General features: G+C 41.7%; 45 protein-coding genes and 1 riboswitch (1 of these 46 only partly in view). Of the genes, 1 reads left to right on the top strand and 44 read right to left on the bottom strand.

The window, feature by feature from the left end; all coding sequences use genetic code 11:
* The 26 genes from ACOV1Q_RS05400 to ACOV1Q_RS05275 form a co-directional block, all read right to left on the bottom strand.
* Positions 1-239, bottom strand: partial view of a glycoside hydrolase family 172 protein gene (locus tag ACOV1Q_RS05400; RefSeq protein ID WP_424493340.1) — the start only. It extends 967 nt beyond the left edge of the window; only the first 239 of its 1206 coding nucleotides appear in the window; the start codon lies at positions 237-239; its stop codon lies off the left edge, out of view.
* 266 nt (positions 240-505) lie between these two features.
* The gene (locus ACOV1Q_RS05395; RefSeq protein WP_424493339.1) at positions 506-2506 is read right to left on the bottom strand and encodes a DUF4886 domain-containing protein; all 2001 of its coding nucleotides are present in this window, start codon (positions 2504-2506) and stop codon (positions 506-508) included.
* A 73-nt stretch (positions 2507-2579) separates the two neighbouring features.
* Positions 2580-4847, bottom strand: coding sequence for a beta-glucosidase BglX (gene bglX, locus ACOV1Q_RS05390; protein WP_424493338.1), 2268 nt, complete (start codon positions 4845-4847; stop codon positions 2580-2582).
* Between the two features lie 33 nt (positions 4848-4880).
* Positions 4881-6686, bottom strand: a complete 1806-nt coding sequence (locus ACOV1Q_RS05385) for a family 43 glycosylhydrolase (protein ID WP_424493337.1) — start codon at positions 6684-6686, stop codon at positions 4881-4883.
* 5 nt (positions 6687-6691) lie between these two features.
* Complete coding sequence (locus ACOV1Q_RS05380) at positions 6692-7498, bottom strand: carboxylesterase family protein (protein ID WP_424493336.1); 807 nt, start codon at positions 7496-7498, stop codon at positions 6692-6694.
* Between the two features lie 51 nt (positions 7499-7549).
* Positions 7550-8941, bottom strand: coding sequence for a glucoamylase family protein (locus ACOV1Q_RS05375; protein ID WP_424493335.1), 1392 nt, complete (start codon positions 8939-8941; stop codon positions 7550-7552).
* An 18-nt stretch (positions 8942-8959) separates the two neighbouring features.
* Entirely contained in the window at positions 8960-11134 is a 2175-nt protein-coding gene (locus ACOV1Q_RS05370) for a glucoamylase family protein (protein WP_424493334.1), read from the bottom strand.
* A gap of 2 nt (positions 11135-11136) precedes the next feature.
* Positions 11137-12468, bottom strand: a complete 1332-nt coding sequence (locus tag ACOV1Q_RS05365; RefSeq protein WP_424493333.1) for a glucoamylase family protein — start codon at positions 12466-12468, stop codon at positions 11137-11139.
* Positions 12469-12749: 281 nt separating this feature from the next.
* Complete coding sequence (locus tag ACOV1Q_RS05360) at positions 12750-14459, bottom strand: LamG-like jellyroll fold domain-containing protein (RefSeq protein ID WP_424493332.1); 1710 nt, start codon at positions 14457-14459, stop codon at positions 12750-12752.
* Between the two features lie 6 nt (positions 14460-14465).
* Positions 14466-16043 (bottom strand): RagB/SusD family nutrient uptake outer membrane protein, encoded by a 1578-nt coding sequence (locus ACOV1Q_RS05355; RefSeq protein ID WP_424493331.1) that lies wholly within the window; start codon positions 16041-16043, stop codon positions 14466-14468.
* A gap of 9 nt (positions 16044-16052) precedes the next feature.
* Complete coding sequence (locus tag ACOV1Q_RS05350; RefSeq protein ID WP_424493330.1) at positions 16053-19055, bottom strand: SusC/RagA family TonB-linked outer membrane protein; 3003 nt, start codon at positions 19053-19055, stop codon at positions 16053-16055.
* Positions 19056-19281: 226 nt separating this feature from the next.
* Positions 19282-22026, bottom strand: coding sequence for a helix-turn-helix and ligand-binding sensor domain-containing protein (locus tag ACOV1Q_RS05345; RefSeq protein WP_424493329.1), 2745 nt, complete (start codon positions 22024-22026; stop codon positions 19282-19284).
* 200 nt (positions 22027-22226) lie between these two features.
* Complete coding sequence (locus ACOV1Q_RS05340; protein ID WP_424493328.1) at positions 22227-23204, bottom strand: polyprenyl synthetase family protein; 978 nt, start codon at positions 23202-23204, stop codon at positions 22227-22229.
* A 58-nt stretch (positions 23205-23262) separates the two neighbouring features.
* A complete protein-coding gene (rlmN, locus tag ACOV1Q_RS05335; RefSeq protein WP_424493327.1) occupies positions 23263-24303 on the bottom strand; it encodes a dual-specificity RNA methyltransferase RlmN in 1041 nt (346 codons plus the stop codon).
* Between the two features lie 240 nt (positions 24304-24543).
* Complete coding sequence (gene queA / locus ACOV1Q_RS05330) at positions 24544-25593, bottom strand: tRNA preQ1(34) S-adenosylmethionine ribosyltransferase-isomerase QueA (RefSeq protein WP_424493400.1); 1050 nt, start codon at positions 25591-25593, stop codon at positions 24544-24546.
* An 89-nt stretch (positions 25594-25682) separates the two neighbouring features.
* Positions 25683-26906, bottom strand: a complete 1224-nt coding sequence (locus ACOV1Q_RS05325) for a 3-phosphoshikimate 1-carboxyvinyltransferase (RefSeq protein WP_424493326.1) — start codon at positions 26904-26906, stop codon at positions 25683-25685.
* Positions 26907-26918: 12 nt separating this feature from the next.
* Positions 26919-27191, bottom strand: coding sequence for a hypothetical protein (locus ACOV1Q_RS05320; protein WP_424493325.1), 273 nt, complete (start codon positions 27189-27191; stop codon positions 26919-26921).
* The gene (locus ACOV1Q_RS05315; protein ID WP_424493324.1) at positions 27192-27518 is read right to left on the bottom strand and encodes a nucleotide pyrophosphohydrolase; all 327 of its coding nucleotides are present in this window, start codon (positions 27516-27518) and stop codon (positions 27192-27194) included. It abuts the gene before it with no gap.
* Positions 27519-27521: 3 nt separating this feature from the next.
* Entirely contained in the window at positions 27522-29489 is a 1968-nt protein-coding gene (locus ACOV1Q_RS05310) for a DUF3858 domain-containing protein (protein WP_424493323.1), read from the bottom strand.
* Between the two features lie 9 nt (positions 29490-29498).
* Positions 29499-31412, bottom strand: coding sequence for a DUF3858 domain-containing protein (locus ACOV1Q_RS05305; protein WP_424493322.1), 1914 nt, complete (start codon positions 31410-31412; stop codon positions 29499-29501).
* Positions 31413-31467: 55 nt separating this feature from the next.
* Positions 31468-31920, bottom strand: coding sequence for a D-aminoacyl-tRNA deacylase (gene dtd, locus ACOV1Q_RS05300; protein ID WP_424493321.1), 453 nt, complete (start codon positions 31918-31920; stop codon positions 31468-31470).
* Entirely contained in the window at positions 31917-32870 is a 954-nt protein-coding gene (gene rsgA, locus ACOV1Q_RS05295; protein WP_424493320.1) for a ribosome small subunit-dependent GTPase A, read from the bottom strand. The genes dtd and rsgA overlap by 4 nt, the downstream gene beginning before the upstream one ends.
* A 160-nt stretch (positions 32871-33030) precedes the next feature.
* Positions 33031-34113 (bottom strand): chorismate mutase, encoded by a 1083-nt coding sequence (locus ACOV1Q_RS05290; protein WP_424493319.1) that lies wholly within the window; start codon positions 34111-34113, stop codon positions 33031-33033.
* 23 nt (positions 34114-34136) lie between these two features.
* Positions 34137-34985, bottom strand: coding sequence for a prephenate dehydrogenase (locus ACOV1Q_RS05285; RefSeq protein ID WP_424493318.1), 849 nt, complete (start codon positions 34983-34985; stop codon positions 34137-34139).
* The gene (locus ACOV1Q_RS05280) at positions 34982-36130 is read right to left on the bottom strand and encodes a pyridoxal phosphate-dependent aminotransferase (protein WP_424493317.1); all 1149 of its coding nucleotides are present in this window, start codon (positions 36128-36130) and stop codon (positions 34982-34984) included. Before ACOV1Q_RS05280 ends, ACOV1Q_RS05285 begins: the two co-directional genes overlap by 4 nt.
* Complete coding sequence (locus ACOV1Q_RS05275) at positions 36127-36954, bottom strand: prephenate dehydratase (RefSeq protein ID WP_424493316.1); 828 nt, start codon at positions 36952-36954, stop codon at positions 36127-36129. Before ACOV1Q_RS05275 ends, ACOV1Q_RS05280 begins: the two co-directional genes overlap by 4 nt.
* A 333-nt stretch (positions 36955-37287) precedes the next feature.
* On the opposite strand from ACOV1Q_RS05275, the gene gldA reads away from it, so the two are divergent.
* A complete protein-coding gene (gene gldA / locus ACOV1Q_RS05270) occupies positions 37288-38196 on the top strand; it encodes a gliding motility-associated ABC transporter ATP-binding subunit GldA (protein ID WP_424493315.1) in 909 nt (302 codons plus the stop codon).
* A gap of 42 nt (positions 38197-38238) precedes the next feature.
* Here the strand turns inward: gldA and ACOV1Q_RS05265 are convergent, their stop codons facing one another.
* From ACOV1Q_RS05265 to ACOV1Q_RS05180, 18 genes are all read right to left on the bottom strand, one after another.
* Positions 38239-38991, bottom strand: a complete 753-nt coding sequence (locus ACOV1Q_RS05265; RefSeq protein ID WP_424493314.1) for a head GIN domain-containing protein — start codon at positions 38989-38991, stop codon at positions 38239-38241.
* Positions 38988-40088 carry an acyloxyacyl hydrolase gene (locus ACOV1Q_RS05260; protein WP_424493313.1) on the bottom strand — a complete coding sequence of 367 codons (1101 nt, stop codon included), beginning with the start codon at positions 40086-40088 and terminating at the stop codon, positions 38988-38990. The genes ACOV1Q_RS05265 and ACOV1Q_RS05260 overlap by 4 nt, the downstream gene beginning before the upstream one ends.
* A gap of 23 nt (positions 40089-40111) precedes the next feature.
* Complete coding sequence (gene metF / locus ACOV1Q_RS05255) at positions 40112-41068, bottom strand: methylenetetrahydrofolate reductase [NAD(P)H] (RefSeq protein WP_424493312.1); 957 nt, start codon at positions 41066-41068, stop codon at positions 40112-40114.
* A 222-nt stretch (positions 41069-41290) separates the two neighbouring features.
* Positions 41291-44443 carry a vitamin B12 dependent-methionine synthase activation domain-containing protein gene (locus ACOV1Q_RS05250; RefSeq protein WP_424493311.1) on the bottom strand — a complete coding sequence of 1051 codons (3153 nt, stop codon included), beginning with the start codon at positions 44441-44443 and terminating at the stop codon, positions 41291-41293.
* A gap of 5 nt (positions 44444-44448) precedes the next feature.
* A complete protein-coding gene (locus tag ACOV1Q_RS05245; RefSeq protein ID WP_424493310.1) occupies positions 44449-45465 on the bottom strand; it encodes a homocysteine S-methyltransferase family protein in 1017 nt (338 codons plus the stop codon).
* 49 nt (positions 45466-45514) lie between these two features.
* Positions 45515-45622, bottom strand: a riboswitch (SAM riboswitch).
* 93 nt (positions 45623-45715) lie between these two features.
* Positions 45716-46213 (bottom strand): hypothetical protein, encoded by a 498-nt coding sequence (locus ACOV1Q_RS05240; protein WP_424493309.1) that lies wholly within the window; start codon positions 46211-46213, stop codon positions 45716-45718.
* Positions 46213-46635: an OsmC family protein gene (locus ACOV1Q_RS05235; RefSeq protein WP_424493308.1), complete on the bottom strand. Its 423-nt coding sequence runs from the start codon at positions 46633-46635 to the stop codon at positions 46213-46215. Before ACOV1Q_RS05235 ends, ACOV1Q_RS05240 begins: the two co-directional genes overlap by 1 nt.
* A 127-nt stretch (positions 46636-46762) precedes the next feature.
* A complete protein-coding gene (locus tag ACOV1Q_RS05230) occupies positions 46763-47827 on the bottom strand; it encodes an NAD(P)/FAD-dependent oxidoreductase (protein ID WP_424493307.1) in 1065 nt (354 codons plus the stop codon).
* Positions 47820-48413 carry a precorrin-2 dehydrogenase/sirohydrochlorin ferrochelatase family protein gene (locus ACOV1Q_RS05225; protein WP_424493306.1) on the bottom strand — a complete coding sequence of 198 codons (594 nt, stop codon included), beginning with the start codon at positions 48411-48413 and terminating at the stop codon, positions 47820-47822. The genes ACOV1Q_RS05230 and ACOV1Q_RS05225 overlap by 8 nt, the downstream gene beginning before the upstream one ends.
* Positions 48414-48419: 6 nt before the next feature.
* A complete protein-coding gene (gene cobA, locus ACOV1Q_RS05220; protein WP_424493305.1) occupies positions 48420-49205 on the bottom strand; it encodes a uroporphyrinogen-III C-methyltransferase in 786 nt (261 codons plus the stop codon).
* On the bottom strand, positions 49198-51291 hold the full coding sequence (locus ACOV1Q_RS05215; RefSeq protein ID WP_424493304.1) for a HEPN domain-containing protein: 2094 nt from the start codon (positions 51289-51291) through the stop codon (positions 49198-49200). Before ACOV1Q_RS05215 ends, cobA begins: the two co-directional genes overlap by 8 nt.
* An 85-nt stretch (positions 51292-51376) precedes the next feature.
* Entirely contained in the window at positions 51377-52006 is a 630-nt protein-coding gene (locus tag ACOV1Q_RS05210; protein ID WP_424493303.1) for a phosphoadenosine phosphosulfate reductase domain-containing protein, read from the bottom strand.
* Position 52007: 1 nt separating this feature from the next.
* Entirely contained in the window at positions 52008-52259 is a 252-nt protein-coding gene (locus tag ACOV1Q_RS05205) for a DUF2061 domain-containing protein (RefSeq protein WP_424493302.1), read from the bottom strand.
* 107 nt (positions 52260-52366) lie between these two features.
* A complete protein-coding gene (locus tag ACOV1Q_RS05200; protein WP_424493399.1) occupies positions 52367-52789 on the bottom strand; it encodes an RrF2 family transcriptional regulator in 423 nt (140 codons plus the stop codon).
* 96 nt (positions 52790-52885) lie between these two features.
* The gene (locus ACOV1Q_RS05195) at positions 52886-54046 is read right to left on the bottom strand and encodes a trans-sulfuration enzyme family protein (RefSeq protein ID WP_424493301.1); all 1161 of its coding nucleotides are present in this window, start codon (positions 54044-54046) and stop codon (positions 52886-52888) included.
* Between the two features lie 27 nt (positions 54047-54073).
* Positions 54074-55147: a homoserine dehydrogenase family protein gene (locus ACOV1Q_RS05190; protein ID WP_424493300.1), complete on the bottom strand. Its 1074-nt coding sequence runs from the start codon at positions 55145-55147 to the stop codon at positions 54074-54076.
* Positions 55110-56120: an alpha/beta fold hydrolase gene (locus ACOV1Q_RS05185; RefSeq protein WP_424493299.1), complete on the bottom strand. Its 1011-nt coding sequence runs from the start codon at positions 56118-56120 to the stop codon at positions 55110-55112. The genes ACOV1Q_RS05190 and ACOV1Q_RS05185 overlap by 38 nt, the downstream gene beginning before the upstream one ends.
* 81 nt (positions 56121-56201) lie before the next feature.
* Entirely contained in the window at positions 56202-57494 is a 1293-nt protein-coding gene (locus ACOV1Q_RS05180; protein WP_424493298.1) for an O-acetylhomoserine aminocarboxypropyltransferase/cysteine synthase family protein, read from the bottom strand.
* Positions 57495-57671: the final 177 nt, after the last annotated feature.

Genomic DNA, 57671 nt, shown 5'->3' with positions numbered 1-57671 from the left:
TTAACAACTCCGCTACCATTAAAATTCACCAGGTCTACACTCTCTCCTGATTTTAATCTTTCAAAGGCATGCCCTTTTGCTCCATCATTCTCCATCCCACCGGCCCCTTTTTTGGCACTGGTATTTTCAAAACTCACCCAGCGGGTGGTAGCTTCTTCCTGAGGAAGTTCGTAAAGTTCTTGTCCTGCCGCATGTGCAGAAACAACAAATAGAACCAAAGAAAATATTATTCTTTTCATCCACTAAAAATTAAAAGGTTATTAATATCAGAACATTGGTTTGTCCTTCTCTCTGCTGCTTTTCAACTGGTCGCAATTCTGAGATCCACATTTTAATTGCACAACAGCAGGTTGACCTTTATGATTTTTTTCCTTCAGTTGAACCTCATAAAGCCCCACCTTGCTGTTACACAAATCTTCAAGGAACAATTTCCTTAAAAATGACATTTTTCGGTGATTTTTCCTTTTTTTTCATAACAGTCATTCGCCGCCCCTTTTCCCAATTTCTATTCCGGAGTTATTCTCATAGCATTTAGGTAGAAAAATCCGTAGCTGTTGTCATTATTAGGACCTGCGGAAACCTCTATAGTTATTTCTCCGTTACTATCTGCTCTTACCCCTTCAACACAGGCAATCTCAGTCGAATTACTTGCGGTATTCAACACTGCAGACCCGGTATTTTCTCCAATTACAGTATACTCGGTTTCCCGATTGTCGGTAGCTGTCCTGGAACCAAAAAAGCAAATTTCGTAGGTGCTGTCTCCCTCAAATCCACTTAGTTGTATAACAGCTTTTTCAATGACCATACCGGCCCATTCTCCTGTTAAATTACCGAAAAAGGAATTTCCGGAAACTTCTGCAGGCATATTAAAATTTGTATTGGTAGATGTTTCGCCGTTGGTGTTCTGACCATTAAATCTACTGGTGATCATCATTTCAATGCCAGTAAAATCATTGTTCACATATTTTAAATTTGGGATCGTAGCTCCTTCCAGGAAACTGGTCATGCCGTTCCAGCCTTCAGAATTTGAAGAAGTAGCAAAATCTATATAAACCTCATCGGTTAAAATTCCTGTTCCACCAGCATTCTGGTATTCTATAAGTTCTGTAACCATTCCCGGATTTTCTACTGCCTCGTGAGCAGCGTGCTGTGCAATTTCCACATCTACAGGAATAAAACCTGCCGGCATATAACTGTTGCCCACAACGCTTTGCTCAAACAAAATTTCAAACCAGGCACTGGCAGCGGTATATCTTCCTATTTCATTCAGGTGATAACCATCTCTGTTAAAATTATCCCCAAGATAACTGGTTCTTGCATTTTGAATCGCTGTCCCGGAAGGCACGATCCTATATGTAGGAATAAGACCTTCTGCCTGTTCATATGCATCTACTATAGCTTCATACATGGTCATTTGATCATTGTCATAATTCACAAAGCCGGAATGCGTTGAGTTTTGAGCATATGCCCAGGTTTGATGTAGTAAATATTGCGTATCAGGATTATCTACATTTTCTGCAACATAATTATAGAGACCGGGTAAGGACTCAGTGAAAGTTTCATAATTTCCCGATTCCTGGCTCACCTGCTGAAAACTGATGTAATCCCAATCTTCATCGGCTAAAGCTGTAGCGATGGAAACATTTGCAGTAGTGGTTTTATCCCCCTGTGCATTTACTTTCCTATAACTATAGCTACTGGCATTGTTAGTTGCATTCTCAAGGTGCAAGGCAAGTTCAGCGCCGCCAATATAAAGGTTGCCAATCACGATCTCTTCCCCGGCAGCATTTACAAGCCCATGTAAGTAATATTCTATTGCATCTTCAGAAAAGCTGTTTCCAATTGCCAGAACTTTCAAGATTCCATCATCCTCTTCCTCAACTTCTTCTTCCACCGTCACGGTAGTCGAACCTGAAACTTCACCGTCTTCAGAAGAAATAGTCAACTCGGTTGTACCCGCAACCAATCCCTGAATTTCCACTTCATAGGTTTCGGGATCCACTTCAAAGGAAACAATGTTTTCTGGATCTGCAGACCAGGTATAACTTCTGGTAGGAATATCTACCAGATTAAAATCTGGTGTAAGAAGGACAGTAGACTCTGTGTTAGCGGTGATGTTTGCGGGGAGGCTAACCTCTGTTTCCCTTATCCAGATAGTTTCAATAGTGGTGCTGGCCTCTTCTGAACCGTCAACCGTCCTGATTGTCGCAGTTGCCGTTCCCTCGCCTACTGCCAGGATGGTAGCGGAATTATCCCGCCCCACAGAACTTATTTCAATCACCGTCGAATCTGAAACTTCCCATTCGTACTCTTTAGAGACAGACTGGAAAAGCGGAGAAAGTACTATTTCACTCCCCACGGTTACCCGTGCAAAGCTCATATCAAGTGCTATTTCATTGTTCGTCTCGAATTCATCAGAATCTTCACAAGCTGTAAAAGTTAATAACACACCTAGAAAGACAGCTATTACATAGCTAAACCTGGTAAAGCATTTTGAAATCTTCATAATTATTGGTTTTAATTAATTGTTGTTAAAGATTGTGACCGGTCAGAACTGGTGAAAACTTCCTCCTATTTCATTATTCCAGCGTAAATGTGCCTGCGCTTGTGACATTGGAAGAGCCTCCTACAAAAAACTCAAACTCTCCCGGTTCGTACACGTACTCAAGCGAACCATTATAAAATTTTAGGTCTTCTACAGTTATGGTAAATTCTACCTTTTTTGTTTCTCCCGGCTCCAGATTTATCTTCTTAAAACCCTTCAACTCCTTCATTGGAGGAGTAAGGCTCCTTACTTTATCATGAATATAAAGCTGTACCACCTCATCACCGGCAAATTCTCCAGTATTAGTCACAGTAGCACTTATGGTGATTTCTCCGTTTGGTGTAAGCGTACTATCGTTAGCTGCAATATCTGAATACTCAAAAGTGGTATAGCTCAGTCCATATCCAAAAGGCAAGAGTGGAGAATTTGGCACATCAAGATAATTGGATTTGAACTTCTGAAATTCTTCTGAAGGAGCCGGTCTTCCGGTAGTTCTCATTCCGTAGTAAACAGGAATTTGTCCTACATTCCTCGGCCAGGTAGCCGTAAGTTTCCCGGAAGGATTATAATCTCCAAAAATGACATCTGCAACGGCATTTCCGGCTTCCACTCCCGGATGCCAAACCTGCAGAATGCTCACCGGTAGTTCCATCTCTTCGGAAATTACCAAAGGTCTTCCGCTCATTAAAACCAATACTACAGGTTTCCCTGTTTTTACCAGCTCACGAATTAGTTTTTTCTGACTTTCAGGAATAGTAATATCTGTACGACTCGCTGCTTCTCCGCTCATTTCTGAAGCTTCTCCCACAACAGCTACCACAACATCAGATTGGTTTGCCACGCGAAGTGCTTCTTCTAAGAGTTGTTCCGGGGATTCTTCAGAAATCTCGATTTTAGGACCAAAAACATTCACTTTTTGAGCAAATTCTGGATCATCGCTAATGTTTGCTCCTTTTGCATAAGTAACGGTGGCATTTGGCGCTACATTTTTAAAACCCTGAAGTACAGGAACAGCTAGTTGGTGGTCTCCCGTAGGTGCCCAGGTGCCCAGCATGTTGTTTTTGTTATTAGCAAGTGGCCCAATAAGTGCAATTTTTGCATTTCTTTGCAGCGGAAGAATATCCCCTTCCTTTTTTAGTAAAACGAAAGAACGCGTTGCGGCCTTTCTTGCAGTTTCCCTGTTTTCCGGGGTTAAAATGTCTCTTTCGGGACGGGTTTCATCAGAATATCTATAAGGATCTTCCAAAAGGCCTAATTTGTGCTTGGCTTCCAGGATTCTTCTGGCTGCGGTGGTAATTGCTTCTTCTGAAACACGTCCTTCCTCCACAGATTTTGGAAGCGTGGTAAGAAAACCTTCGCCTACCATATCCATATCAAGACCGGCATTTAAGGCCATTGCAGAAACATCCTGCAAATCTCCCATGCCGTGAGCGATCATTTCATTTACCGAGGTATAATCTGAAACCACGAAACCTTCAAAACCCCAACTTTCTCTAAGCAGGTCTGTAAGCAGCCACTTATTTCCTGTGGCCGGTACGCCGTCAATATCATTAAAAGAAGTCATTACACTTGCAACGCCTGCATCTACCGCAGCTTTATATGGTGGCAGGTATTCATTGAACATTTTGGTGCGGCTCATGTCCACCCGGTTGTAATCACGGCCGGCTTCTGAAGCGCCATAAAGGGCCATATGCTTCACCGTTGCGATCATTGTCTCAGGTTTTGTAAGATCATCTCCCTGGTAGCCTTCCACCATAGCCCTGGCAATCGCCGAACCTAAGTAAGGATCTTCGCCGGCACCTTCGGCAATACGGCCCCAGCGCGGATCACGCGCAATATCTACCATAGGCGAAAAATTCCAGTTGATCCCGTCTGCAGTGGCTTCCATAGCTGCTATGCGAGCAGTTTCCTTTATCAAATCCATATCCCAACTGGCAGAAAGCCCAAGTGGAATGGGAAAAGTGGTTTTATATCCATGAATCACATCACTTCCTATAAGCAGCGGAATTCCCAGGCGAGATGTTTTCACAGCCAGCTCCTGCGCCTGTCGGACTTTTTCGGGAGATGAAACTCCAAAAATTCCGCCTACGTTACCGGCTTTTATCTTGGCTTCCACGTCTTCACTTACCACAGATCCTGTTGCCACTCCACCACCCGGAGTAAGCAGATTGAGCTGCCCTATTTTTTCTTCAAGAGTCATCTTTTGCAGCAAAGCTTCTACCTCCGGAATTCTTTCCTGTGCCTCAAGGCATGAGATTCCTATAAAAAAAAGGAAGATAGCTGTAAGATTGAAATTTCTCATTTGTATTAACTTTAAAATTGATTTTTGCTTTTTTTATTTTACTTCCAGAATTTCTGTTCTTTCTGAGATCCCATTTTCATTAAATGCTTCAATACTGAAGTAATATTTGGTGTCACGGTCAAGGTTCCTCATAAAATGCTCGTTTTCATCATATATCAACCAGGACTGGTATAGCTTATCTGGCGCGATACCCCAGCGAATATTGTACCCCTGAGCTCCTTTCACCGGTTCCCAGTCAAACGAAGCGTCTCTTCGGTCTTCCTGACGTGATACCGTAAAACCTTTCACCTTTGCAGGTTTCTTTCCTAATCCCTTACCAAATACCCTGATTTCTGACAATGCCAGATTATTACCTGGGACTTCAACGTTGTTATAGCGAACGTACTTTGCCTTTACAGGCTGATTAAGGGTGATGTAAGCGTTAGGTGCATCTTCAAAACTATTGCCTCTATCTGCTACTATTTTCCAGTCTTGCCCATCTTCTGAAACTTCCAAAATGAATCTGTGCCTTAAACCTTCAGTACGGGTAAAGATTCCCGATTCCTCATCATGAAAATTCAGCTGAAAAGCGTAAATCTTTCCGGGCGATAACATTTCGATCTCTACCCATTGTTCATCATCGTTGGCTTCAGCTACCCAAAATGATTTCGGGCTTTCATCTGTCAAGACTTCCGAAATAATTTCACCTTTCTTATTTTTTTCCAGGGGCATTTCGGTAATGTCATAATCCCCATCTGTAGAAGTACTTTTTCTAACCTGCATTTGCGAAGAAGAAACAGTAGCTTTTCCTTTATAAGATAATAACATCCAGCCGCTATGCTGCCCAGGTTTGGTTGGATGATTAGGGCCAAACAACGGATAGTCACCGTAACTGGTATTGGTATACATGAGTCCTTCTTCATCAAAATAAGTAGGATACATTGCCAGGCGACGTTCCCAGTGAGAATTTGATGCCAGAGCCATAGTTGCAAAATGCCAGTATTGACCATTGGTTTGCTTCATCGTAATCCCGTGACCGGCACCATTTGCAAAACCGCCGGGTTTAAAACTGTAAGGATTATTCTTCATGTATTTGAAAGGCCCCAGCGGACTTTCCCCCACGTAGGCAGCATCTGCATATACATTGAATTGCGTACCTGGTGCGGCATACTGCAGGTAATATTTACCGTCATGCTTAGTCATTGAGGCTCCTTCCATATATCCCTCCTTTAAAGTAGGATGGAAATTGTTTTCACCAAACCGCTCCCATCCATGTTCTTCTTCAACAAGATTTATGAGTTCTTTCTCAACACCTGTTTCAAGGAACCGATCGTCTTTATCTAACATTTTCACACGAAGAGGATGTACATTTGAAGAACCCCAGTACAGATAGGCCTTCCCGTCATCATCTATGAATAATTCGGAATCCTGGATATTGCTGGTAATAGAAGCGGTAGGTGTCCAGTTACCGCTCTTAGGATCATCGGTGTATAGGATACTTCCATATCCCGCAGGATCTCCGGCAAAGTACACCAGCGAATCCTTGTAATTAAATGCGGTTGGGGCGTTGGATCCTTCAAAAAACCATTGTTTCGGCTTAATAAATTCCCAGTTAATAAGATCTGTGGAATGCCAATATCCAAAAGATCGGGTAACAAACATAAAATATTCTCCACGGAATTCAATTACCGCAGGGTCTGCACCCGAACGGTAGGAAATATTCTTACTGGAATTATAAACCATGTAAGTGTAATCAATATCCAACGGATTGATATAGGTTTCCGGAACCACTTCCTGTGAATAGGCCATAAAACCAAATAGTAATGCTGTTGCTGTGTATATGTGGTGTAATCCTTTCATAGATTTTAATAATCATTTTTTTGATGAGAGAACAGCCAGGGCAATAAGTAAGGCTCTTCAAAAGCCGAATCCCAGCTGTTGTGATTGTCATTTGGATACAGGGAAAGCTTTGCATTTCCCCCTTCTGAGTTTATTACCCGCGCCATTGTTTTGGACCATTCCGGTGGGACGATGTCGTCTCTTTCCCCGTGAAAGATCCAAATATTAAAACCCTTTGGATATTTTTTCACAATTGCAGGATCTGCTCCCCCACAAATAGCGAAAGCAGCAGCAAAAGTTTCAGGCATTCTGGACAGGATCTCATAAGTTCCCATGCCGCCCATAGAAAGTCCGCCTACATAGATCCTGTTCTTATTGATGTAGTTTTCAGTAGCAACAGAATTCAGAAGAGCCATTGCCAAATGTAGGGCTTTGGTAGGCTCTTCTTCATTCATAAAATCAAATTCAAAAGGTTTTACATCCCGGTTTACGTCAACTTTTGCCCAGTAATCGTCTTTTGGCGCCTGCGGAAAAATGACCACTGCAGGAAAATCCTCCCGAATTGCATTTTTCAGGAAAAGATCACTTCCATGAGTAAGTTGTGATTCATTGTCGTTTCCCCTTTCCCCTGCTCCGTGTAAAAAAAGCACTAAAGGATACTCTTTTTCTTCTGAAAAGTTCTTCGGAAAGAGAATTCGATAATTTAAGGTGTCATTTTCCTGAATAAATTGCTCTTTTTGAAACTCCTCACGCTCCTGGGCTCTCCCGGAAGCCGAAAATGAAAGGAAAACAACCAAAAAAAGCAGACTAAAGATTGAAAATTTTTCTTTCATACATTCTTTATTTTACAGACAGGCAGCATTTTAAAAACGGCCTGTTAAATGTCATTTTTGAATACTAAAATCAAGTTTTTGTAGACCCTCCTGTACTTCGGGCGCATTCATGAACAATTCCCAGATGAGCCCAGATCGATAATTCTCAATCATGACCACCTGCGGCCCCTGATCAATTGCCAGGTAATAGGGTGCTACCCAACCTTCTCCCTCCAGGCTAAACGCATCATAAAATCCCGCCGGACCCCAAAGCAGGTCATGTTGCTCTTCATAGAAATACCTTATGGCATCCAGAGATTTTTTGGGTGTGTAGGGAATAGAACTTATAGCCGCTGTTGGTGAAACCACTCCGCGGTCATCATCGGGAGAATGTGCCGCATAGCCAATGCCGCCGTTCTCATTACGCGTATAACTGGCTGTTAACCCCCAGGAATTTTCGCTGTAAGTCTCAAAATCCATTGGGTTTTCAACTGCATATTCAAAATTAATCAAGCTGTGGTTCACGTTTACATCCCAATAGTTTGCATAGCGATCACTCAGGCCTTTAGGATTTAACCCGAGGTAGGAATAATGCGCCCAAAAAAGTGGGCCTCCCCTGCTTCCGGAAGTGTTGTGTTTAAGGATCAATGGTAGCCCGTAAGCCACTTCGTCAGTAACTATATCTCCACCACGTGCCCAGCCTTCATGATAAGCGGCGGCATCAATGGCATGATCTGGAGACGAAGCCGCCATGATATATGTTATGAGACACTCATTATAACCTTCGATCATAAAATCCATTTCCCATTCATAAACCGGGGACCAGTGCCAGTAGATCCCGTTCTTGTTATTGGTATACCAGTTCCATTCAATTCCTTTCCAGAGTGTGTCATATTTATTTGCTACTGCCTGTTCCTCTTCTGTTCCGTTTTGAAGGTATTCCCTCACTACAATAAAACCCTGTGCGAGAAAAGAGGTTTCCACAATATCTCCTCCATTGTCCTTTTTACCAAAGGCCTGAGTTTCGCCTGTTTCACCATTGATCCAGTGCGGCCAGGCTCCATGGAAGCGTGGGGTATTATCAAGAAAATCTGCAATCTTGTCCAGGCGGGCAACGGCAGAATCCCTTGGAATAAACCCTCTCTCCATTCCTGCGACGATGGCCATGAGACCAAAGCCGGAACCGCCGGTAGTAACCACATGCGAATCTTTTCTGGGGTAGTTGCCGTCTGGGTGAAAGCGCTCTCTTGCCATTCCGCTGTTAGGTTCAGCATAATCCCAGAAATATTTAAGCGTTTGCTTTTGAACTTTATCCAGAAGTTCTTGATCAGACAATTCTACCTCCTGGTTTACCGCTAGATTTTCATTTGCCACTTTTTCTTCCGGCTTCTTGCAGCTCACACACATGAGAATAGAAAAGAGAAAAATCAAGTTTTTATAGCTTATTGGTAAAGGTATCTTCATTGTTGGTTGGTTGGTTTGTTAATCAGCAGTTTTAATATTTTGCAGCGCTTGCTGTACGTTTTCGTTTTTCATAAAGAGATCCCACAAAAGACCCGTTCTATGGTTTTCTATCATTACTACCATGGGTGCCTGGTTAAGCCCCATAAAAATGTTTGCCGTCCAGTCTTCTGAAAGATTAAAAGCATCTCTAAATCCATATTCGCCCCACAGAAAATCTCCTTTTTCACGGTAAAAGTTTTTTAAAGCATCCATAGATTTTTCGGGAGTATAAGGAAAGGAAGATATTGCTCCCGTTGGGGCAATGGTGCCATCATCCATGTCGACTTTAGGTTCCCGGGCTTTATAACCCCAAGGCCCGTCACTAGCTGTAAGTCCCCAGCTATTTTGACCATAACCTTCAAAATCTCCGGGATTTTCACAGCAATACCTGTAGTTGATCAAAACGATATCCTGGTTGTTGCTAAAGTAATTCGTGTATTTATCTTCCATTTTCCGGGGATCCAGTCCCAAAAAGGAATAGTGCGTAAAAAATAAGGGACCACCGTTACTCACTGCTACATCCAGTGGAATCCCGTAATAAGTTTCTTCATTAGTATACATAGAGCCTTCAGAAGTTCTGCCCCAGTTAGATCGATAATTCTGAGCAATAGAATCCTGGCTAGCCCAACCGGTGTAGTACATTTTAGCCGGAACGCCATAGGTGGGAGATGCAATGGCCAAAAAGTAAGTGATCATGGTTTCATTCCAGCCTATAAGTTTATGGTTGATATGCCAGGCATGTTCGGGAGACCAGTGCCAGTATAAATAAGGACTTTCTTCAAACTGCCTGAACCAACTCCATTCCACATCCTTCCAAATTTCAGAAATCCGCTCTCTCAGCTCGTTTTCTTTAGGATCCTCTTTAGATAAATACTGCTCTACCGTTAGCAAGCCCTGCATAAAAAAAGAAGTTTCTACAAGGTCTGCTCCATCATCGTATTGCCCAAAGAAAGGCTCTACCTTACCTGTAGAACCATCCATGAAATGCGGTAATGCGCCATGGAATCGATCTCCTTGTTCTATAAAGGCAACTATTTTATCTATCCTCGCTGTGAATTCCTCTCTGCTGATAAATTCTCTCTCCACCCCAACAATTAAAGCCATTAAGCCAAAGCCTGAAGCGCCCGTAGCTATCATGTTTTTTCTTCCCGGAATATTCTCCCGCGCCAATCCGCTGTGGGGTTCTGCGCCATCCCAGTAATAGCGAAAGTTGGCTTCCTGAACCATATCCAAAAGTTCCTCATCATTCATTTCCCTGGTCTCTGCCATAACAGATTCTGACAAATGAGATTCAGAGTAATCATATCCAAGATTACTTATTTTATAGTAGTAGGTTTTTCCCGGCAATCCTGTATAATCTGTATAGCGGGAATATTCTGTCGGACTTTGAATTCCTACAGGTGAAAAATTCTCATTGTTTTGAGAGCGATAGATTTTTACGTAACGAATTGCTTCCGGGTTCTGCTGCTTCCAAACCAGATCTACATGCCTTTCATAAGCCTTGACTTCTTCAATTTCGGGTGTTGACAATGAAACAGGTTCCTCCTCGCTCATGATTTCCACCTGATCAATTAAGATTTCATGCTCTCCCAAATCCCCTGTGGCTTGTTTTAACCAGATCTTTTTGATTTCACTGCTTTTTGAATAGGTAAAATCTTTTTCTGCTGAAGTAACAAAAGCCTGCAGAGGAATTTTAACCTGAATCCATTTTTCGTAAGAATATTGCGGTATAAATTCACCCATTGACATGTAGGCCGAGCTTTCCTCTTCCTCTAGTCCAACTGCTATTTGAGGCAACTCAACTGGAATTGTTTGATCTACAACATAAATCCAAAAGCTTAATATATTTCCCTGCTTAATAAAATCCTTACCACGCCATTCGGGAAAATCAAGTGCTACTTTCCAAATCCCTTTGGGAGATGAGTTATACTGCAATTTCAGACTATTCCCCGGAGTAAAAGAGTTCTCATTTTCTACCGGAAGTCTTCCTTCAACATTGAGTACAAAAGCCGGATCTTCATAAGAAACATCAGAAAATGACCAGCTTTCTTCCATTAAACTATTATCAAAAAACACGTGGTGATATTCAGGTTCCTGCGCAAATTGCATTAACGGAATAAATAGAAATATCCAAAAAGATCCACCTGTCTTCATATCTAATAACTAAATCCTAATAAGTCTAATCCTTCCTGAATTTCATCATTGGCCATGAACAGTTCCCACGGAAGTCCCGTACGGTAATTCTCGATCATTGCCACGATAGGGCCTTGATCTATTGCCAGATATCCATTTGAAAACCAGTTGTGCTCTTCTGAAAAAGCATCATAAAAACCATATTCTCCCCACAGCTCATCATTTAGATCTTCATAGAAATGTCTCAAGGCAGCCATAGATTCTTCTGGCGTGTAAGGAAAAGATGATAAAGCCGCAGTTGGAGTAATCACCCCTAAATCGTTGGTTGGGCTATGAGCAGAATATCCTTCATGGTTATCTGAGGCTGTTAATCCCCAGGAATTTTCACCATAGCCTTCAAAACCTTTAGGGTTACGAACGGCATATTCATAGTTGATCAAAGCGTGGTTGGTATTCTGTTGCCAGTAATTTGCATATTGATCCTGAAGGTTGCGAGGGTCCAGGCCAATAAAGGAATAGTGGCTGAAAAATAGGGGGCCACCATAAGAAGGTCCTAAAGGAAGGTTCATGCCATAATGATTTCTATTAGTTACGATCTCCCCGTTAGAAGCCCAGCCATTGGTATAAACTTCTGAAGAAATGGGATGTGTGGGCGAAGAAGCCGCCAGCACATATACAATAAGTGATTCGTTCCAGCCGTTAACAGGAAGGCCCATTTGAAATTTATAGGTAGGCGACCAGTGCCAGTAAAGAACATTTTCATCGTTTGTGTACCAATCCCATTCCACCTTCTCCCATAAAGAAGTAATTCTTTCATCTATAGAATTGTCATCAAAATATTCGCGGTTAATCAATAATCCCTGCATCAAAAATGCGGTTTCCACCAGGTCACCACCATCATCATAATCGCTAAATGGTCTTGTTTGTGCGGTGTTGCCCATATACCAGTGTGAAAACGCACCATGATAAGTTGGCACGGCTTCCAAAAATGACAAAATTCGTTCTAATCTTGCCAAAGCTTCAGCTTCGGTGATCCAGCCTCGTTCTACAGCAGTAGGAAAAGAGGCCAAACCAAAACCTGTTCCTCCTGTGGTCACGATATGAGGAGCCTCGCCGCCATAGGCATCATCCTGTGATCTTTCCCGTGCCATTCCACTGTTAGGTTCTGCAAAATCCCAGAAATAGTTGAAAGTCCGCTCCTGCACAAGCTCTAATAACTCATTATCAGATATTTCAGGCACTTCAGGTTCTTCTTCGGGTGGTGTATATGGCTCCTGATATCCCGGCCCGGAATCATCTGAACAGGAGGCAAACACTATAAAAAGCAGACTCAAAAAGGATAATTTCTTAAGCATATTTATTTCTTTCTTAAATTCAGAGGTAAACCCTGAAAAGGATTAACAAAACGTCATTTTTCAGCAACAATGTTCCTTCCGGATTATATAATGAAAATAATCCAGTACAAAATCATCATTTTTAGGGGCGAACACATTGGTTTATCATCTTCTTAATAATGAACTTCAGAAAGAGGATAAAAGCTGCCATTTTTGGAACTCCTGAAAAGCAACAATTCAGCTTCCCTGGAAAAGAACATATTTAAGGCTCCAAAAATGCCATTTTTGGAGCCTTATCAAATTTACTCAGCCATTGCGGCTTCTATATCTTCCTCGCTAAGCACTTTATTATAAAAACGAAGGTCATCTATGTAACTTTGATCTGAAAGATGATTCCATTCTGTAAATCTTGGCGCACCAGACATGATGGAAACCAGATCGGCCCCGGTCCAGTCAACACCACCATCAACAGGGGCGGTATTCACTAATTCTCCATCCAGATAAATCTTGCTTTCAGAATTAGAAATGGTAAAGGCCACATGTACCCACTCACCGGCAGCTACATCAATGAGTCCACCATCGTTCCAGCTATTTGAGGTACCGTTACCTACATTTGCTTTGATCCTTTGGTTGTCTCCATTTGCCTCTCTGAACAAATGAAATCCTCCAGTAAGGTTATTTAAAGATGGATCGCTTTCATTGGCAGGACTAATTACAATGATCCCAGCACGATCTGGACTGGCATTGACTTTATACCAGAATGTAGTACTAAAAGTATCGCTCAACAAACCTTCAGAAGGCATTGTAAGATAAGCTCCCTCTGCACCAGCATAAGCATCATTTCCTTCTACACTTTCCCCGGCAAAACCTGGAGTACCTACTATATTAACTTGTCTGTTAACCATTTCATCTGAAAAATCCCCGTTGAATGGCATGTGTAATGTCACAGAAGATGCATTGATCATATTCTGAATAGCCTCTGGTGATAATGCGGCGTCGAATAATCGTAATTCATCGATTAAACTTGGATCTGAGTTATGTCCCCATCCACTAAAATTCAATCCAGATCCTATCGTGAGATTCTCCACTCCAGACCAGTCGATTGCCATATTTCCAATTTCTGTTGCCCTTACCAGGTTTCCATTGAAGTACATAGCAGTACCATTTGGAGTTACACTAAAAGCAATGTGCACCCAGCCTGCTTCGTCAACGACGATACTTCCTCCATCATTCCATACATCACTTGCACCGGTACCTACGTTCAACTTGATAACCTGAGAGCCTTCTTCAGGTGCTGGTTCTCTAAACAACCTAAATCCCTGATTGCGGTCATCATCATCTGTTGCGGTTAAAATACCGGCTCTTTCTGCACTGCCATCCAGCTTGTACCAAAAAGCAGCAGTAAATTCGTCTCCAAGAGGATCTAAAGGAATGCTTAGGTAGGAATCCTGTGCTCCCATATAAGCTGCACTTCCCAGGTAAGATTCATCTCCAAAACTGGGATTTCCAACTTCTTCAGGTGATCTTAAGCCAACAAGTTCCATGTAATCTCCATCAAAAGGCATGTAGAAAACTTCATTTTCGAAACGCGGTGCATAAGGAGGTTCTTTAGTAAAATTGACTGTTTCAGTTGTTTCATTACCGGCGATATCTGTCGCCTTGATGGTCACACTATGCTCTCCTGTTGTTACATTGTCAAAAGTAACCTGCTCCTCAATAATGCGGTAATCTGTAAATTCATTAAAAATGGCTATCATGCTACCATCTACCATTACTTCTATTTGTTCCACCTCAATATCGTCTACTACTTCAAATTCAATGTCAATGGTTGACACTTCTTCCAGCACATTGATAGTGGTACCCTCACGAGGGTAGGAGATAGTTACTTCTGGACTTCCCGCATCTGCTCCGGGATCAACACTTGTTATAGAGTCTATTCCTTCACGATCACATGCAGTGAAAATGATAAAGAAGGAAAATATCCCTAAAAGAATGCTACTAATTTTTTTCATGGTCTATTAATTTAATTGGCGCAATACATTATTCATCGCAGTTGTTCTATCTACAGCTGTTGCTTCAAGTGGTAAAGCATCTACCTGTGCCTGTGGATAAGGAAGGTATTCATCGCTTGCTGTAAAAGTTCTGTCTTCATAGCTTAATTCGGAATAATTGTCAATGCGAATCATGTCATAGTAACGTATTCCCCACTCCATTGCAAGTTCAGCAAACTTCTCATCCAGCACGTCTTGAGTAGTGACGCCAGATAATGGCAGTAGATCTGCTCTGTCCCTCACCATATTCACTGCCTCATCTGCAGATATTGCAGTTGCGCTAGCTCCTCTGGTAACCGCTTCAGCATACATCAACAGGATTTCAGCATATCTTATCACAATCATGTTCTTACCTGCACTATAGTTATTCCTGTTATCGGTTAACTGAACAGAAGGCAGATAATGTTTTCCACTGGCAAAAAACGCCCTTGCATAGTCGTTTATGATATCTCCAGATGGGGTTACATTAGTAACAAAGCCAGGTAAATCTGTATACCCTTCTTCCTCAAGCTTCTCTATACCACGATCTGTAAAAAGAACACTGGTCTCGAGGCGTACGGTTTCATCCCTATCTAACATGAAACCAATAAATTTTGTACTTGGTTCATAAAAGCCCCAACCAGATGAAGCATTCTCGCGCACTGGTGTCCAGTTTTGAGGCCCAAAGGGATCATATAAATGGTAAAAAGCATCTCCTGTTTCTGAACCATAATCTGAATATTGCAGTTCAAGAAGGCTTTCATTACTTAATTCTCCCGGTTTTTTAAACAACTGGTAAAAATCTGAATAGAGGGAGAATTTACCAGAATTAATAATGGCTCCAGAAGCATCGGCTACAGCCTGGTAATTTTCAAGTTCCTGTTCTGCCAGCGCTTTGATTGCATAAGCCGTATATCGTGTAACTCCTCCAGGAATGTCTGTACGTTCATTCGGCCTTAGATCAGGAAGATTAGGGATGGCCGCATCCATTTGACTGGAAATAAACTGCATTACCTCGGCTTTGGAAGAAACTCCTTCTTCAAGCTCCCCTTCTGGCTGATTTGATGTTATAATAAAAACATCTTGCCAAACTCTTGCCAGGTTAAGGTGGAACCATGCCCGTAATACCATTAATTCGGCAATATATTGTTCTCCTCTTTCAATATCACTTCCTTCAGCAAATTCAAGATAGTTCTCAATCTGTAAAATTGCCGTATTCATATTAATGATATCATTGTAATGCACATTCCAAAGGGAATTGTACATCCAATAGTCTTTGTTGTAATTAAACCGGTCAGTATCTGAAAAAGGCTGCTGATCACCGAGGCCGCCGGCATTCACATCATCTCCACGTACGCCAAGCAACAATGGCTCTTCCCAGCCACGGGTAGCAAACTCATAGTAGCCCCCAATCAAGGGGTTGATCATTTCTTCGGTATTGGTATAGTCCAGATCTCCGGTATTCAGCTGTCCTTCCTGTATATCAAGCTTATCATGACATGAGCTTAAACTAACAGCTACAAAAAGCGCAACCAGACGAGGAAATATGTTATTTAGATTTTTCATTTTTTTCGTTTAAAATTTAACATTTACTCCTACAGTATAGATTGAAGGCACAGGATAGGTTTGTCTATCTACCCCGTTAGAAACTTCAGGTGTAAAACCATTATAGCTAAAGAATGAGAATGGCCTTTCTGCAGTTGCATATAGCCTTATAGTAGGCAGGTCTTCTTGCTCTAAAGTATAACCTAATTGAATATTTTGGATCCTGAAGAAATCTCCATCTTCAACCCAAAAGTCACTCAACCTTTGGTTCCAAGCTTTACGCATTCCGGCAGATGAAGGATAAACATTGCTCGTACCTTCACCATGCCATCTATTGATCGCAAGATCGGCATCCATATTGGTATCCTGAGTGAATATAATTTCCCCTCTTCTTCTGTTAAGAATTTGATTACCTAATTGTCCATAAAAATTCATGGAGAAATCGAAGGATTTATAGTTCATCGCAATATTCCCACCAAAAGTGACATCAGGAAGGAAAGATCCAAGGATAACACGATCGGCATCGTCAATAACATTATCTCCGTTTTGGTCCCTAAAGATAAGGTCACCAGGCACTAAATTATTTGCTACTGCAACTGGATCGGCCTGGATTTCTGCTTCATTTTGATAAACACCCACTCTTTCATATCCATAAAAAGCGAAAAGCGGTCCACCTTCCATAGTTCTTTGCCTGAATTCGGCTGAACCTGAATCGATATATCCACTTTCATCCTTAATGTTGGTAGCTTCATTCTTCAAGGTGGTGAAATTGGCCCCTACTGAAAAATTAAAATCATCTCCAACAGAACCATTATAGTTTGCGCTAAATTCAAAACCCTGGTTTCTTATAGTTCCGGAATTCCTATCAATACTCCTGTTGATAATAGGAATGTAAACCGGAAGAATGGCGTCTTTTGTGTCTCTAATGTAATAATCAGCTGTAATAGAAAGACTGTTATCAAAAGTTTCAATATCCACTCCAAAGTTCTTCTCTTCAATTACCTCCCAGGTATTATTGGAAAATACACTGGTAGAAGTAATTCCCGTTCTAGGTTGCTCGCCCAAAGCCGTTGTAATTACATTGATAGTATTTGAACCTGCACTGGCAGCGACATTATCATTCCCAAGTTTACCCCAGCTTGCTCTTAGCTTTAGGAAGTCTACTACATTGTTATCTATCATAAAATTCTCTTCAGAGATCACCCATCCAAGACCCACAGATGGGAAGTAACCCCAGGGATCTCTAGTAAACTTTGAAGAACCATCTGCTCTGAAAGTACCATACAACAGATATTTGCTCATGTAATTATAGGAAAGCCTTCCAAAATAGGACATCCCGTAATACCTACGTCCAATTTCTCCCACATTATTATTAAAGGAATCTGGATCTGCAAAATCAAGGTATCTGCTAGATTCCAGTCTTATGCCGGCAATGTCCTGCCCTGTGGCTTCAAATTCATTTGCAGCTTCATCTCGAAAGGAAGTTCCTGCCATTAAAGTAATATCATGGTCACCAAAAGCGTCATTATAAGTTAGAATGTTATCCCAGTACTGATTAGAAAAGGTGTTATTTTCTCTTCTTATTTCAGAAATTCCTTCCTGATTATTTCCTAGGTTATATGGAAGGTTAACATAACGCTCTTCCAACAAGGTAAGATTGTGACTGTAGGTGGTTCTAAGATCCAGCTTATCTTCAATAATATCATACCCGAGGTCAATAGTTGATAATAATTTCCGGATTTTAATTCGATTTTCATTGTATTGCATTACCGGGAAAGGGTTTTGGGGGCTTCTGTACCCAAGAAGCTGCGCATTTGCATACTGTATAGGTGCTGCATCTGTATTTAAAGGATCCATCACCGGAAGGATCGGCACCGCAAAATATGCGTTAAACCAGGCGGCATTCTCTGGAGCATATTTGGTCGCGTTACTAAAAACAGAATTAACCCCAATACTCAATCTATCAGTGATATCCACATCCACCTTAGAGCGAATATTGAAACGTTCATATTCATTTTTCATGTCCAGGATACCTTCCTGAGCAATATAGTTGGCTCCTACGGCGTATGCCACACTTTCTCCACCTCCAGAAACACTAAGGCTATGACTTTGAATAAGTCCTTCCCTTAAAATCTCCTCATACCAGTCGGTATTTACGTCTGGTACATTAGGATTTATTCTACTTCGACCAAAGCGTTGCATTGCATTAAGTACAAACTGTACATCGGCTGAGGAGCCAGATTCGTAGGCCATGGTAGTAAATTGTTCGGCGTTTGCCATTTTCACCACATTCTGAGCTCGTTGGATACCTGTATATCCATCATACTCGAATTGGGGTTTTTGATTTTTCACACCAGATTTAGTCTCTATGATTATCACTCCATTGGCTGCCCTAACACCATAAATTGCAGATGAAGATGCATCTTTAAGAACGTTTACCGATTTAATATCCTTTGTGTTCAGGAAGTCTATATTATCGTAAAGCGCACCGTCAACTACGTAAAGTACGTTGGTGGCATCCGTATAGGTTCCCAATCCACGTACCCTAACATTTGGTGAATCCCCAGGAGATCCAACAGAAGTTATTTGCACCCCTGGCACCTTACCCTGTAAAGACTGCATTACATTCGTGGTAGGTGTTTTCTCAATTTCTTCAGCACTCACGGTAACTATAGAACCTGTAAGATCAGATTTCTTCTGGGTTCCATATCCTACGACTACCACCTCGTCCAACGTAGCAGCGTCTTCCTGTAAGACTACTGTGTATTCGCTGTTCTCTCCAATAGTGAAGGTTTGAGTTTGGAATCCAAGGAAAGTGACCCTGAATTCATCACCTCGAACTACTCCTTCCAGGATAAAGTTCCCATCAAAATCTGTTATGCTGTAAATTTCTTTCCCCACAACTTTAACCTCTGCACCAGGCAAAGGAATTTCCTGAGGATCAAGAACAGTACCCGTTACTGTTTTAGAATCTTGTGCAAGGACTGTGGACGTGCACAGAAATGCAAAAATTAATAGTAATCTAATTTTCATATGTACATTATTTGGCTTGAATAATAGAGGAAAGATACTGCCCTTTTAATATTTAACGCAAACGTTATAGTACACAACTACTACTACAAGTATTTTAAAAGTTCAAATACCTATAAAACAATTATTTATGAATTTTTTGAAGTAAATTTCCCAACCAGAAAAATGAGGATGATGTAGTGTTGATGTAGTACTATTTCCTCAATTTAGCTGGTATTTTTTTACAGAATTAGAAATTTGTGATGAGAAAATTTGTCAAACTTTCTTTCCCGTCCAAATCAATTTTTTTGCGTAACCTGTACCTGTGAACCTCAACTCCCCTCACCGAAATTCCCATTAAAGGTGCAATTTCTTTTGAGGTTAAATTCATCTTTAGATAAGAACATAATTTAAGATCTTTACTACTAAGCGACGGGTAGGCAGCTAAAAGATCTTTAAAAAAATCTTCATGAAGCTCATTGAAATTGGTTTCGAAAACCTTCCATTCATCCTTGTTTTTTACCGCCTTATTAATTTTGTTCATTATATGTTTTACCCGGAACTGGTTAGAAAATTTTTCCCTGTCCTTGTTCAGCTCCCCTTGAATTTCCATAAGAACTTCATTTTTCTTAGCAGCTACCATGGTTGAATTTGCAAGTTCTTTACGCTTTAAATTAATCTCATTAATGAGCTTCTCTTTCTCCATGGCATTTATACGTTCTTCATGTTCTCTAGCATACCGCTCTTTCAAAAGTCTTCTGTGTTTCTGTAATTTAAGTTTGTTAATCCAAAACACCAATCCTATTAGCCCCAAGAGTAAAAGAACGTACAGAAACTTCATTCCATTCTTTAGATACCAGGGAGGATCTACCACGAATTTAAATTCTGTGGAAGCAGCGGGTTTTCCCTGACTATTAAGTGCGTTTAATTTAAGAACATAATCATCGTGTGGGAGATTCTGAAATCTTATTATCCCATCATCTACCTCACCCGATACCATTTTGCTATCGGTTCCATGAAGTTCATATGTGAGAGAGACGGCGTCAGAAACCGGCAAACCTGCTGAAAAAGCCACTTCCTTAGCATTTTTACGTGAAATATGTGGTGTTTCTTCGAGGTCATATTCATGCTCACTATCTGCCAGCCGCTGAACAAGAGGCGCAATTACTTCTTCCTCCTGTGCTGATTTATATAACCTTTGTAAATCTATTCTTGCGAACCCGTCGTGAAGAGTAATATAATAGACAGAATCCCTGACCTTTAACACCCGTTCATTTTTCTTTACCGTACGATCACCTAAAAGCTTAGAAGGAATAGACACTTCCGACCCGTTGAAATTGGTTATTATCAGGGTATTGCTTTTGCTGTTTACAAACCAAAACAATCCATTTTCTTCCTCTAACAATCGATAGCCTGAGTATCTTTCCCACTCCGTTAGAACTTCAAGACTGTCTCTAAACGAATTGTATCGGTACCATCTGCCATTTGAAGCTACCACTATTTCATTACTCACCTTATGTATTCTCGCGTTATAATCCTTCCCGCCTTCCTCGGTAAACATCTTTTTCACGGAAGTCAGGCTGTCCCCGGTTTCCGAAATTCCAATGCGATAAACACCTTCATACGCATCAGTTGCCCAAATAGTAGTAGGATTTTCCTGTAAAATTTGTTTCACAGGGAATCTTACTCCATTCAGCAGGCGGACCTCTCCAGCATTTTTATCATATAAATCAATGCCAGTATAATTAGCTATAAGAAACTTATTATTCCTGAACCTGGTAATTTCGAAACTTCCGGTACGTTTATCCACAGGTTGAAAGGCATCCTGAGTTACAATATACGTCCCGGTGTTATGATTGGCGTACAGGATATTATCTTCCAATTTAAGATTCCACGCATGCCCCTCCGCTCCCTCTAATAATTCAAGATTGTCATCTGTCAATTTGTAAACTCCTGTGTTACTGGCGAGAAATAACTCTTTCCTGTAGAAAGACAAATCATAAACAGATCCCAATTCCCCAGTGTCATCAGTATAAAAGCTTATAGGAGAATCCATGTTAATAACATCTATTCCATTGTCAAGTCCAAGCCAAACCCTTCCCTTTTCATAATTCATGGCCAGCACGGTATTGTTCTGGAGCCCGTTATTTCGATTGTATGTCCTTAAAAGCCCTGTGTTTTCAAAATAATGCAGCACTCCATTCTTCACTGTGCCTATGATTAATTCATCTCCAGATATTTCCAGGATTTCATTTAGCTCGAATTGTCTCAGCATTTCATTGAGCGCTTCATCTCCGTAAGGTTGAAATTCGTTTTGCTCGAACACAAACAAGCCATCCCTCGTTCCTATGAGCATCTTATTTTCATGCACCTGTAGATCAAGAATAGCTTTACCTACAATAAGCTCTTGATTCGGAAGAGGAACAAGGGAACCATCTTCTTCGAGATAATGCAAACCACGCCTCCCTACGGCAACGAGTATTTTATCATTGAAAACAGTCATTTCATTGACCAGCAAATTGGCAACTGGAACTATAGTATTTTCCTCATACCTGTATATCGCGCCAAAAGATCTAAAGTAAATGGCATCCCGGTAAGAGAGAATTTCCCAGAATTCTTCGCTTTGTAATTCATACTCGCCCAGCAGGGGGATAAGCGAAGTGTATTCCATATTCCCTTTCCCGTCTTTCTTCCAGTACCCAAACTCTTTATATGCGCCAGTATATACCCTGTCCTTGTGAGGATATACAGATCGAATTATAGATCCACTTTCCAAAGCATGTAATTCCCAACGCTGGCCGTCAAAAGACAACAACCCCTGATTGTTCGCAGAGAAAATTACCCCCTGTTCACTTACCCCAATATCCCAGTTTTGGCTTGCCGCTCCATATTCTACAGAAGAATAATTCTGTATAGGTGGCGAAAGTCGTTGTGCAGTAGACACAACAACACTTAACATACAGATAAACAGGGTATAAAAGATTTTATTTGTCATAGAAGAAAATGCCTTTGAGCAGTTACTGAGCAGCTCTTTTATGTCGTAAAGATATTATTTTTTCAGGAAAGACATCTGGTCTATGCACATACACATACACTGCAGTGACTGGATCCTCAAAAAACGGTTTTTGAAAAGAAAATTAATGAGCGGAGAAATGATCGAATAACTGTAAGAAAATTGAAAGTAAACAGGAAGAGCTATTTCTTTCGCTCGATGACGTAATTCACCATTAGAACAAGTGAATCTTTATAGGGAGAAGCGGGATATTCGTTCAGAATAGCAAGCGCTTTTTCCTGAAATTCCTTCATTTTAATAACAGCATACTCCAAACCACCTTTTTCCTTTACAAAAGAAATGACTTCCTTCACCCTCTTTTTGTTCTTGTTGTGGTTTTTTACAGAATTAATAAGCCAGGCCTTGTCTTTCGCACTAACCTGGTTCAAAACATAAATGAGCGGAAGTGTCATTTTCTGCTCCTTTATGTCAATTCCGGTAGGTTTTCCAATTTTTTCATCCCCATAATCAAAAAGGTCATCTTTAATCTGAAAGGCCATCCCGATAAGTTCCCCAAAAAGCCGCATTTTTTCGACTTCTTCAGAAGCTGGCTTGACAGAGGCCGCACCAAGGCTACAGCATGCGGCGATAAGGGTAGCCGTTTTCTGCCTGATTATTTCGTAATAAATATCTTCAGTAATGTCAAGCCTGCGGGCTTTTTCGATTTGAAGCAATTCCCCTTCGCTCATTTCCCGAACTGCCACAGAAATGATCTTCAGCAAATCAAAATCATCATGGTCAATACTAAGCAGTAATCCTTTGGAAAGTAAATAATCTCCTACCAACACCGCAATTTTGTTCTTCCACAAGGCGTTGATCGAGAAAAATCCCCTGCGCCGGTTGGAATCATCCACCACATCATCATGTACAAGCGTAGCGGTATGTATAAGTTCAATCACGGTTGCGCCACGGTAAGTCCGTTCATTTACTTTTCCTTCAGCAAACATTTTGGCTACCAGGAATACAAACATAGGTCGCATTTGCTTCCCCTTTCTGTTAACAATAAAATGGGTAATGCGATTTAGAAGAGCTACCCGCGAAGACATCGACTGAGTGAACTTTTTTTCGAAAAGTTCCATCTCTCTTTCAACGGGAAGTTTTATTTTGGAAATTACCTTCATAAAGGCAGCTAAGATAGAGAAAGATTATTTTATTAACTATTCTGCCTTTTGCATCTTTTTAGGATTTATTTGCAAGTTGCCCACAAGCTGCATCAATATCTTTCCCTCTCGAACGCCTTACTGTCACCGTAATTCCATTCTTTTCAAGGTGATGCACATACATATCTGTCGTTTCGGAAGGAGCCTGCATAAAAGTCTCGTCGCCAATATCATTATACTCGATCAAATTTACCTTGCAAGGCACATATTTACAAAATTTTACAAGGGCTTCAACATCTTTCCTCCGGTCGTTGACACCTTTCCACACTACATATTCATAAGTGATCCTGCTTTTGATTTTTGCGTACCAGTATTCCAGTGCTTCCCGAAGATCATTTAGCGGGAAAGTTGCATTAAAAGGCATGATACTCGTTCTCACCTCATCTATGGCAGAATGTAAGGAGACAGCGAGCTTAAATTTCACTTCCTCATCGGCCATCTTTTTTATCATTTTTGGCACTCCGGAAGTAGAAACCGTGATCCTTTTCGGGGACATCCCTAAACCTTCGGGTGAAGTGATCTTTTCAATGGCCTTCAAAACATTGTTATAATTCATAAGAGGTTCTCCCATTCCCATAAAAACAATGTTTGACAGCGGCTTTTCAAAATATAATCGACTTTCATTGTCAATGGCCACTACCTGATCATAAATTTCATCAGGATTTAAGTTTCGCATCCTTTTCAGCTTAGCGGTGGCGCAAAATCTGCAATCCAGGCTACATCCTACCTGTGAAGATACGCAGGCGGTCGTCCTTTTATCCGTAGGAATTAAAACAGATTCCACCGTCAAGTTATCATGCAGTTTTACGGCATTCTTGATGGTCCCGTCACTACTCCGCTGCATTTGATCTACCCGAATATGATTGATCACAAAATTCTCATCCAGCATTTGACGCGTCTCCTTAGAGAGATTTGTCATATCCTCAAAACTATGTGCCGCTTTTCCCCACAGCCACTCATAAACCTGAGTCCCACGGAAGGATTTATCCCCCTGAGCCACAAAGAATTCCTTAAGTTGCTTTTTAGTTAATGCTCTTATGTCTTTCCTGTCATTTTTCACGCTGCAAAAGTAGTAAAGTTAATCTGATTTAAATGATCTCCTAAAATGTCATTTTTGAGAATCAATAAGTTAGCCATTCTTAAAGCAAATTTTAAAATTTAAAATGAACGAATATGAGTTCTGAAACTCCGCGTATTGGCCGGTTCTTTTCATTAAAAAACAAAACCTACAAGGTCAAAATAGACCTTGCAGGTTTTTTATTTTCAATGCCCAATGCTCTCCGAGCACTGACGATCAAACTTATAGGATCAACATGGCGTCACCGTAAGTATAGAATTTATACTTTTCCTTCACGGCTTCAGCATAGGCTTTCTTCATGAAATCATGACCTGCAAAAGCAGAAACCATCATCAATAAAGTAGATTTTGGCGTATGGAAGTTGGTGATCATACAGTTCGCAATGCTAAAATCGTACGGAGGAAAGATGAACTTATTCGTCCATCCTGAAAATTCATTTAAGGTTTTGTTGGAAGAAACCGAACTTTCCAATGATCTCATCACGGTGGTTCCTACAGCACAAACTTTTCTTTTCTCAGCTATAGCTTTGTTGATCGTGTCAACCGCAGGCTTCTCAATAAAAGCTTCTTCACTATCCATTTTATGCTTGGAAAGATCTTCTACCTCCACAGGGCTAAAGGTTCCAAGCCCCACATGAAGCGTACATTCCGCAAAGTCAATTCCTTTGATCTCCAGTCTCTTCAATAGGTGTTTTGAAAAGTGTAATCCTGCAGTTGGCGCTGCAACAGCACCTTCAGATTTTGCATAGATCGTTTGATATCTCTCCTGGTCTTCCGGCTGCACCTCTCTTTTTATATACTTCGGAAGTGGAGTTTCTCCAAGTTCTGTCAGTTTATTTCTAAATTCCTCGTAAGAACCGTCGTATAAGAACCGAAGCGTTCTACCTCTGGAAGTAGTATTATCAATTACCTCGGCCACCAGACTTTCGTCTTCCCCGAAATACAATTTATTCCCAATTCTTATTTTCCTGGCAGGATCTACCAAAACATCCCAAAGACGGGTTTCAGAATTTAATTCTCGTAGCAAGAATACTTCTATACGAGCTCCGGTTTTTTCCTTATTCCCAAATAAACGAGCTGGAAAAACCTTTGTATTGTTCAACACCATCACATCATGAGGTTCAAAATAATCAATAAGATCTTTGAACTGCTTGTGCTCTATTGTTTGTTCTTTCCTGTTTAAGACCATAAGGCGCGCCTCATCTCGATTTTCCGCAGGGTATTCAGCTAACAATTCGGGCGGAAGCTCAAAATTGAAGTGCGATAATTTCATTCCCATATAATAGTTTTTAAAAGCTGCAAATATACAACCTCAAAACAGGGGTTGTCAAGTAAATGACAGATTATTTGATGAATAGCCTGTTATTCCTGACGCGAACAGGAAAAATTGAGTTTTTCAAGATCTTCCCAGAAGGTAGGATAAGATTTAGAAACTACCTCTGCATCCATGATCTTAAGCGGAACCTTCAGCACCAGCGGTGCAAAGGCCATTGCCATTCTATGGTCGTTGTACGTCGCTATGGCCACATCTTGTTTTATTTCACCTGCGGAAAATAACTTCAGGGAATCCTCTGTAATCTTCACTTTTCCACCCATTTTTCTAATTTCCGTTTTGAGGGCAAGAAGCCGGTCGGTTTCCTTAATCTTTAGAGTGTGCAATCCAGTAAGATAACATGTTATTCCCAATCCGAAGCACGTGACGGCAATGGTTTGAGCAAGATCTGGAGAATCGGAAAGATCCAGTTCAAGAAACTCTGGCAAATCTTTTCCGGTTTTGAGAAGTGTCACCCGGTCTTTTGAAAATGCCGTTAACACCCCTATTTTTTCATAGATATCTGCAACAACAGCATCGCCCTGGTGGCTGGTTTTCTTGTAACTACGCAAAACAATTTCAGCATTGTCACTTAATGCGGCAATGCTGTAGAAATAAGACGCAGAACTCCAGTCCGACTCCACAGTTAAAGTGGTTCGGGGAATTGTTCCGCAGGGATCGATCTTTATAATATTATCCTGAAAAACACCCGCAAAACCCGCATTTTTGAGTAGTGAGAGCGTCATTAAAATATAAGGAACCGAGGTCACTTTTCCTTCCAGTTCAATTTCGAGTCCGTTTGGCAAAGATGGCGCAATCAACATCAATGCAGAGATATACTGGCTACTCACATTGGCCTGCAGGGAAACTTTGCTCCCTGTCATTTCTTTTCCTTTAATTCTCAAAGGAGGAAAACCTTCTTCTTTTATATATTCAATATCGGCACCCAAAGCATGTAGCGCCTCCACCAGAATTTTTATTGGACGTTGCTGCATCCGTTCACTACCTGTGAGAATAACTTCCTTTTTCCCAGCGGCAAAATAAGCAGTCAGAAAGCGCATTGCTGTCCCGGCGTGGTGAATATCCACCGTTTTTTCCTCGGAAGAAAGCGCCTTCAAAAGTACTTTTGAATCATCACTATTGGAAAGGTTTTCAATTTCAAGGTTGGGATAAAGCGCCTGAAGGATCAAAAGCCTGTTTGATTCACTTTTTGAACCGGTAATATTTAAATTGCCCACAACAGCTTCGCGGGTGCGTGATAACTGAAGATCCATTTTTTTAAGCTTTTAATTAGCAGATTGTCTTTCTTGTGCTTTCCTCCTGCGACTGGTCATATACACCGCATACACCAGCGTGATCGCTGCTTTAATAGCAAGGTCGCGCTTCCACTTTCCATTAGACCATTCGTTTTCATAAACCGCCTGGAAATCACCGTCCATAATATTTCCAAAGTTGGAGATAAGGAGCGATAGAATAACAAAGGTTACAAAGAAAATTATTCCCAGCTTGAATACATCGATCCAAAATTCTTTGCTCTTAAAATTATCAAGATATCCCATTTACTTTAATTTCTCATTGTTATGGTGCCTGTCGTGGTCACGCTTTGTTTTTAGGTCGAGTTTCTTATCAAAGGCTTTTTGAAGGTTGACTCCGGTTTGGTTTGCCAGACAAAGCACTACAAAAACCACATCTGCCAGCTCCTCGCCCAAATCTTTGGACTTATCACTTTCCTTTTCACTTTGTTCTCCATAGCGGCGGGCAATGATTCTTGCCACTTCCCCCACTTCCTCGGTAAGCTGCGCCATATTTGTGAGTTCATCAAAATACCGCACGCCGTGCTCTTTTATCCAGTCATCAACCGCCTTTTGGGCATCTTCAATATTCATTCTTTATATTTTTGACAATACTACTGTTTCTGCTTGTTTTTCTACCATTAAAGCATAAAAATTCTTCAGGGCTTCATAATCTTTGGGAGTATAAACAATATTTTTCATTTCCACTACAGACTGTATCCTTAAAAAATTATTATTCAGATTTACGAGAAATTTATAGGAACCGGCCCCATCATTTAATTCAGAAATGACACTTTCGGGCAGGGATTCTACTGTATAGCCTTCGGGAATCATAATGTTGATCGTGCTGCTCTTTTCGTATGGATAATCAAAAAATATTGGGTAATGCCGCTCATCTGCCTTAAAAGGGTTTTCAGTCATTGCTTCAAATAATAATGGTTTTAAGTAAACTTTACCGTTGATCATTTCCAAACCATTTTGTAGCTCAAATTCATAACTTTCCTTCACCTCCATTCCCGGGAGTTGATCATTTTCCCTGGCGACATTTGAGATCGTAATATTCCCTTTGCCGCTTTCCAGCTGTTCAATTTGTTCTTCTAAAGACAAAGAGGCAAATTCATCACGGTAAGATTTGGCTTCCAGGCCTGTATAAAAACTCATTGCCTTCCCGTTTAGAACCAGGTCATCTGTCATTTTAATGTTAAAGGTAGATTGGTGACCTGACATCTTTTGGGGCATTAGGTTCACCCAGGCAGAATTTCCGTTTTCTTCTATCATTCTCCCCTGCCAGTTTCGGGCGCGTCTGGGTAATTCCCCCATTCCTGCACCGGCATCTGTAGCATCCAGTAGAATGATTCCGTTTGGCAGTTCCACGCTTGAAATAACATAATTAAAGCCATTGCGGGTTGGAAAAACCGGCACACCATTATTTTTTGTGCTTACCAGTACAGGGTTTGATTTTAAGCCAGCATATTTAAGCATACTGGTAAGCATCAGGTTAATTTCGCCCACATTTCCTTCGCCATCTTTGTAAGCAGATTTACAACTACTTTCAGGCATAAAACCAAGGTATTCATTCCATTTCACTTTCTGTTTTACAAAATCGTAGATCAAAGCTGCTTTTTCTACAGGATCTGTAACACCCGCGAGCAGCTCATCTACTTCCTTATGAAAGTAATTATCGCGGCCAAATTCCTTGCTGTACGCGCCGTTATAAATATCCTTGGCTATTCCTTCCCAGGTTTCTGAAAAGGTTTCCACGATGGCATTTGGAAATTTTGTGTACTGCAATTCCCATTTTATAAAGGCCGCATAATTCTGAAGATAATCTACGTATGCTTCATCCTTCAATGCAGGAACATCATCTGCCGTTACAGAATAGATATTCTGCATAAAATCAAGTTTTGAACCGGCTCCCGGTCGATAGGTGTCACTTTTTCGGGTTTCTTCTATGGGAAAGTATAATTCCGACTTCAGGTTCACATGCCTTTTAAATCCGAAGTACTCCGGAATGGTTACCTGGGCTTCCAGCCTGTTAATTGGAATTACGTTTTGCAACGGCACCATATCTATAGAGGTAATGAAAGGAGAACGCAGGGTATATTCGTATTCTATCACACTTCCTTCTCTTACGGCAGGCATGGTAAGAATCGTCTTCACCTGGTAATCTGAAACTTCCTCTTCAAAAATGCCATCTTTTCGCAACTTTTCCCTTTCCAGTTTATCGCCCACCAAATTGTAAGTCGCCCCTTTAATTTTTGCGACTTTTTCCCTGTCATTCCCACTCTGGTAATAGAATATTTCCTTTGTTGCCCAGTCAAGGCCGTCTTTATTATAAATTTTTACCCGCTCCCTTACATTGGTGACAAGCGTGAAACCGGAACTGGGATTGATTTCATAGTAAGTCTTGTGTTCTCTATAAAGAATGGCAGCATTGGCATCGGGATCTTTGGGATGGCTCTTTTCCAGCACTTCTTCTTCTGAAACTTTTCCATACTTGAAATTTTGAGCATGTGCATGTGCTCCCATGCAAATCAAGACAAGGACAAGGTAAAAATTACGCATAACAAATAATTATTTGGCGGCTATGATTACAGCCTTTTGGTTACACAAGGAATTAACGGAGTACATGAACTCTCTAAAATTATTGTAAGCTTCCGCAGGCCACAATCCTTCATTGATCACATAAGATCTTTTCACTTCTATAGCCTTGGCACCTTCTTTCTCAACTAATTCCACTGAAAATTCAAAACGCCCAAAATCATTCTCTAAAAAGGCATTTTCAGGGATGGATTCTACCTCATATCCCACCGGAAGAACATATTCAAACCTATCTTCAAATGACCTCCCCCTGGATATCTCCAGTGGTCTTTTTCTAGCTTCATTGCGCGGAAGGTTGTAAGTGGACGGCTCCAAAAAGTTTAAAGGAAGTAAAAGACGGCTTCCGGCTTTCGAAGTAAATCTATCGCCTGTAAAACTTAGGCTCTCCGTAAACTTCTGTTGGTCCCGGTCATTTTCAAAAACAACCTTCGTGAAATTGATGTTTTTTAAATGCCCCCAGTTCTTTTTGTAAAACAGAATCTGGTCCTTTTCAGATGCTCTTGCTATGCCGTAAATATCTCCGTACGGAATTCCACTGGAAATACGGTCTACCGTAGCTTTAAAAGATCCATCTTTAAAAAGTTCAATTCTATTATGGGTTTGTTGTTGGTTTTCTTCGGCAGAATAGGCCTTGGTACGAACAATTTCACCTCCTTCAGGTTTTATGACAAGTACGTCACGGTTATCTGTAAAATCTCCCAGATAATTAAAAGGAACAGTTTGACTTGTACATTCCAGCCACACATCCTCCTTTTCTGAAGGAACATTTAGAATGACATGGTTCCCCTGCATTGAAGGAAAATCCTTATCGATATCTTCTCTGTTCGTATTGCCATAAACGACGGTATAATAAGCTTCAATATTCTGGCTTTCCAGGAGTGCTTTAGTGTAATTCGTAAGAGCCTTACAGTCGCCATATCTTACCTGGTCCACTTCCTGAGCCGTCATAGGTTGCCAGCCGCCAATTCCCAACTGTACGCTTATGTACCTGGTGTTATCCTGTACATATTGATAAATTCTCTTTGCCTTTTCAATATCTGTTTCTGCATCTGCAGTGAGATCTTTTACTTTAGAAATGGTCTCGGTAGACAAATTCGTTCTTCCCTTTAAAAGGTGATCATACTGCCATTTTCCAAATTCTTTCCAATCTGCTGCAGTTCCTTCTACTCCTACCAGGGAAAATGAATTAAGGGCTACCAGTACTTTTGGAGAAAATTCATCGAGCCCAGGGCTTAGTCGCTCATAAGAAAATGCCGGCAAATTTGTAAGACTGTAACTTATCTCATACCTTGAGGTGTTTTTTTCTACTGGCAGGCTGTCAAGGTTCTTTTCCGCAAACCTCAATGGGATCTTTGCCGGGTTTATTATCCTATAAGAAGAATTTTCCACACTCAAATTGTACGCATTTACCGGCCTCCATGCCGGAACAAAAATTGTGGAAGTCTTTTCCACCTCACTCTCGTATACCATCGTATATGGATATTCCTGCGGAGTGTAATCTATGTACTTTACCCGATCATCAGAAATTAGAGTACCTGACCCCACAGCACTTCGCTCTTCGAAATCGCGTCTCTTGTATTTTTTTATTTCGTTCCCAAGTTTATCATAGATCAAAACTTTTTGTTCTTTTATTTTACTATGATCATCAAAAAAATCATAGGCATCTACGTGCGCATTGCCATTTTCATTAAAAACAGTCACAGCTCTTTTTGTACGAATTACGAGTTCATCAACATCTTTGATCTCGATTTCCACGATTTCATCCCGCACGACTGCATTGGCATCATTTACCAGGTGGGCATTTACAAGAAGGCTTTGATATTGACCTGATTGTGCAGAAATTGTGGTTGTAATAAACAGGCAGGCAAAAACTAAAAATTTGTACATGAGTAAGAGGCAAAAATTCTATTTGCTCACAATATAGAAAAAATTTAACAGCACCTTAACTTTTATTTTTTGAATCTATAATGATTGTTACCGGCCCGTCATTTAATAGTTCTACCTTCATATCAGCGCCAAATTCTCCTGTGCCTACAGATTTTCCCAACGCTTTTTCCAGAACCTGGATAAACTTTTCATATAACGGAATGGCAACATCGGGTTTTGCAGCCTTGATATAGCTGGGCCTGTTTCCCTTTTTTGTACTGGCATGTAAGGTGAACTGGCTTACCACAATAGCATTTCCATTGATGTCCTGCAGTGAATCATTCATCACGCCGTTTTCATCATTGAAAATCCTCATTTTAATAATTTTGGAACTCAGCCATTGAATATCCTCATCAGAATCTTCATCTTCAATTCCCAGAAGAATTAATAAACCCTGCTGAATTTCAGATTTTATTTTACCTTCAATAGTTACCGATGCATGTGAAACCCGTTGTAATACTGCTCTCATTCTTCTGAATAATTATCGATTCTGTAATGCTGCTCGTCATCTCCTTCCAGGATCTGCAGGTAACTTTTATAACGGGACCAGGCGATTTCCTCGTCTTCCAAAGCGTCTTTTACCGCGCATTTTGGCTCATCAAGATGCAGGCAATTATGAAATTTGCAATCCTGTTTCCGCTCGAAGAACTCAGGAAAATAATCTCCTATTTCCTCTTTTTCCATATCTACAACACCAAAACCTTTTATGCCAGGCGTGTCGATAATGCGAGCGTCAAAGCTTAGATCATACATTTCAGCAAACGTCGTGGTATGCTGACCTTGTTTGTGTTGTTCCGAAATTTCAGACGTCTTGAGGTTCAGCGAAGGTTCAATAGCATTTACGAGGGTAGATTTTCCCGTACCGCTATGGCCAGAAATCATACTGGTTTTACCTTTCATAAGTTCTTTCACCTGGTCCACGTTCTTTTGTGTTTTGGCCGAAATTCCTATGCATTGGTAACCAATTTCGCGGTACAATGCTGCCAAATACTTCACTTCTGTCAGCTCATCTTCATTATAGGTATCAATCTTGTTAAAAAGTAAAATAGCTTCTATCCCGTAAGCTTCAGCAGTCACGAGAAAACGATCTATAAAAGTGGTAAAAGTGGGTGGATTGTTGAGCGTAATAAGCAAAAAAGCCTGATCAATGTTGGAAGCAATGATATGCGTTTGCTTCGAAAGATTAACAGATTTCCGGATGATGTAATTCTCCCGGTCGCCAATTTTTGTGATCACCCCGTTCTCCTCTTCAGATTTTTCTTCTATTTTGAATTCCACCCGGTCGCCAACAGCAACAGGATTGGTGCTTTTAATCCCCTTTATCCTGAACTTCCCTTTGATACGGCAGTTAAAAAACCGGCCGTCATCAGCTTTTACCTGGTACCAGCTTCCGGTAGATTTGTAAACAGTTCCTTTCATTTATCATGTTTCGATCTTAGCTCCGGCGAATTTCTGCTTCTATAAAAGCATCCAAAAATGCCATTTTTGGAACCCTTGTTATTCCTGCAACAAATTAACAAGAAAAATTTAGATTAAAATTTTGAACCGGAAACTAAGTACTGATTTTTAAGAATGGAGTTTACTGTTTCATGATCTTTTCCTGGTGATTGATAGATTCCTGGTGCACAGCCTTGAATAACCGAAGCACAAATTCTTCGCTCAACCCATGCTGTTCTCCTTCCAGCACCATTTTACCAAGAATTTCATTCCATCTTTTAGTCTGCAGCACAGAAACGTTCTGAGATTTCTTCACTTTTCCTATTTCGTCGGAAATTTTCATTCTTTTGGAAAGCAGTTCGATCAACTGGTTATCTGCAACATCTATTTGCGCTCTAAGGTTGCTGAGTTTATTTTTAAACTCCTCACTTTCTGAAACTTCTTTCCTTATTTTAAGATCTTTCATGATTTGAACAAGGGTTGCAGGAGTGATTTGCTGTTTTGCATCGCTCCAGGCATTATCTGGATCAAAATGCGTTTCCACCATCAATCCGTCATAATTAAGATCGAGTGCTGTTTGACAAAGGTCAAAAATGATGTCTCTTCTACCGGCAATGTGTGACGGATCCAGGATTAGCGGTAAATCTGGAAATTTATTCTGAAGTTCAATAGCGATCTGCCACTCGGGATTATTTCGGTATTTGGTTTTTTCGTAAGCCGAGAATCCACGGTGAATAACTCCCAGGTTTTTGATGTCACAGGAGTAGAATCGTTCTACAGCTCCCAGCCAGAGTGATAGATCGGGATTTACCGGGTTTTTCACCAGCACGATCTTATCTGTTCCTTTTAAAGCATCTGCAATATCCTGAACGATGAAAGGCGAAACCGTAGTCCTGGCGCCAATCCAGAGAATGTCAATATCATGTTCCAGCGCAAGATCAACGTGATGCGGACTCGCAACCTCGGTGGTGGTAAGCATTCCCGTTTCCTGCTTTGCCTTTTGCAGCCACTTAAGCCCCAAAGCTCCCACACCTTCAAAATTTCCCGGGCGGGTTCGTGGCTTCCATATGCCGGCACGAAGCACGTTAGCATCGGTATCTTTTAACTGATGTGCTATTTTTAAAAGTTGCTCTTCGGTTTCGGCGCTGCAGGGGCCGGCGATAACTAAAGGATGGTCCAATCCAAAAGCATCCAGCCAGTTTCTAAGTTCTTTTTTATTTTCCATTTTAAAATAGTTTTTCTGTTGGTTTAATTAATTCCGTTTAAAATTGATTTGATATGATTCGTTCTTTCCATCTCCCTAAAAACCTCCTGAAAATCATCATTTTCAAGTAGTTTTTTGAAGTCGGTTAGATTGCTTATATATTCGTTGAGCGTTTCCAGCACATTTTCCTTGTTCTGCTGAAAAATGGGCGACCACATGGCCGGTGAACTTTTTGCCAGTCGAACCGTAGAGGCAAATCCGCTGCCGGCAAGGTCAAAAATATCCCGTTCATTTTTCTCTTTTTCAAGAACCGTTTTCCCAAGCATAAAGGAGCTTATGTGCGATAGGTGCGAAACATAAGCAATGTGTCTATCATGAGATTCAGGATCCATATACCTGATGCGCATGCCCAGCTTCTGAAAAATTTCCATGGCCCGTTCCTGAAGTTTAAAGGCTGTTTTTTCCACTTCACAGATAATGTTGGTCTTATTTCTGAAAAGATCGGGAAACGCAGCCCCGGGACCGGAAAATTCGGTTCCTGCGATGGGATGTGCTGCCAGAAAATTTCTTCGGTTTGGGTGGCAGGAGATTTCCTTGCAAAGCTTTGCTTTTGTTGAACCGGCATCGAAAACCAGGGTATCCTCTCCCACCATATCCAGCACCTGTGTAATCACTGTCGTCGCCGCATTTACGGGTACCGCCACAATAACCACATCTGTACTCCCAACTTCTTCCGGGGTTCCAGAAATGTCAATTAAGCCAAGCTTTTTTGCCTCTTCGAGGTTTGATTCACTGGCGTCTATTCCCGCAATTTGCACCTCAGGAAAAGCCGATTTTATTCCCAGCGCGAAGGAACCGCCAATTAATCCTATTCCAATGACCTGTACTTTCATTGCTTGATCCTGTTTAAGGCAGTTGTAATTTTTTCTTCGGTGGCGCAAAGCGAAAACCGCACGTATCCTTCTCCCCTGCTTCCAAAAATGAATCCCGGCGCGATGAATATACTGTGCTCGTGCAGCAAATGATCTACAAAACTTTCTGAAGTAAATCCCTCCGGAACTTTCGCCCAGATGAACATGCCGGTTTGCTCTTTTGAAGGCTCACAGTTTAGAGCATTAATGAACTGCAACATTATTTCCTTCCGGGCTTTGTAAATTTCATTCTGCTCACTGAACCAGCTTACCGGTAACCTCAGAGCAGTGGCCGCCCCGGCCTGCAGCGGAAAAAACATTCCGCTGTCCATATTCGTCTTTACCTTGAGAACCGAGTTTATATTTTTTTCACTTCCGCAGAGCATTCCTATTCGCCAGCCCGCCATATTGAAACTTTTACTAAGAGAGTTAAGCTCCAGAACAACGTCTTTCGCGCCTTTTTTCTTCAGAATACTTTTCGGATGCTCATTAAGGATAAAACTGTACGGATTGTCATTTACAATTAGAATTTTATGCTTCCTGGCAAAACTGATGAGATCTTCAAATAATTTCTCACTACCCGAAGCTCCCGTTGGCATGTGAGGGTAATTGACCCACATTAATTTTACACCACTAAGATCCTTTTTCTCTAATTCTTCAAAATCTGGTTGCCAGTTCTTTTCTTCCTGAAGGTCATAATACACCGGACTCGCTCCAAAAAGTTTCGTTACCGAAGTATAAGTGGGATAACCCGGATTAGGGATCAACACCTCATCACCTTCATTAAGAAATGCCATAGAAATATGTGCAATTCCTTCTTTGCTGCCCATTAAGGGAAGAATTTCAGTATTGGTATTAAGGGTTACACCATAGAACTTCTGGTAGAATTCCCCAATCGCTTTCCTGAAATCACCAGTTCCGCGGTATGGCTGATACTGGTGAGCGCCGGGGTTTATCATGGCGTCGTTCAATCCTGCCACCACCTGTGGCGGCGGCGGTAGATCTGGGCTGCCAATTCCCAGGTTCACAATGGATTTTCCCGCTGCCTCTAAAGCACGTACCTCCTGTAATTTCGTGGAGAAATAGTATTCTTCTACATGGTCCAATCTATTTGCCTGGGCTATCATATTAAACTGTTTTTATAAGTTCCTAATACCTTTAACTGCTCGGTCATTACCTCAAGAATTTCCATAGCTTTTGTAAATTTTTCAAGATCTTCAAAGATTACATCTATGAAAAATGCGTATTTCCAGGGTGTTTCTATCACCGGCACACTCTGGATCTTGGTCATGTCGAGATCATAATCACGAATGATATTGAGTACGCTCACAAGGCTTCCCTGCTTGCTTTCCATCACGAATTTGAGCGAAGCCTTATCAATTTTATATCCGTTAGGGCAATTCTTCTGAGTGCTCAAAATTAAAAATCGGGTGGCGTTACTTTTTATGGTGTGAATTCCTTCGGATAGAATTTCCAACCCAAAAATTTGAGAAGCGGCTTTGCTCGCCACGGCGGCAGATCCATGTGATCCTTTTTTAGCGATTCGTCTCGCAGCCCCGGCAGTATCTGTATCCTCAATAAGTTTGATCTTCGGAAAATTTTTAAAAAATTCCTTGCACTGCAACAAAGCCATGGGATGGGAATACACTTTCTTGATCTCTTCTACACGCTGGCCGGGCAAGGCCATTAGATTCATGTACACGGGAATGTAATGTTCACCAATAATTCTCAACCCGTTCTCGTCGATGAGTGCGTAATTGGGCAGGATCGAACCTGCAATGGAATTTTCAATCGCCATAACCGCCCGTTCGGCAGTTTCTGAAAGCAGACTGTCTACCACAGCCTGGAATGATGAACATTCGTCTACCTCTACTTCATTCCCATAGTATTCCTGCGCTACCTGGTGGTGAAAAGATCCTTTTATTCCCTGAATTGCTACTTTTTCTGTCATCGCTAAAAACAAAAAATCCCGATGAGAACATCGGGATTTGAGATATAATTTATTTAAGTAATTACATGGCGCTCCCGATTCTATCTCTGGTATAGAAATAAAAATAATAAAAAGCGTTCCAGGTAATTAAATTTTTCATTCTGCTGTTTCTGAATAGCTAATGTAGTATTTAATTTGAAAAACTAATAAATTTTTTGAACTATTTTCACTAAAACGATTTCGGAAAAACAAATCCTGGAGCCTCTTTCAAAAGCTTGAAACGTTGAAAACGTTATGAATCCTGAAGAAATTCAGGAAGTCGGGCAGAATTCTTATTTTTGAAAAAAAGCAGGTATGTCCATTTCGGTTTCAGAAATTACAAAATATTACGGGGAGCAAAAGGCGCTTGACGAGGTAAGTTTCTCTATAGAAAAAGGAGAAATTGTCGGCTTTTTGGGACCTAATGGTGCGGGGAAATCTACCTTAATGAAGATCCTTACCGGATATTTGCAACCTTCGGAAGGGGAAGCCAGCGTAAACAATTTTTCCGTCAGCAATGAAACTTTAAAGGCACAGCGCAGTACCGGTTACCTGCCCGAGCATAATTCGCTGTACACCGAAATGTACGTAAGAGAATACCTGGAGTTCAATGCCTCTCTCTACAAAGTACCTAAAAGCGAAATTGAAAAGGTGATCGCAATCACGGGGCTTACTCCCGAAGCTAACAAAAAAATTGGCCAGCTTTCCAAAGGATACCGCCAGCGTGTAGGCCTCGCAAATGCCCTTTTGCACGATCCTGAGGTGCTTATTCTCGACGAGCCAACCACCGGACTTGATCCAAATCAGCTGGTGGAAATTCGGGAATTGATCAGAAAAACGGGGAAAGAAAAGACCATTTTTCTCTCCACACACATTATGCGTGAAGTCGAAGCCCTTTGTGAGCGCGTGATCATCATTAATAAAGGTAAAGTTGTGGCCGATAAGAAAATGGACGAGCTGCGGAAAGAAAGTCATCAAATAATTGAGGTGGAATTTGACTACAGAATTGAAATTGTTGCGCTGGAACGGCTGCCTCACGTAACTTCTGTAAGAAATACCGGCGGATTCGTTTATGAGATTACTTTTGAAAATCAAAAAGACATGCGTCCTGCTGTGTTTGATTTCGCCCACGATAACGGACTTAAAACTTTGCAACTAAACCGAAAAACTAAAAACCTGGAGCACCTTTTCGCCGAACTGACTACTCAAAAAGGGCAAATTTAATAGGTTTTCTAAAAGTTTACTTCGGAATATTTTTCCGCGGAATTATTGAAAAATCAGTTTTCCGCTGTAGAAGGTTTCTATGCTCACATTTTCGGGTCGGCGCACAGAAATTACATCGCCGGTGCTTCGAATCTCTCCTTTTATGGTTTGCAGCGGATTCACAATTAATTTATTTGTTCCGCGATGCTGAATTTCAACAATATCTGCAGGAAAATCTGCCGCTTCCAGTCTTGTATCCCCATCGGCGATGTAAACGTCAAAATATCTGGTCTCTCCGGTGAGAAAAAAATTGGAATAATTATCACTGGTGATTCGCACATAATCTGAAACAAGATGAAGATCAAAATCGCCATTCGTATAGATCTCCGGATCTTTTTCCTGGTTAAATGACCTTAGCCAGATCTCCGGAAAGTGCAATTCTCCAACACTTTCTATGGTATTATTTCCCGCATTCTGAAGCCAGCTAAGATTAGGAACCGTTATATGAACGCTGGTAAGATCGTACTCTCGAAAAAAGTTACATTCATTGCCATTCCGAAGACTTAGTCGCCCGTTTTGAACTTCGGCAGTCACTTCAGAAATTAGATTTTCACCCGATTTTATCACTACCTTCTGTTCTTCTCCCTGCTCAATGTACAGCTTGATCCTTCCGTAGACAATGAGTTCTTCAAAAGCTGGCAATTCCACCTCCTCACTTATCATTTTTCCCGCGGTTTGAAAACAGTCGGGTGCATCTTCTTCGTTACAAGCGGCGAAGATCAAAACCAGAAAAATCGTCAAAAATGCCTTTTTCATAACCTGTATCCTATTGAAAATTCAACTGCTTCTGCATTTGCACCATGCGCACGAACAGTGACCGATCCAAATAAATCTTTATAAATAGGCCGTTGTAGACCAACTCTAAGATAAAGCGGATCCACGTAATTATCATAAGGATAATACACGTAATATCCCGCATGAGTGATCACAGAAAGTTTCCTGAAGGTAAGCTGGTGCCCGATAAATGCGCCCACACGCCGCGAATCTTCGTCTCCTTCGGTGTCTCCAAAAGCAAAGGTGACCGACTGGTAATAAATATATTCTTCCATGGCGCGGGAAAGGAAAAATTCGGCGCCGGCCTGTAAGGTGCTTTTGCGGCTGATGGTTTTATCTGCGTATGCCGAAAATGTCAAAAAAGGATAAGATTCTGAACCTATGATCCCAATGGTGTTGAAACCGCTGCGCAGCACAAAATTAAAGTGAACAGGCTCAGTATATCGTTCTTCTGAGGCCTTCGGAATATATTTCATTGGCTTTTCATGATCCAGAAGATAATTGAGTCCCACATTCACCGCGACCGTATTGGTGCTGTTATTGGGCGATTTGAAATCGGCATTGGAATAATGAACCAGGGATAATCCCGCCTGAAAACCTATCCCGCGGAAAATATTTTCCCTAACAAAATTTCCGCTGAAAAAGGTGGAGCTCATGATCCTGGAACCGTAGGCATTGTTGATGTAATTATCATCGGGATGATAAGGATTTGTGGTCATTGCCAGCCCCTGCCCGACCTTGAACAACAGATTCCGATTCAAAAAGTAGAATCCGAGGTGCGCGTAAATACCGTAGTTATCGCCCAGGTATTGATTTTTCATGTCCTGATACGTGAAAGAAAAACCAACATCGGGATAATTATAGCGGCTCTCCCAGGCTTCCCTGCCGTTGGTCTTCTGGCTCACGCTAAGGAGGAGACCTTCGGGATGACCTGTGATCAAGTGAGAAATGTGCGGATTGTGCTCAAGGATATTCCCGTAGAAATAATTCATCTCGACAGCATAGCGCTTCTGCTGCTCCTGCTGGCCGTACACCAATCCAAAACAAAAGAAAAAGAGGACAAAAGCGGTTTTCTTCATAGCCCGCAAATGTACCCAATTATTTAAAAAACAGCTGCCGCGATTTTCTGAATATTAGAACTTTTACCCATGGAATAATAGTGCAGCACCGGCACCCCGGCCGCAACAAGTTCTTTGCTTTGCTGAATGCACCAGTCGATTCCCACCTGCCGAACTTCTTCATTATTGCTGCATTTTTCAACTTCTAGAGTAAGAGCGTCGGGAAGATCCACATGAAAACGATGCGGAATCATAGTAAGCTGCCGCTTGGTCGCAATGGGTTTTAACCCGGGAATAATAGGAACGCTAATTCCTTTTTCACGACACTTGTCCACAAATTCAAAAAATTTTGTGTTGTTAAAGAACATTTGGGTTACCACGTATTCGGCTCCCGCGTCTACTTTGGCTTTTACCCTCTCCACATCTTTTTCCAGGCTTGGTGCTTCCATGTGCTTTTCGGGATAACCGGCCACCCCAATACAAAAATCTGTTTGATGACTATTTTCCAAAGCTTCGTCCTGAAATTTCCCTCGGTTCATATCAGCAATCTGCTGTACAAGATCATTGGCAAAACAATTTCCGCCAGCTTCAGGTTTAAAGTATATCTCACTTTTCACAGCGTCGCCACGAAGCGCCATCACGTTTTTTATCTCCAGAAAATCCAGGTCAATCAGAAAATTTTCTGTATCTTCTTTTGTAAATCCACCACATAGAATATGCGGCACGGCGTCTATGCCGTATTTACTCTGTATGGCAGCGCAAATTCCGACTGTACCGGGACGTTTCCTTACAATCTTCTTTTCCAGGAGTCCGTTGCCTTTTTCAATATAGACATACTCTTCCCGATGATAAGTCACATCGATGAAGGGCGGATTAAATTCCATTAATGGATCAATGCCTTTATAAATTGACTCGATATTTTGCCCTTTTAGAGGAGGTAGAATTTCAAAGGAGAATAAGGTTTTGTCTTTTGCGGCTTCTATGTGTTCGGTTATTTTCATTGATTTGGTGTTCTTTCTCATTCCATTCGCCTGATAAAATTTAGTAAGGCTGAATTTATTTTTAGCTATTTAAAACGAGCTCCTGAAATAAATTCAGGATGACGTCTGATAATTGGTTTATTCGAAAAATACATCTACGTCAAGCTGAAGTTGTTTCAGCTTCTTATAATAAGATCCTGAAATAAGTTCAGGATGACATCTAATTATTCAGGCTCCAGTTCTTTAATCTGCAATATTGGGATTTAACCATTTTTCGGCTTTTTCAAAGCTGACACCTTTTCTTTCAGCGAAATCCTTCACCTGGTCTTCCTTAATTTTTCCAAGTCCGAAATACCTTGCTTCAGTATTGGCAAAATAATAACCGCTAACACTTGCCGCGGGCCACATCGCCAGGCTTTCGGTTAACTTAACTCCAATTTTCTCTTCAACTTTCAACAGTTCCCAGATGCTGATTTTCTCCAAATGATCGGGACAGGCAGGATAACCTGGGGCAGGCCGAATACCTTTGTATTCTTCCTTGATCAGCGCTTCGTTGCTCAAATTCTCTTCCGAAGCATAACCCCAATCTTCTTTTCGTACTTTTTCATGCAAATATTCCGCGAAAGCTTCCGCTAAACGGTCGGCCAGGGCCTTGATCATTATGGAATTATAATCATCGTGATTTTTTTCAAATTCTGATGCCAATTCCTGCGTACCAAAGCCTGTACTCACACAGAAAAAGCCCAGATAATCCTGAACCCCGCTTTCTTTTGGGGCGATAAAATCGGCCAGGGCGAAATTTGGCTTTTCTCCGTGCTTTTTTAGTTGCTGTCTTAGGGTTCTAAAAAGTTTTGTTTTTTCTTCGGAACCTTCCATATAGCGAACTTCAATATCATCGTCATTGACAGAATTAGCCTCAAAAATGCCGAAAATCGCCTTTGCTTCCAGCAGTTTTTCATCTAGAATTCTTTTCAGCAAAACCTGGGCATCGTCAAACAATATCTGGGCCTGTTCTCCAACTTTATCATCTTTTAAAATATCCGGATAGCGGCCGTGCAGATCCCAGCTTCTGAAAAAAGGGGACCAGTCGATATATTTCTCCAGCTTTCTAAGGTCAAATTCTTCAATTACCTGCACCCCTGGATTATTCGGCTTAAGAATGGAAGTAGTTTCCCAATCGATTTTGTACTTATTTCTACGTGCTTCCGAAAGCTTCAAAAAGCTTTTCACCTTGCTCCTTTTCTTAAAGTTCGCCCGGAATTTATCATATTCGGCCTTCAGGTCGCTTTTATATTTTTCGCGGGTGCTTTCCTTCAGCAAATCTCCCACCACGGTAACGGCGCGGGAAGCGTCATTTACATGGGCCACCGCAAATTTATATTGCGGATCAATTTTTACCGCAGTGTGAGCCTTGGAAGTCGTGGCGCCGCCAATTAACAACGGAACTTCAAAATTCTGCCGCTGCATTTCTTTCGCGAGAAAAACCATTTCGTCCAGCGATGGAGTAATTAAACCGCTTAAACCTATGGCGTCAACGTTCTCAGCTTTGGCGGTTTCTATAATTTTTTCGGGAGGCACCATCACTCCTAAATCTATAATTTCATAATTATTACAACCCAGCACAACGCTTACAATATTTTTACCAATATCGTGCACATCGCCCTTTACCGTCGCCATTAGCACTTTTCCTGCCCCCCCGGCCCCCGATGGGGGAGCTTTTTTTAATTCTCGCAGAATTTTCTTCTGTACTTTTTCATTATCTGCTAAAACTTCCTCATTGGTTAACCGGATCACACGAAATCCTTGTTCCTTAAGCCAATTTGTCCTCTCTTCATCACCTTTTTTGTACTCCGGGTGCTGATGGATTAAACCATCAACCTCAACAATTAAATGCTCCTTCAGGCATACAAAATCTGCTATATAACTACCAATGATATGTTGACGCCGAAATTTATATCCTTCCAGTTTTTTATTGCTTAGAGCCTCCCATAGCACCCGTTCTGCTTTAGTTGATTTCTCGTAGCGCATTTTTCGGGCAAACTCTTTCATTAGCCCATAAAGCGCCGGCTCTGCAGTGCGCCAATATTGCTCCCCCTTTGGGAATTGGGGGGCTTGATTCTTTCTTTCCTCTTCAATATAAGGTAAAAGATAAGCCACCGCTTTCTTCATTACCCGCGCCGATTTCACCACCTGCGGCAGGAACATTTTTCCGCTTCCGAAGAGATCGCCCACCACATTCATCCCAATCATCAGGTTTCCTTCAATGACCTCAATTGGCTTATCTGCTTCCAGACGGGCAGCTTCAACATCTTCAATAATGTACGCATCAATTCCCTTAACAAGGGCATGGGTAATCCTGTCCTGCAGTGGTTTTTCCCTCCAGGAAAGATCTACTTTGCTTTCTTTGGTGGTGCCCACAACATTTTCAGCAAAAGAAAGTAAACGCTCTGTGGCATCGTCTCTTCTGTCTAAAATAACATCTTCCACATGCTCAAGTAAATCCTTCGGAATATTATCGTACACATCCAAAAGCGCCGGATTCACAATTCCCATATTCATCCCCGCTTTAATGGCATGATAAAGAAAAACGGAATGCATGGCTTCGCGCACGGGATTATTTCCGCGGAAAGAGAAGGAAACATTGCTCACGCCACCGCTTATACTGCAATGCGGAAGATTTTCTTTCACCCAGCGTGTGCCTTTAATAAAATCTATGGCATTTCGCTTATGCTCGTCCATTCCCGTTCCCACAGGAAAAATATTCAGGTCAAAAATGATATCTTCTGGCGGAAATTTTACCTTGTTTACGAGGAGATCATAGGAGCGCTTGGCAATTTCCACCCGCCGTTCATAATTATCGGCCTGGCCAACTTCATCAAAAGCCATCACGATCACGGCGGCGCCATATCTCCTGATTTTTCGGGCATGGGAAAGAAATTCTTCTTCCCCTTCCTTTAAGCTGATGGAATTCACCACACATTTCCCCTGCACCACCTGCAGGCCGGCCTCGATAATTTCCCATTTTGAGCTGTCTATCATAATAGGAACACGGGCAATGTCCGGCTCGGCTACCAGCAGGTTCAGAAATTTCACCATGGCCTCTTTTCCATCAATAAGGCCATCGTCCATATTGATGTCAATAATCTGTGCGCCACCATCAACCTGATCCCGGGCCACATCTAGCGCCTCATCAAATTTTTCTTCCTTGATGAGCCGCAGGAATTTCTTGGAACCTGCAACGTTAGTACGCTCCCCAACATTCACAAAATTGCTTTCCGGCGTGATTACGAGCGGCTCCAGCCCTGAAAGCTTTAAAGGTCGTATGGCCCCTCCGGGCCTCCCCAATGGGGAGGAGTCTTTTTGTTTTATTTCGTTTGAATTTATTTCTTCTAACATGCTAATTAAATGCTTTCCGGTTGTAGATTAATTGAAAGCGGCCTTGGCTGGTAATTTTTGGCAATTTCGGCAATGGCTTTGATATGGGCAGGAGTTGTTCCGCAGCAGCCGCCAATAATATTTACCAGCCCTTTTTCAAGGTATTCCTTTATTTGCGACGCCATTTCCTCATCGTCCTGGTCGTATTCCCCAAAAGCATTTGGCAGCCCTGCATTGGGATATGCCGAAACTCCCGATTTGGCATAGCGGTTTAACACCTCCAGGTGTGGCGTAAGCTGCTTGGCACCCAAAGCACAGTTAAATCCAATGCTTAACAACGGAATATGAGAGACAGAAATTAGAAAAGCTTCCGCCGTCTGGCCGCTAAGGGTTCTTCCCGAGGCATCAGTTATCGTACCGCTCACCATAATGGGAATATCAAAATCAAGCTCTTCCTTCAGTTCATCTATCGCGAACAAGGCGGCTTTCGCGTTGAGGGTGTCAAAAACGGTTTCCACGAGTAAAACATCTACCCCGCCTTCAATTAACGCTCGCGCCTGCTGCTGGTATGCAACTTTTAGTTCTTCAAAAGAAATAGCACGGTAGCCTGGATCGTTCACGTCTGGCGACATACTGGCGGTTTTGTTGGTAGGTCCCATGGCGCCGGCCACAAAACGGGGTTTATCAGGATTTTCAGCGGTAAGTTCTTGTGCTACCTGTTTTGCTATTTTAGCCGACTCATAATTAAGCTCATATACGAGCTTTTCCATCTTATAATCGGCCATGGCAATGGTAGTTCCGGAGAAAGTATTGGTTTCTACAATATCTGCCCCGGCAAGAAAATATTTGCGGTGAATTTCAGCGATGGCTTCCGGTTGGGTGATAGACAACAAATCGTTGTTTCCCTGCAAGGAAACCGGCCAGTCTTTAAAACGTTCTCCACGAAAATCTTCTTCAGAAAATTTATATTCCTGAAGCATGGTGCCCATGGCGCCGTCTAAAACCAGTATTTTTTGAGAAAGTAATTCTTCTAATTTTGACATCTTGATGATTTCAAATCATTATCAAAAAAAGAAGATAGGAAGTGTTCTTTTGTTATCTATCCCAGCAAATACAGGGTAGAACGTAGCACCTTCTCCCATTACAGGAGGGTTGCCAAGGTTTCAACGGGTCTATTCCCTCAACCTTTCTTGATAACGACATTAATGTTATGAACTTAATGAACAAATATAGGACTAAGCCTATAAAAAGCAAGTGATTTGAGAAAATTTTATGGAGCTGAAGTCTCTAAAATTACATTTTTTTCCTGTTTTCTGAAAATTTTCCGGGAGATCCCAGTTTATTCAAAAATACAGAAAGCTCTTCTTTCTTCTGAAGGCTGACAATAGCGATCTCATAATCAAACTTTTCACCTGAACTGGTCATAAAATGCAAATGATTTTTATTTGTATAGAGCAAACTTTTCCAAAAGCCAGTATATCCGCGGTCATTGAAGCCAATCTCTTTAATATCCGCAGTAGAAAACCGTAAAATGTCATTCTTAAAAACAATTTTTACTTCGTCTTCTGAAATGTCAATCTCTCCTAGGTTCCTAGGCTTCAGAAATGACAGACTTAAAGCCGAAAACATGGCCATGGCGTAGCTAATTTTAGCACTTGTGTTTATGATTGCATTCTGAACATTAAAAATGTACAGAATGGCCGCGCTTGCTAAAAGCAGCACAACAATTAGAACTTCAACCCATGCTGCAGGTTCCCATGTCCTGATAATCCTGGTGCTAAAGGAATTCATTAGCTTATTTTATTCCCGTTCAGGTTTACCTCGTAAGATATTTCAGCTGCTTTCTCCAGCATTTTGGATACCGAACAATATTTTTCCATTGATAATTTCACCGCACGAAGGGCTTTGGCTTCCGGAACTTCGCCTTTCAAGATAAAGTTCAAATGTATCTTTTTAAAGACATTCGGGATCGCCCCGTCTTCGCGAAATCCTTCCACTTCCACCTGAAGATCATCCAGCTCCAGGTGTTGCTTCTTCAGGATCATTACCACATCTATACTGCTGCACCCGGCAATACCACGCAAAATAAGATCCATGGGGCTTGAACCCTGTGGCTCTACCTCAGATTTATTATCCAGCAGCACGACATCACCGCGTTCATTTTTGGTTTCAAAAAGGTAGTTTTCGTTGATTCTTTTTAGATTGATCTTCATTTTTACAATTTTCAGCAAAGTTAGAAATTCTGCTCTATTGCCATGCGGTCATTGTAAACTTGTTTGGAATTCTAGAGGAAGCTGAAAAAAGTTCAGCTTGACCAAACGTAAAAGAATCTTAGTGTAATTAAACTTCTATGCTTTGTACCACTTCCCGCTTTGCTTCTTTTTTGCTACCGTCAAATCCTTCCACACCGCCAACAGTGGTATACTTAAGAACATACTTCTTATCAGGAAAAATTCTCTGGTAAGCACTCTGGCACATAATGGCTGCTTCATGAAATCCTGAAAGGATCAATTTTAGTTTCCCTCTATAAGTATTCACGTCACCAATGGCATAAACACCGGGAATATTTGTCTGGTAATCGTAAGAATTATCTACTTTAATAGCATTTTTCTCAATTTCCAATCCCCAGCTGCCAATCGGCCCGAGCTTCGGTGAGAGTCCGAAAAGTGGGATAAAATCATCTACTTCTTTAAACTCTTCGCCCCTGGCTTCGTCTTTATGACGGATTACCACCTGTTCCAGTTTATCTTCTCCCCGCAGACCTACAACTTCAGCATTGGTGATGATTTCGATTTTCCCAAGTTTGGCCAGTTCAGAAACCCTTTCTACGGAATCCAGCGCTCCACGAAACTCATTTCTTCTGTGTACCAGGGCCACTTCCGCAGCAACATCGGCCAGATAAATCGCCCAGTCTAAGGCAGAATCTCCTCCTCCTGCGATCACCACTCTTTTGTCACGGTACACTTCAGGATCTTTAATAAAATATGAAACACCTTTGTCCTCATAATCCCCAATATTTTTAATAGGCGGTTTTCGTGGCTCAAAAGATCCTAAACCTCCCGCAATTGCCACCACGGGAGCGTGATGTCGCGTGCCTTTATTAGTAGTGACATTGAAAGTTCCGTCTTCCAGCTTTTCCAGAGTTTCGGCACGTTCCCCTAAGGTGAATCCGGGTTCAAACGGCTTAATCTGCTCCATTAGATTGCCCACCAGATCTCCCGCAAGAATTTCCGGAAACGCCGGAATATCATAAATGGGTTTTTTAGGATAAATCTCTGAACATTGGCCTCCCGGCTGTGGCAAAGCATCTATTAAATGTGTTTTTAACTTTAACAATCCCGCTTCAAAAACGGTAAACAATCCGGTGGGTCCTGCTCCTATTATCAGGATATCTGTTTTAATCATTTTGCTCTTTCTTTACTGTTAAGGATTCGGTTATACTATTCATTTGTTCCACTTTGGCTTCAAAATCGCCTTTGATGGATTTGCGGTATTCATTTAAATTCTGCACCATTCGGTTCACATCTTCAGGGATCACCTCTTCAAAAAACTGGCGCAGCCTTTTTGCCGTTGTGGGAGATTTTCCATTGGTTGAAATGGCAATTTTCACATGCCCTTTATTTACAATTCCGCCCATGTAGAAATCGCAGAGCTCTGGTGTATCGGCAATATTTGCCAATAGAAAGCGCTTTTTTGCATCGCGGTGCACCCGCTTGTTCAGCTTTGCATCGTTCGTGGCGGCAATTACAAAATGCTTTTTCTTGAGATATTTTCTCTTATACCTGCCTTTAAATAATTTTGTCCCGTGCTTTTTTGCCAGCTCTTCCGTTTCCGGAAGGAACCATTTTGCTACAATTTCCACGTTCGCATTCGGACTGGATTTAAAAAGAAAATGCAGTTTTTCATGTCCCACATTTCCGCCGCCAACCACCAGAATATTCAGCTTGCTGACTTTCAGAAATACGGGGTATAGTTCATTTCTTTCTTCCATAGCCCCCTAGCCCCCGATGGGGGAATTTATCAATTTTGTTTCTTCAATCGCATTTCCCATAACTGCCTTTAATTCATTTCTTTCCTTTACCACCTCGCCAATCACGATAATTGCCGGTGCGGTTAATTGTTTTTCAGCCACTACTTTTTCAATAGTTTTTATAGTTCCGAAGCCCGATTTTTCATTTATCGTAGTTCCATTCTGAATTACTCCCACGGGTATATCTTCTTTTCCGAAATGGCTGAATATTTCAACAATCTCATTCAGCTTGCCCGTTCCCATCAAAATCACAACCGTCGCGGTAGATTGTGCCGCCAGCCGAACATCATCAGATAATTTACGCTGAGTTGTGGTGCCGGTAATTACCCAGAAACTTTCTGAGGTTCCCCTTTGCGTTAGCGGAATTCCAACATTAGCCGGAACCGCGATAGATGAAGTGATTCCTGAAACTACTGCTGTATCGAGACCTTTGCTTTTGGCGTAATTAATCTCCTCTGAACCTCTTCCGAAGACAAAAGGATCGCCACCTTTAAGCCTTATTACATGACCTCTTTCCAAGGCATATTTCACAATAAGTTCGTTAATTTCTTCCTGGGAATAACGATGTTTATCTTTGCGTTTTCCAACAAAGATATGCTCCGCCTGTGGCGCATAATCCAGCAGTTCGCGGTTTATAAGCGCATCATAAAGCACCACCTGAGCGGACTCTAAAGCCTTTACGGCTTTAATGGTGATCAATTCAGGATCTCCCGGCCCTGCACCTACAACTGTAAGTTTTGGTGAATTAAACATGCTGTACCTCCTTCGTTCTATATGCATCAACTCTTTTCAGAAACAAATGCGCGTCTTCAAGATATTTTATTGCAAAGGCCTCTTTCGGCTCATTTTCATTCAACTGATAAGCAAATTCTTTAAAAGAAGTGGATAGTTCAATCTTTCCTGTATCAACAAAGTGCTCATCAAATTGCGCGATGATCCCCGCCTGTGTATTCGTGGAGATATCGTCTGCCAGTAAAAGCGCTTTAGCAGAATTCACTATGGATGTGTAAGAATGGTAAATACTATCTGCCCAGTCTTTTCGCTCCAGCGCGCTTTTGGCATTATCTATTTTCTCCTCACTTTCAAAAAGCAGCGTTGCAATAAGATCTATTACCACGCCGGCACATTCGCCCACCCCCACGGCTTTTATGTATGGCTTTTCGTGTCCCCAGTCCACAAAATCATTCTCAGTGAGATTGGAAGTATCAGCAAGATCCTTCAGCAAATCATAGAAATAAGTTTTGCCCTGGCGATCATAGTATTCAGCATATTTTTCTTCTGCTTCAGAATTTGCTTCAAAATCGTTCAACAACAGCCTTAATGCTTCAGGACCGCGTTTGCTTGGAACTTTCACCACCTTATCTGCAAACCGGCCGTTCCCGTCACCCAGCGTTCCGCCGCCAAGCAGCACCTGCAGGGCCGGAGCCACCGTCTTCCCGACTTTAATTGACATTCCCTGAAAACCGATCTCAGCCATATTATGCTGTCCGCAGGCATTCATACATCCGCTGATCTTGATCGTGATGTCACGACCATATATAAATTGCGGATATTCTTCTTTTAATACATCCTCCAGCACATCGGCAATTCCCGTACTGCTGGCGATACCGAGATTACAGGTATCGGTGCCGGGACATGCGGTGATGTCAACTGTTTTGTCATAGCCGGCTTCGGCATAACCAAGCTTTTTCAATTCTGAATAGAAGAATGGCAAAAATTCTTCCCTCACGTGACGGATAAGGATATCCTGCCTAAGCGTAAGCCTTATCTCGTTTCCGGCGTATTTTTTTACCAAATCGGCCAATTTTCTTGCTCCGCCGGTGTAAAAATCTCCTAACGGAACCCGGATTCCCACAGCAAATAAGCCTTCCTGTTTCTGCGGAAGAACGTTTGTACTTCTCCAGGTTTCATATTCCTTCTGGTCTTCTATTTCTACGGAAGGCACTTCCACCTCCTGAAGCGGCGGCGCAGCTTCAAATTTCTCTATTTCAAACGTAGGCTGCTTTCCTGAAATGGCAGTTTTTTGCTCTTCTACCAGCTCCATAAAAGCCTCTTTTCCAATATCTTTTATGAGAAATTTCATTCTTGCCTTTAGTCTTTTTGCGCGTTCACCGTAACGATCAAAAACCCGAAGCACTCCTTCAATAAGCGGTATTAATTCTTCCGCAGGAAGAAAATCATAAAGTTCATCGGCATGCCGTGGCTGGGAACCGAGTCCGCCGCCCAGCATCACCTTGAATCCGCGTTTTCCGTCTTTCAGTTTGGCAATAAATCCGAGGTCGTGGATGTAACTGAGAGCGGTATCTTCTTCGGAAGATGAAAAGGACATTTTGAATTTTCGTCCCATTTCCTGGCAGATCGGGTTCCGAAGAAAAAACTGAAAAGTAGCATGCGCATAAGGAGACACATCAAAAGGTTCTTTTGGATCGATTCCGGCAGTTGGAGAAGCGGTTATGTTCCTCACCGTATTCCCACAGGCTTCCCGTAGCGTAATATCATCCCGTTCCAGTTGCGCCCATAATTCGGGCGTACGGTCAAGGCTCACATAATGGATCTGGATATCCTGACGGGTGGTAATATGCAGCCTTCCGCGAGAATATTCATCGGAAACATCTGCAATCCTGTGTAATTGTTCCGAAGTAACTTTCCCAAACGGCATTTTTATACGAACCATTTGCACGCCCGCCTGCCGCTGGCCGTAAACGCCACGGGCAAGGCGTAAGCTCCTGAATTTCTCTTCATCGGCCTTTCCTTCACGAAACAACCTGATCTTTTTCTCTAAATCTATGATGTCTTTTTCAACAACAGGATTTTCAATTTCGGTTCTAAAACTTTGCATATTCTCTGGATTTGTCCCTCCAACTAATTAGGTCAAAAAGGATGTTATTGTAAAATGGCATTTTGAACTGGAATTAATAAAATCTTCAGGCGTGAAGACCGCACTCCCTGTTGGCCAGCACCTTTGTAGGATCAAAATATTTGAATTCGTTTGGCAGGTGATATTTTTTCAAATACTCATCAAGCTTTTCATCGCTCCAGTGGTAGAACGGACTTACTTTCAGGATTCCGTCTTTGCTGTAACTTAGCACGCCAATACTGTTCCTGAAAGTCGTTTGCCCCTTTCTCAAATTGGTGAACCATACATCTGGCTTTTCCTGCTTCATTGCTCGTTGGAAAGGCTCCAGCTTTACCTGGCGCGTGAATTCTTCATGTCTGGGATCATCTACCTGAGGAATCCCGTCAAACATAGCATCTCTAAAAGCCGATGTTTCCTTCGGAACGTACAGTTTCACGTTTAAACCAAGCTTGTCGATCACCTCCTTTGCGTGCCGATAGGTCTGCGGAGTATTGTATCCTGTATCGCACCAAATCACTTTTATACCGTGTTCTACTTTTGAACAAGCATATAATATTGCAGCCTCATACGGCCTGAAGTTTGTCGTCACCACAGGGTTTTCGCTTTTATAAATAAGCCACTGGATAATCTCTTCTGGAGGAATTCCCTGCAGCTGTTTGTTCAATACTTTTAATTCTTCTTCTGTGTACCTTTTCATATTAGTTCCTCCCAAATTTTATTTTATTCCACAATCGTTCATGTCCAAAATACAGGATCATCTTTGTCACAAGTTCTACAGAGCCAATTGCCAAAGCGGTCTCTACTTCTCCCGTTAGCAGCCAGGAAATCCCAATGGTATCGAGGGTGCCAACAATTCGCCAGCTTATTGTTTTCAAAATACTTCGCAATGGATTTTCTGAAACTCTGTCCTTTTCATAGTTGTTCTTTGCTTTTGCCTGGTCAATTATCATCTCTCTTTAATTCTATTACCCTATCGGGTAACTAGGTTTTAAAACAAAAGTAATCTTCATTTTCACATAAATTGTTATTAAGAAGATATTTTTAGGTTCTTATTTTCTTAAAATTCCTTTTTTGAGGAAATATCTGCTAAAGTATTATTGCCCAGCACCTTCAATGTGCTGTCCCTTACCTGGATCATTAATGCATGTACAGAACAGGTTTCTTCGTCTGGGCAGTCTTCGCATTTTTCGTAGTAGTTTAAGCTTACGCAAGGAAGCATTGCAATGGGTCCTTCCAGCACGCGGATCACATTGGTCATTTGAATCTCCTTCGGTTCCTTGATCAAATAATATCCGCCGCCTTTGCCCTTTTTAGATCCCAGGTAACCAGATTTTCGTAAGCTTAACAAGATGCTTTCCAGGAACTTCTGTGAAATGTTCTCGCTTTTAGCTATTTCAGCTGTCTGCACCGGTTTTCTTTCCGATTTCTTCGCAATATAAGTCAGCGCCTTGATTCCGTATTTGGTTTTCTTCGAAAGCATGAGGCGAAGATAATTAATAAATCTCTTTTGCGATTCGTTCAGAAAATGATCTAAAAAAGCCATTTTTGGAAGGTATTCTACAGCGAGTTCCATAGATCAAACTTTTAAGGCCTGTTCCAGGTCGTTAATAATATCTTCTACATGCTCGAGTCCTACTGAAACTCTTATAAGTCCCGGCGTAATTCCGGCTTCCAGCTGTTCCTCTTCTTTTAATTTGCTGTGGGTCGTAGAAGCAGGATGCGTAACGATCGTGCGGGTATCTCCCAGGTTAGCCGATCTTGAACACAGCTGCACCTTATCAATAAATTTTCTGCCAGCTTCCAGTCCTCCTTTTATTTCAAAGGAAACCACATTTCCACCTAACTTCATCTGTTTCTTTGCGATCTCATACTGCGGATGCGACTTCAAAAAAGGATATTTCACCTGCTTTGCTTTTTCTGAATTCTCAAGAAATTCTGCCACTTTTAGAGCATTTTCACAATGTTTTTCCAGCCTTACCGGAAGGGTTTCCAGACTCTTTGACAAGATCCAGGCGTTGAAAGGCGATAAGGCAGGCCCTGTATTTCTTGAAAAAAAGTAAATCTCCCTGATCAATTCTGAACTTCCCACTGTGACTCCGCCCAAAACCCGGCCCTGCCCGTCAATTAATTTCGTGGCGGAATGAATAACGAGATCTGCGCCATATTTGATGGGATTCTGCAGATAAGGCGTCGCAAAACAATTATCAATTATGAGCAGAAGCTTATGCTTTTTCGCTATTTTTCCCAGCCGCTCCAGATCCAAAATGTCCACGCCCGGGTTCGTCGGACTTTCAGCAAAAATGACTTTAGTTTCAGGTTTAATGAAGTCTTCTATTCTTTCAGGTTCATTTACATTAAAATAGCTGTGCGTGATGTTCCACTTAGGAAAATATTTTGTCAGCAAGCTATGTGTAGAACCAAAAACAGATCTGGCTGAAACTATATGATCTCCGCTGTTCAAGAGCGCCGCAAGCGTGGAAAACACCGCAGACATTCCCGTAGCAAAAGCATAGCCGGCTTCTGCGCCTTCCATTTTGGCTACTTTCTCAACAAATTCTGAAGTGTTGGGATTGGAAAACCTGCTGTAAATATTCCTTTCCTTTTCTTCAGAAAAAGAAGCCCGCATCTCTTCGGCGTCTTCAAAAACATAACTGGAAGTGAGGTACACCGGCGCTGAGTGCTCAGAGTACTGCGTTCTTTCCATCTGGGTCCTTATCGCTTCAGTTTCAATGTGCATATTTTTGCTTTTAGTTCGATTAGGATTCTAATTCAACCTTTCCGATAACCTTAGCACATCTGCCACCACTCCTCTGGCCGTAACCGCTGCTCCTGCGCCGGCACCCTGGATCACCAGTGGCTGGTCGCCATAGGATTCGGTATAAATTTCAAACGAAGAATCGGCGTTCCTGAGGCTTCCAAAAGGGGATTTTTTACTCTCTTTTACGAGCTTCACCTCGAGCTTTCCACTGGCTATTTCCAGTTCCCCCACATGTCTTAGCACCTCATCTTCCTTTAATTCAGACTTGATTCTGCTGAAATCCTTATCAAGATCCTGCTTTTTGCTCTGGAAATCTTTCACCGAGCTTTTTCCGTTCAAATGTTTTGGCACCAGATCTTCAATTTTGATCTCGGAAAGCTCTTTTTTCAGCTTTAGTTCTCTCGCCAGGATCAACAGCTTCCTGCCCACATCTTTACCCGAAAGATCTACGCGTGGATCTGGCTCTGTAAAACCTTTTTCTTCCGCTTCCGTCAAGATTTCTGAAAAATTTTTGCTTCCTTCAGAAAAGGTGTTGAAAATATAACTCAGGGAACCTGAAAACACGCCTCGCACGCGGGTGATCTTCTCGCCTGCTTGGTGTAATCCCTGCAACGTCTGGATTATTGGAAGGCCTGCGCCTACATTGGTTTCATAAAAGAAGAATTTTTTGTGCTTTTTGAGCGCTTTCCGCAGGTCCTCGTAAAATTCCGAAGAAAGTGTGTTCGCAACTTTATTTGCCGCAATGATATGGAAACCTTCTTCAATTAAGAGCTTATAATGATCAACGAAAGTTTCGCTGGCAGTCGCGTCTATGGCTACAGGATTTTCATAACCCTGCTCCTTTACCAAGTGAATGATCTCCTCCAGCTTATACGGAAATCCAAAAGCCTGAAAATCTGTTCCCCAGGAAGGAGTCACCGTTTGCTGATCAAAAAAAGCAGTTGTGGAATTCGCAATTACTGGAATGTTCACCTGCAAATCCTGCTCCAGCTGCAGGTTCTCCCTTGCCGCCAGCACTTGATTTATTAATGTACTTCCCACGTTACCCGTTCCAAAGAGTACGATATTTATCTTCTTCATTTTTATGTTTTTCCGGTTGAAAAATTGGTTTTAGAAACTTCGCCACCTGCCTGTTTTCAATTAAAAAGGCATCGTGACCATGAATGGATTTTATTTCATTAATGCTGATGTTGTCCTTGATGAGGGAAAGCTCCACGTAGGTTTCCCAGTTCTCTTCTGCAAGAAAGAACCAGTCCGAGTCTATCGTTATGATATGTATATTTCCTTTGATATTCGCAGCTGCATCCAGATAATTTCCTGTCCCGTTGCTAATGTCTATCGTGGTAAGAAGGTGGTTCATCAATTTATAGGAAGCCAGCTGAAACCTCTTTTCCAGCTTTTCCCCGTGATGCGACAACCAGCTGTGCACATTAAACTCCAGACTTTCATTTTTACTGCGCCTGAATTTTTGTGTAAATGATTGCGGAGTACGATAAAAGGTCATGGCGTGCTGCCGGGCATCCTGCACCGGCGTAACGGAATTATTGAGAATCTGGTCCTGTACCTTGCAGTGCGCAAGAATCCAATCTGTCGCTTTAAAATCTGTAGCAATTGGAATCAAATTTTCAATAAGTTTGGGCGCGAGTACGGCGAGTTCCCAAACCAGGGCCCCGCCAATAGAACCTCCAATGGCAGCAAAGAGCTTGTGAATTCCAAGTTCATTTAGACCGGTAAGAAATATTTGTGCAATATCATTTAAGCTGAATTCCCTATAGTTGTGAATAAGGTGCTCCCTTTGTTCATCAAAACCGTTCCCGGGAATATCAAAAGAAATAATGCTGAAAATTTCTGTGTCAATACAGCGTCTTGGCCCTACAATGCTGTTCCACCAACCCTGTTCCCCTGTCACCTGCGAATTTGCAGTAAGGGAATGATTCACCAGTACCACAGGCGCAGTTCCCAGAGGCTGTCCAAAAATTTGATAATTTAATGCTATTTTTTGAACCGTTCCTGCGGAATTTTTAAATAAAGGAATAATTATTTCCTGAAGCATGTTTCTGTTTTTTTTTGTTAAAGACAACAGGAAGAAAACTCATTTGATCTTCCTGTTGCCACACAACCAACACAATTTATACTAACTCAATACTTTTTTACCAATTTTTGAAAAAGCCTCTTTCAGATCATTCTTCAGGTCGTCTATATCCTCCAGTCCAACAGAAAGACGAATGAGATCTTTTGTTACTCCTGTAGATGTCTGTTGTTCATCGCTTAACTGCTGGTGGGTGGTACTTGCGGGGTGAATAATAAGGGACTTACTATCGCCTATGTTTGCCAAAAGAGAGAATATCTTAGTCTCATCGGCAACTACTTTAGCCGATTCAAAACCGCCTTCCACACCGAAGGTAAGTACACCGCTTTGCCCGTCTGGCAGATACTTCTTGGCAAGTTCATAGTATTTACTGTCTTCCAGCCCCGGATAATTCACCCACTTTACTTCGGGTTGTTCCTTCAGCCATTTTGCAAGTTCAAGTGCATTTTCGCTGTGTTTTTTAATACGAATCTCCAATGTCTCCAGCCCCTGTAAAATCTGAAAAGCATTAAACGGACTAAGTGCGGCACCGTGGTCGCGCAGTCCTTCCACTCTCACCTTGGCAATAAATGCTGCTTCCTCAAGTGCTTCATGATATACGAGGCCGTGGTAACCGGGAGAAGGCTCTGTAAACTCAGGAAATTTACCGTTTGCCCAGTTAAATTTTCCGGCGTCAATAATAACACCTCCCAGTGCAGTTCCGTTTCCGTTTACATATTTTGTGAGAGAATGGATAACGATATCTGCACCGTGCTCTATAGGTTTCACAAGAGCAGAAGTTGCGACTGTGTTATCCACTATTAACGGCACCTTATGCTCTTTTGCATATTTTGAGATCCCTTCAATATCCAACACATCGAGCTTCGGATTTCCCAGGGATTCAATAAAGAAGACTCGAGTATTTTCTTTTGCTGCCTTTTTAAAATTTTCAGGATTGGAAGGATCTACAAAAGTGGTGTTGATCCCGAAGCGCGGTAAGGTAACACTTAAAAGATTATAGGTTCCTCCATACAGGCTGCTGGATGCCACAATGTGATCTCCTGCCCTTAGCAGCGTGAGCAAAGTCGTATTGATCGCCGCCGTTCCTGAAGCTGTCACTACCGCGGCAATTCCTCCTTCGAGTGCAGCCAGGCGCTGCTCGAGGACATCGTTTGTCGGGTTATTTATGCGGGTGTAGATATAACCCGGTTCAGCAAGTGAAAAAAGGTTGGCAGCATGATCTGAATTCTTAAAGACATAAGAAGTAGATTGGTAAATGGGAATTGCGCGGGTTCCGCCGTTGGCGGCTACGTCATGTCCTGCGTGTAATGCGTTTGTTGCAAATTTTTGAGTGCTCATAATTGAAAGTTTTAATGGTTGTGATTTATTTTTAAGATAATTCTGCTTTTGTAGGATTGTTTAAAAAAAAATCCCCCTGGCCGGTTTGCCAGGGGGATTTTAGAATTGAACTTTATAAAACTAAACTAAATCCTAATTTTCTGGCAATAGCGTTGCGGTGCGTACATCATACACATG

It is taken from the genome of Salinimicrobium maris, from assembly GCF_049680855.1.
Taxonomy (GTDB): Bacteria; Bacteroidota; Bacteroidia; order Flavobacteriales; family Flavobacteriaceae; genus Salinimicrobium.
This window is presented reverse-complemented; position numbering and strand designations above follow the sequence as displayed.

Coding starts and splice junctions, on each gene's coding strand:
- ACOV1Q_RS05395 (WP_424493339.1), bottom strand. CDS start 2,506: ATGAAGATTTCAAAATGCTTTACCAGGTTTAGCTATGTAATAGCTGTC.
- bglX (WP_424493338.1), bottom strand. CDS start 4,847: ATGAGAAATTTCAATCTTACAGCTATCTTCCTTTTTTTTATAGGAATC.
- ACOV1Q_RS05385 (WP_424493337.1), bottom strand. CDS start 6,686: ATGAAAGGATTACACCACATATACACAGCAACAGCATTACTATTTGGT.
- ACOV1Q_RS05380 (WP_424493336.1), bottom strand. CDS start 7,498: ATGAAAGAAAAATTTTCAATCTTTAGTCTGCTTTTTTTGGTTGTTTTC.
- ACOV1Q_RS05375 (WP_424493335.1), bottom strand. CDS start 8,941: ATGAAGATACCTTTACCAATAAGCTATAAAAACTTGATTTTTCTCTTT.
- ACOV1Q_RS05370 (WP_424493334.1), bottom strand. CDS start 11,134: ATGAAGACAGGTGGATCTTTTTGGATATTTCTATTTATTCCGTTAATG.
- ACOV1Q_RS05365 (WP_424493333.1), bottom strand. CDS start 12,468: ATGCTTAAGAAATTATCCTTTTTGAGTCTGCTTTTTATAGTGTTTGCC.
- ACOV1Q_RS05360 (WP_424493332.1), bottom strand. CDS start 14,459: ATGAAAAAAATTAGTAGCATTCTTTTAGGGATATTTTCCTTCTTTATC.
- ACOV1Q_RS05355 (WP_424493331.1), bottom strand. CDS start 16,043: ATGAAAAATCTAAATAACATATTTCCTCGTCTGGTTGCGCTTTTTGTA.
- ACOV1Q_RS05350 (WP_424493330.1), bottom strand. CDS start 19,055: ATGAAAATTAGATTACTATTAATTTTTGCATTTCTGTGCACGTCCACA.
- ACOV1Q_RS05345 (WP_424493329.1), bottom strand. CDS start 22,026: ATGACAAATAAAATCTTTTATACCCTGTTTATCTGTATGTTAAGTGTT.
- ACOV1Q_RS05340 (WP_424493328.1), bottom strand. CDS start 23,204: ATGAAGGTAATTTCCAAAATAAAACTTCCCGTTGAAAGAGAGATGGAA.
- queA (WP_424493400.1), bottom strand. CDS start 25,593: ATGAAATTATCGCACTTCAATTTTGAGCTTCCGCCCGAATTGTTAGCT.
- ACOV1Q_RS05325 (WP_424493326.1), bottom strand. CDS start 26,906: ATGGATCTTCAGTTATCACGCACCCGCGAAGCTGTTGTGGGCAATTTA.
- ACOV1Q_RS05320 (WP_424493325.1), bottom strand. CDS start 27,191: ATGGGATATCTTGATAATTTTAAGAGCAAAGAATTTTGGATCGATGTA.
- ACOV1Q_RS05315 (WP_424493324.1), bottom strand. CDS start 27,518: ATGAATATTGAAGATGCCCAAAAGGCGGTTGATGACTGGATAAAAGAG.
- ACOV1Q_RS05310 (WP_424493323.1), bottom strand. CDS start 29,489: ATGCGTAATTTTTACCTTGTCCTTGTCTTGATTTGCATGGGAGCACAT.
- ACOV1Q_RS05305 (WP_424493322.1), bottom strand. CDS start 31,412: ATGTACAAATTTTTAGTTTTTGCCTGCCTGTTTATTACAACCACAATT.
- dtd (WP_424493321.1), bottom strand. CDS start 31,920: ATGAGAGCAGTATTACAACGGGTTTCACATGCATCGGTAACTATTGAA.
- rsgA (WP_424493320.1), bottom strand. CDS start 32,870: ATGAAAGGAACTGTTTACAAATCTACCGGAAGCTGGTACCAGGTAAAA.
- ACOV1Q_RS05290 (WP_424493319.1), bottom strand. CDS start 34,113: ATGGAAAATAAAAAAGAACTTAGAAACTGGCTGGATGCTTTTGGATTG.
- ACOV1Q_RS05285 (WP_424493318.1), bottom strand. CDS start 34,985: ATGAAAGTACAGGTCATTGGAATAGGATTAATTGGCGGTTCCTTCGCG.
- ACOV1Q_RS05280 (WP_424493317.1), bottom strand. CDS start 36,130: ATGATAGCCCAGGCAAATAGATTGGACCATGTAGAAGAATACTATTTC.
- ACOV1Q_RS05275 (WP_424493316.1), bottom strand. CDS start 36,954: ATGACAGAAAAAGTAGCAATTCAGGGAATAAAAGGATCTTTTCACCAC.
- gldA (WP_424493315.1), top strand. CDS start 37,288: ATGTCCATTTCGGTTTCAGAAATTACAAAATATTACGGGGAGCAAAAG.
- ACOV1Q_RS05265 (WP_424493314.1), bottom strand. CDS start 38,991: ATGAAAAAGGCATTTTTGACGATTTTTCTGGTTTTGATCTTCGCCGCT.
- ACOV1Q_RS05260 (WP_424493313.1), bottom strand. CDS start 40,088: ATGAAGAAAACCGCTTTTGTCCTCTTTTTCTTTTGTTTTGGATTGGTG.
- metF (WP_424493312.1), bottom strand. CDS start 41,068: ATGAAAATAACCGAACACATAGAAGCCGCAAAAGACAAAACCTTATTC.
- ACOV1Q_RS05250 (WP_424493311.1), bottom strand. CDS start 44,443: ATGTTAGAAGAAATAAATTCAAACGAAATAAAACAAAAAGACTCCTCC.
- ACOV1Q_RS05245 (WP_424493310.1), bottom strand. CDS start 45,465: ATGTCAAAATTAGAAGAATTACTTTCTCAAAAAATACTGGTTTTAGAC.
- ACOV1Q_RS05240 (WP_424493309.1), bottom strand. CDS start 46,213: ATGAATTCCTTTAGCACCAGGATTATCAGGACATGGGAACCTGCAGCA.
- ACOV1Q_RS05235 (WP_424493308.1), bottom strand. CDS start 46,635: ATGAAGATCAATCTAAAAAGAATCAACGAAAACTACCTTTTTGAAACC.
- ACOV1Q_RS05230 (WP_424493307.1), bottom strand. CDS start 47,827: ATGATTAAAACAGATATCCTGATAATAGGAGCAGGACCCACCGGATTG.
- ACOV1Q_RS05225 (WP_424493306.1), bottom strand. CDS start 48,413: ATGGAAGAAAGAAATGAACTATACCCCGTATTTCTGAAAGTCAGCAAG.
- cobA (WP_424493305.1), bottom strand. CDS start 49,205: ATGTTTAATTCACCAAAACTTACAGTTGTAGGTGCAGGGCCGGGAGAT.
- ACOV1Q_RS05215 (WP_424493304.1), bottom strand. CDS start 51,291: ATGCAAAGTTTTAGAACCGAAATTGAAAATCCTGTTGTTGAAAAAGAC.
- ACOV1Q_RS05210 (WP_424493303.1), bottom strand. CDS start 52,006: ATGAAAAGGTACACAGAAGAAGAATTAAAAGTATTGAACAAACAGCTG.
- ACOV1Q_RS05205 (WP_424493302.1), bottom strand. CDS start 52,259: ATGATAATTGACCAGGCAAAAGCAAAGAACAACTATGAAAAGGACAGA.
- ACOV1Q_RS05200 (WP_424493399.1), bottom strand. CDS start 52,789: ATGCTTTCGAAGAAAACCAAATACGGAATCAAGGCGCTGACTTATATT.
- ACOV1Q_RS05195 (WP_424493301.1), bottom strand. CDS start 54,046: ATGCACATTGAAACTGAAGCGATAAGGACCCAGATGGAAAGAACGCAG.
- ACOV1Q_RS05190 (WP_424493300.1), bottom strand. CDS start 55,147: ATGAAGAAGATAAATATCGTACTCTTTGGAACGGGTAACGTGGGAAGT.
- ACOV1Q_RS05185 (WP_424493299.1), bottom strand. CDS start 56,120: ATGCTTCAGGAAATAATTATTCCTTTATTTAAAAATTCCGCAGGAACG.
- ACOV1Q_RS05180 (WP_424493298.1), bottom strand. CDS start 57,494: ATGAGCACTCAAAAATTTGCAACAAACGCATTACACGCAGGACATGAC.